Raw genomic sequence first — 55963 nt, forward strand, 5'->3', positions numbered from 1 at the left:
GTAGTGTCCGCGCCAGTCCATTCGCGCAGGCATCGCCGGGCGGCGTGAAGGGATAAACGCGGGCTTGCCTGAGGTCAAGATGGGCTCGGGATCCCGCCGGCATGATGGGGCTTTGGCCGGGGCCGGGAGGGCGGGCCTTGCGCGCGCAGCGCCGGCCTGGCGCCGCTTACCACTATTTCCAAGGATGATCATCTAATGAGGCCGCATTACCTGACTCCGTTGTTTTCGCCGCGCAGCGTTGCCGTGGTTGGCGCCAGCGACACGCCTGGCTCGATCGGGCAGGCGGTGTTCGCCAATCTGCTGGCGGGCAACTTCCAGGGCAAGTTGTTCCCGGTCAACCTCAATCACAAGGTGGTGGCCGGGATTCCCGCCGTGGCCTCGGTGCGCCAGATCAATGAGCCGGTGGATATCGCGGTGGTGGTGACGGCAACCCGAACCCTGCCGGCCATCATGAAGGATTGCGGCAAGAAGGGCATCAAGGCGGTGCTGCTGGCCAAGGAGTTCGCCGACAGCGAGCAGCTGGAGCGCGAGATCATCAACGAGACGCTGTCGATCAGCCGCCATTTCGGCATCCGCATCCTGGGGCCCAATGTGCTGGGCCTGATGCGGCCGGTGGCGGGCTTCAACGCCAGCAATTACACCAGCAAGGTGAGGCCGGGCAATCTGGCGCTGGTGTCGCAGTCCTCGGCGCTGTGCACGGCGATGCTGGATTGGGCGGACAGCAAGGGCATAGGCTTTTCCAGCGTGATTTCGGTGGGCAATGCGCTGGATGTCGGTTTCGGCGAAATTCTGGATTACCTGGTGGCGGACAATTTCACCCAGGGCATTCTGTTGCATGTCCACCACATTCACGACGCGCGCCGCTTCATGTCGGCCTTGCGCGCGGCGGCGCGCACCAAGCCGGTGGTGGTGATCAAGTCCGGCCGTTACGAAGACGCGGTCACCGGGGTCACGCATTCCAGCAACCTGGTGGAAAGCGGCGATGTGTTCGACGCCGCGCTGGCGCGCGCCGGTGTGCTGCGGGTGGACACCATCGCCCAATTATTCACAGCGGCCAAGGTGCTGGCCGCCAATTACCGGGTGGGCGGCAAGCGCTTGGCCATCGTCACCAACGGCATCGGCCCCGGCGTGTTGGCCGCCGACAGCGCCTATTCCAACCGGGTTGAACTGGCCAAGCTATCCGATGAAACGCTGGAGCTGCTCAATGGAGTGCTGCCGCGCAATTGGTCGCGCGGCAATCCGCTGGACATCATCGGCGACGCCAGTCCTGCCCGCTTCCGCACCGCGGTGAAAGCCTGTCTGGACGATCCCAATGTGGATGGCGTGATGGTGATCTTCACGCCGCAGGCCGGCACCGACCATCTGACCACGGCGCAATTGATGATCGGCTTGCAGCGCGAGAGCAGCAAGCCGCTGTTCTTGTCCTGGCTGGGGGACGCCAAGGTGTCGGAGAGCCGCGAGCTGTTCTCCAAGGCCAAGTGCGCGCATTTCCGCGCGCCGGAATACGGCATCGAGGTGTTCCGCAATCTGGCGGCCTACCAGCGCAACCAGCAATTGCTGCTGCAGACGCCGGGGCCGCTGGAGGGCAAGCGCGCCGATCCCGATGTGGCCAAGGCGCGCAAGGTCATCGCCGCGGCGGCGAAGGATGGCCGCGAGATTCTGTCCGAGCGCGAATCCAAGGAGGTGTTGGCGGCCTTCCATATCCCGGTCAATCCGACCAAGCTGGCGCGCACCGCGCACGAGGCGGTGAAGCTGGCCGACAAGATCGGCTACCCGGTGGTGCTGAAGATTGATTCGCCGGACATTATTTATAAGTCCGACGTTGGCGGCGTTGAACTGAACATCAGCAATGAGGCGACATTGCGCGAGGCCTTCGACGCCATCATCCGCCGCACCCGGCTGGCGCGGCCGGAGGCGCGCATCGACGGGGTGTCGGTGCAGCCGATGCGCAAGCGCCGCTTCGCGCGCGAAGTGATGGTGGGCGTCACCCACGACGAGGCCTTTGGCCCGGTGATCACTTTCGGCGCCGGCGGCATCGCGGTGGAAGTGATGCACGACCGCGCGCTGTCTCTGCCGCCGCTCAACGACTATCTGGTGGCCAGCATGATCCGCCATACCCGCATCGGCCAGTTGCTGGGCGCGTTCAAGAACCTGCCGGCGGTGGATCAGGACGAGCTGGCTGATGTGCTGCTGCATGTGTCGGAGATGGTGTGCGAGCTGCCGGAGCTGCGCGAGATGGACATCAATCCGCTGATCGCCGACGAGCAGGGCGTGATCGCGCTGGATGCCCGCATCATCGTGCGCCCGCCGCGGCCGGACTTGAAGCGCTACGGCCATATGGCGATCATGCCTTACCCCAGCCACATGGTGGTGTGCGCAAAATTGAACGACGGCACCAATGTGATGGTGCGCCCGGTGCGTCCGGAAGATGCGGATATGCAACAGGAGTTTGTGCGCAATCTATCGGAAGAAAGCCGCTACAACCGCTACCTGTCCAGCATCAAGCAATTGTCGCAAAGCATGTTGGTGCGCTTCACCCAGCTGGACTACGACCGCGAGATGGCGCTGGCGATGACGCGCGAGCACAAGGATGGCGAGGAAATGCTGGCGGTGGCGCGCTTCATCACCGATCCGGACAACGAGGGCTGCGAGTTCGCGCTGGAGGTGGCGGACCGCTGGCAGGGCAAGGGCATAGGCTATCTATTGATGAGCGCCTTGTTCGACGCGGCGCGGGAGCAGGGCTTGAAAGTGATGCGCGGCGAGGTGCTGGCCGGCAATAAAGGCATGCTGAAATTGATGCATAAACTGGGATTTTCGGTGGAGCCGCACCCGGAAGACCGGGCTCTGACCATGGTGTCCAAGAGCCTGTAACGGCGGGCTTGACAGCCGTCTTGCATTAAGCGCTTGCAAGATAAGGGAAAACTGACCTAAAATCGTGGGCTTTTCTACATACCGTTTTTATTCAAGGACAATCGACAATGGTAGTGATTCGTCTGGCACGTGGCGGCGCCAAGAACCGTCCGTTCTACAACATCGTGGTGACCGATTCCCGTAACCGTCGTGACGGTCGCTTCATCGAGCGCGTTGGCTTCTACAACCCGGTTGCCAATGAGAAGCAAGAGCGCGTCCGTTTCACCATGGACCGCCTGAACCACTGGGTAGGCGTTGGCGCTCAAGTTTCCGACGCTGTTGCCAAGCTGCTGAAAGAGCAGAAGGCCGCTGCCTAAGCGTTCGTTGATTTCATATCGGACGGACTAGGCGCATGCGCAAGGAAGATCTCGTATTAATGGGGTTTGTGCGTGGCGCCTTTGGTGTCAAGGGCTGGGTCAAGATCCAGGCCGACACCGAATACGCTGACGGTTTGTTCGACTACCCGGTCTGGTGGCTGGGTCAGGAGAACGACTGGAAGCCGTACACATTTGAAAATGGCGCTCTTCAGCCCAAGGCGCTGGTCGCCAAGCTGGAAGGCGTGGAAGACCGCGATGGCGCGGAAGCGTTGCGCGGCAAGCAAATTGCCATTCCGCGCGCTGAATTGCCCGCCGCCGAAGAGGGCGAATACTACTGGGCCGATCTGATCGGTCTGGAAGTCGTCAATCTGCAAGGCGATGTGCTGGGCAAGGTGAGCGAGCTGATGGAAACAGGCGCGCACGATGTGCTGGTGGTGCAGGGCGCGGACGCGCAGCGCATGATCCCGTTCGTGGATCAGTATGTGCTGGAGGTCCAGCTTGCCGCAGGCAAGATCCAGGTGGACTGGGGTCTGGACTACTGATGCAGATCGACGCGATCACGCTGTTTCCGGAGATGTTCGATTCCATCGCCCGCTTTGGCGTCAGCCAGCGGGCGCTTGATTTGGGCATCTGGGGGTTTCAGGCCTGGAATCCTCGCGATTTCACGCATGACAACTACCGTCGGGTAGACGACCGCCCTTACGGCGGCGGTCCCGGCATGGTAATGCAGATCGAGCCCTTGGCGCAGTCCATCGCGGCGGCCAGGGCCAGGCAGGCGCAAGCCGGCGCCGAGCGCAGCCATGTGATTTATCTTTCGCCGCAAGGCCGCCCTTTGACGCACGCGAAAGCGGCGCAACTGTCGCAACAGCCGGGCCTGATCCTGCTGTGTGGCCGTTACGAAGGCGTGGATGAAAGATTGATCCAGCGCGAGGTCGACGAGGAGATTTCCATCGGCGACTACGTGTTGTCCGGCGGCGAGCTGCCGGCGATGGTGCTGATGGACGCGGTGGTGCGTTTGCTGCCGGGCGTGCTGAACGATGTTCAGTCGGCTTACGAAGATTCATTTGTGGACGGGCTTCTTGATTGTCCGCACTATACCCGACCCGAAGACTATCAGGGCATGCGGGTGCCGGATGTGCTGTTGTCCGGTAATCATGCGCTGATCGCTAAATGGCGGCTGAAACAGGCTCTGGGCAGGACGATGCAACGTCGCCCGGATTTGCTGCAAGGCCGCGTTTTGACAAAACAGGAATCTCGGCTGCTGGCGGAGTACCAGCAGGAACAAGATCTCCAGAAAAACCAGGAGTAATCTCATGGATCTGATCCAGAAACTCGAGCAAGAAGAAATCGCCCGCCTGGGCAAAACCCTGCCGGAATTCGCTCCGGGCGACACCGTTGTGGTGCAGGTAAAGGTTAAGGAAGGCAACCGCGAGCGTCTGCAGGCTTACGAAGGCGTGGTTATCGCCAAGAAGAACGCCGGCCTGAACAGCGCTTTCACCGTGCGCAAGATGTCCGCTGGTGAAGGTGTTGAGCGTACTTTCCAAACCTACTCCCCGCTGGTGGCTTCCGTTGAAGTGAAGCGCCGCGGTGACGTGCGTCGCGCCAAGCTGTACTACCTGCGCGGCCGTACCGGCAAATCCGCACGCATTAAGGAAAAGCTGCCGGCTCGCAAGCAAGGCTAAGCCTGGCCGAGTCAGGCCTGGACCTGATGACAGTTCAAAGCGCAAGGCGATGCCTTGCGCTTTTTTCTTGGCGGTTCAAAGTTGGCTGAGCGTCCCACACACCTTGAGCGATAAGCGCTGGTTCAAGCCGCGGGCGAGCCAAACGCCTTGCGTCGCACTGCTTCACTAGACTGTGAGTGGACTCTTGGCATGATGGCGGAGGCGGCATGGATTATTCTGCGGTGATCGACGCGCCGTTCGGGCAATTGGGCATGGTATGCCGGAACGGCTTTTTGCTGCGGCTGGAGTTTCTGGCCCAGCGCCAGCCGCTGTTGCCGCCGGCTGCGGGTAGCCTGGAACGGGAACTCGTCCAGCAACTGGACGCCTATTACGCGGACCCACGCTTCCATTTCAGCGTGCCGTACTGTTTGTCGGGCAGCGAGCACCAGCTGCAGGTATGGCGCGCCATCGCGCAGATACCCAGCGGACAAACCTTGTGTTATCAGGATATCGCCACGGCGTTGGCGTCGTCGGCGCGGGCGGTGGGCAATGCCTGCGGCCGCAACCCGGTGCCCATCATCGTGCCCTGTCACCGCGTGGTGGCGCGTAATAGTTTGGGTGGGTTCAATCGTTCCCTGGGGCGGGAGACGGTGGACATCAAGCAGTGGTTGTTGGCGCATGAGTTCGAGTTCGGCTGAAGCTTGGGGGCTCAGGAAAAAGCGCAAGACATCGTCTTGCGCTTTTTTTGCGAGTCATCGGCGGAATTCCGAGCCGGCATCAGGCTGCAATGTGCTCCGGCCGCATATCGCGCCAGATGGTCTCGATATAGCGGGTGCAATCCTGGCGCGGCGCGGGGCCATGCGCGACGCTCCAGCCGGCGGGGACGGCGATCGCGCATGGCCAGAGCGAGTGACTGCCCTGCTGGTTGCGCAATACCATGAATTCGCCGTCCGGCAAATCAAACAAGTTCGACATCATTGGGCTCCTGGTTCTGGGATGGATGGGGGGTGGCGGCTTCCTGAGCCTGGCGCAGCGCTGCGGCCAGCACCGGGCCGATGTGAGTCAGCGTTTCCGGGCGCATGATTTTTTCATGCAGGCAGGCGATGGAATGGACGACGATGTCGCCGCCGATATGGGCCTGCCACGCTTCCGGCGTCTGGAACTCATCGCGCAGCGGGTCCTCGCTGGCGCGGAAGAACAGCAGATCACCGTCAAAGCACTGGAAGTCGTGGGCGTTCATCAAGACCGGCGCGGCCTTGAATTCGCGCAGGATGGCGTCGAACAGGCCGGCGTCCAGACCGGACATGCCCAGATGTTCGCGCACGCGCGCCACGTAGTCTTCGCCCGGCGCCACTGCGCCGTCCGACAGCGCGCTCATCAGCCGCTGCTGGATGATCTGGTCTTCCGGCTGGAACAGGCGCGAGGGCTGGGGGTAATTGTCCAGCATGGACAGCAGCGCCACCCGTTCGCCTTGCTGCTGCAGCAAGATGGCCATCGCATGGGCGATATGGCCACCGAAGGACCAGCCGAGCAGATGATAGGGACCCTGGGGCTGGACCGCGCGGATCTGGCGCAGGTAGTCGGCCGCCATTTCGTCCACCGACTCTGGGCGGGTTTCCATCTGTGACAGGCTGCGCGCCTGCAGCGCGTATAGCGGTTGATCGCCGGGAAGGTGGCGGATCAGGCCGGCATAGGGCCAGCCCAGGCCGCCGGCTGGGTGGATGCAGAACAGCGGCGCGCGCTCGCCTTTGGGTTGCAGCGGCAGCAGGATGGCGAAGGAATTTTCCGGCTGTGCCTGGCTGATGCGTTGCGCCAGCGCGGCGACGCTGGGCGCTTCGAACAGGCTGCGGATGCCGAGCTCGAGCTGGAAAATAGAACGGATCCGGCTGATCAGCCGGGTGGCGAGCAGGGAGTGGCCGCCCAGCTCGAAGAAGCTGTCGTCTATGCCTACGGCGTTCAAGCCGAGGATTTCGGCGTAAAGCCCGCACAGGATTTCCTCCGGCGGTGTGCGCGGCGCCCGATAATCGCGGCCGCTTTCTTGCGCAGGCTCGGGCAGCGCCTGGCGGTTGAGCTTGCCATTGGGGCTGAGCGGCATGCTGTCCAGCAGGGTGATCGACGAGGGCACCATATATTCCGGCAGTATTTGCGCCAGGTATTGGCGCAACTGAGCGGGTTCCGCCCGCGCGTCGGCCTGGGCGACGACATAGGCGGCCAGGGCCTGATGGCCGCTTGGCTGCGGGTGCAGGATGACGGCGGCACTGGCCACTGTCGGGTGCTGCGCCAGCGCGGCTTCGATTTCGCCCAGCTCCACGCGGAAGCCGCGCACTTTCACTTGCTGGTCCACTCGGCCCAGGTGTTCCAGCCGGCCGTCATCGGTCCAGCGCGCCAGGTCGCCGGTGCGGTACATGCGCTCGCCCGGCTCGAAGGGGTTGGCGATGAAGCGCTCGGCGGTCAGCGCCGGACGGTTCAGATAGCCGCGCGCCAGGCTGACGCCGGCGATATACAGCTCGCCGGCAACGCCGACCGGCAGCGGTTGCAGCTTGGCATCCAGCACATAGGCCTGCACATTGGGCAGCGGCGTGCCTATCGGGGCGCTGCCGTCGCCGTCCAGCTGGCTCAGCGTGGCGCAAACCGTCGCTTCGGTGGGGCCATAGCCGTTGAACATTTTGCGCTGCAGGCCGAACAGGCCGGCCAGCGCCGGTGGGCAAGCCTCGCCGGCCACGATCAAGCGCAGCTGTTGTGGCAGCGCTTCCACCGACAGATTGGCCAAGGCGCTGGGGGACAGGGTCAGGTGGCTGATCTCCTGTTGGCGCAGCAGACGTTCCAGCGCCGGTCCCGGCAATTGCTCCTCGTGATCGGCCATGACCAGGGTGGCGCCGGACAGCAGCGCCATGGCGATTTCCCAGAACGAAGCGTCGAAGCTGATGGAGCTGAATTGCAGCACTCGGCTGCCGGGCCCCACTTCCAGCGTGGCGCTCTGAAAAGCGGCCAGGTTGGCGATGCCGGCATGGGACACCAGTACGCCCTTGGGCTGACCGGTGGAGCCTGAGGTGTAGATCACATAGGCGATATTGGCCGGGCCCAAGGCGTCGCGGCGTGCGCCGTCGTCGGGGTCGGCGGCGCTGCGCAACTGGAGCGCGGCCTGGAATTCCGGCTGATCCAGGTTCTGTTGCGCAAGGCCGGCCGGCAGCTCGCCGCTCCAGTCGCCATCGCTCAACAATAGACGCGGCTGCGCGTCTTCCAGCATCAGCCGCAGACGCTCGGGCGGGTAGCGCGGGTCCAGCGGCAGGTAGGCGGCGCCAGCCTTGGCGATGGCGAGCAGCACGACGATTTGCCGCAGCGAGCGCGGCAGGCAGAAGGCGACGATGTCTTCGGGACCGACGCCGTCGGCGATCAGTTGATGGGCCAGCCGGTTGGCCTGCGCATTCAGCTCCGCGTAGTTGATGCTGAACTCGCCATGCTGGACCGCGATGCTGTGCGCGGCGTGGACGGCTTGACGTTCGAACAAGGCGGGCAGGGTGTCCGCGGCGACAGCGAGTTTGGGACCGCGCGAGGCCGCCAGCAAGGCCTCGCGTTCCGCGTCGGAGAGCAGTTCGATATCGCCCAGCGTTTGCGTTGGATTATCTCCCAGCACTCGCATCAGTTGCAGCAGGCGCTGCATATGACGCTCCAGCGCTGGCGCGTCGTAATGGGCGGCGTTGGCGTTGAAGCCTATCTCCAGCGCCTTGTCGTCGCTGCGGTCGAAAATGTCGAAACCCAGGTCGACCGCCGGGCCGTTGGCGAGGTTGTGCGGCGTGGTGCCGTGGCCGGCGAAGCGCAGGTCGTGATCGTAGGGCACCACATTGATGGTGGTGGTGAACAGGTGGCCGCGTCCGGTCTGGCCTTGCTGGTCGCGCAGCATGTCTTCATAGCGGTATTGTTGGCGGCGCAGGCTTTGGCGGACCTGGCGGCTGACCTGACGCGCGACTTCGTCGATGGTCATGTCCGGCCGCACTTGCAGCCGCATCGGCAACGCATTGGCGAGCATGCCGGGAATCGCGCGTTGCTCGCGCTGGCTGCGCGCGGCGACCGGGATGCCTATGCTCAGCTCCTGTTGACCGCTGATGCGCTGCAAATAGGCGGCGATGATGGAAATCAGCAACTGGGGCAGTGGAATGGCCAAGGTCTTGGCGCTGTCGCGCAGGCGCTGGACAATGGGGCCGCTCAGCCGCAGGCGATGGCGCCTCAGGCCGCGCATAGGCTCCTGACGTGGGCTGAGGCTGGCCGGTGGCGGCAGCGTCGCGCAATACTCCAGCCAGAAGTCGCGGTCCTCCTGAAAGGCGCTGGACGCGCGGTAGTCGGCGTCAATTTGCGCCAGGCGGCCAAAGTCGCCGAAGGGGCTGGTGGCGGGCTCGCAACCTTCGCTCATTGCGGTATAGAGATGGGCGACGCGCTGCACCAACAAGCCATTGCCCCAGCCGTCCATCGCGATATGGGGCAGGCATTGGTACCAGAAATAATGCTGTTCCGAGATTTTGAGCAGCGCGTAGCGAAACAGCGGGCCGGCTTCCTGCTCGAAAGGCTGATTGCAGTCCTGCTGCATCCATTGTTCGGCGGCCACGCTTGGGTTCTCGGCCTGGCTGAAGTCCAGGCATGGCAGCCGCCAGGATTGCCATTCGATTGGCTGCTGGCTGACGCCGAGCGCGTCAGCTTTGAACGAGACGCCTAAAGCGGGTGTTTCCGCCAGCATCTGGCGCAATGCGGCTTCGAAGATGGTGGCGTCCACCGGGCCATGGATTTCGATATAGTCGGACAGATTGTAGGCTGAACTGTCGCCCAGCAGGGTCTGGGCCAGCCAGACCTCCGCCTGGGACGAAGTCAGCGGATGGCGCAATGCTGGTGTGTTGCTCATGGGTCACTCCTAGCGAATGTAATATAGCGAGTTCAAGCGCGTTGCAGCGCATCGACCCTGGCTGGCGCCGCGTGTCTTGGGCGCTGGCGTCGGAAAATCGAGCGCAATAGGACCCCTGCCGGTAGGGTGGGGGGCCACTGCTGCCGGGTCGTTTCTGTAGGTGGGTGAGCTAGTGCTGTATTTACTTCTTAGAACCTGTTCAAAGTCTGCTGCGCGTCGTGGAGCGTTACACGGTGAGTGCGAGCTCAAAATGCTCATGTACCACTTGTACATTCCGCTTTCTCGCTCGTTTTCGCCTTGTCTCGCTCTTGCTCGCAAGCTGGCGAACAGGTTCCTGGAAGCGCTTCATGATCAGCCGCTAGGCCGCGAAGGGCTTCTTTGTTGATTTAATTTTGGCGGGATAATATGACAAATGATGTTTTAAGTGTATCTGTTTATTCAATATGATTTTTGCGGTGCAATAAGTTCGCGTTGAAGCGCGCCGGATTGGGAGAAGTAAATGCTTGTTTTTCAAGTCGGCGTAGAAATGGATTGCAAATTGGCGTGGACGGCGTTAAGAGTTGCATGCTGCCGCAACTGGCATTAATGACGTGGGTATTGTCTGGTGATGATGGAGAGAGAAGCGATAAGCGAGGAGAGGATGGCGGCGAGGGATGCCATAGACGGATTCCTGGATCAGCTATGGCTTAGTGACGGCTTGTCCAAGAACACCTTGTCCGCCTATCGGCGCGACCTCGACAAGCTGGCTGCTCGGCTGGAGGCCGGCGGGGCGCGCATGGTCGAGGCCAGCCCGGAGCAACTGGAGCAAGCTTTGCTACTCGGTGTGGATAGCGAAAAGCCGGCCACTCGGGCGCGTATGGTGTCGGCGATGAAGCGTTTTTACCAGTACCTGGCGCAAGCCAGGCTGCGCGACGATGATCCCTGCGCCCGCTTGCGCGCGCCCAAGCTGGGGCTGCGCTTGCCCAAGTCGCTGTCCGAGCGGCATGTGGAGGCGCTGTTGGCCGCGCCGGATGTGGGCACGCCGCTGGGGCTGCGCGACCGGGCGATGCTTGAGGTGTTGTACGCCAGCGGTCTGCGAGTGTCGGAATTGGTGGGGCTAACGCTGCAGCAACTCAATCTGTTGGATGGCTTGGTCAAGACCATGGGCAAGGGCAATAAGGAGAGGTTGGTGCCGCTGGGTGAATTGGCTCAGGAATGGCTGCAGCGCTATCTGGCGGAGGCCAGGCCGCTGTTGCTGGCGGGAGCGGTGTGCGACATGGTGTTCGTGACCCAGCGCAAGGCTGGCATGACGCGGCAGATGGCCTGGTATCTGATCTCGCAATACGCCAAGCGTCAGGGTTTGCCGGCGGTGAGTCCCCATGTGTTGCGCCATGCCTTCGCCACCCATCTGGTCAACCACGGAGCCGATTTACGTGTGGTGCAATTGCTGCTCGGGCATTCGGATATTTCCACGACCCAGATTTATACCCACGTCGCGCGCGAGCGGCTGAAGCAGCTGCACGCCAAACACCATCCGCGTGGCTGAGAAGCTGCTCAAAGTCTGTTGCGCTTCGTGAAGCGTTGAACGGTGAGTACGAACTCAAAATGCTCATGTGCCACGAGTACATTCCGCTTTTTCGCTCGTTTTCGCCTTGTCTTGCCCTAGCTCGCGAGATCGTAAACAGGCTCTGAGAACGAGAAAGAAAAACGCCCGCTTGCGCGGGCGTCATGGATGACAAGACGAGTGTCAGGCCGGTTCGGGCGCCAGCGCCTGATGATCGAACTGTAGTTCCACCTTGTCGTCGATCACGGTGATGGTGACATCGCCGCCGGTGACCAGGCGGCCGAACAGCAACTCGTCCGCCAGCGCCTTGCGCAAGGTGTCCTGAATCAGGCGCGCCATCGGCCGGGCGCCCATCAGCGGATCGAAGCCGTTCTTCGCCAAGTAGCGGCGCAGCTCGTCGGTGAAGTGGATGTCCACCCGCTTCTCCGCCAGTTGCTGCTCCAGCTGCATCAGGAACTTGTCCACCACCTGCAGGATGATCTGCTCGTCCAGCATCTTGAACGGGATGATGGCATCCAGGCGGTTGCGGAATTCCGGGCTGAACAGTTTCTTGATGTCGCCCATCTCGTCGCCGGTCACCTTGGTCTGGGTGAAGCCCAGCGTCGGTTTGGACAGCGACTCGGCGCCCGCGTTGGTGGTCATGATGATCACCACATTGCGGAAGTCCGCCTTGCGGCCGTTGTTGTCGGTCAGCGTGCCGTGGTCCATCACCTGCAACAGTACGTTGTAGATGTCCGGATGGGCTTTCTCGATCTCATCCAGCAACACCACCGCGTACGGATGCTTGTTGACCGCCTCGGTCAGCTGGCCGCCCTGTTCGAAGCCGACATAGCCCGGAGGCGCGCCGATCAGTCGCGACACCGCGTGCCGTTCCATGTACTCGGACATGTCGAAGCGGATCAACTCCACGCCCAGGATGTAGGCCAACTGGCGCGCCACTTCGGTCTTGCCGACGCCGGTGGGGCCGGAGAACAGGAAGGAACCGATCGGCTTTTGCGGATTGCCCAGGCCGGAACGCGTCATCTTGATGGCGCTGGCCAGCCCTTCGATGGCTTTTTCCTGACCGAACACCACGTTTTTCAGATCGCGCTCCAGGTTCTTCAGCACGTTCTTGTCGTCGGAGGACACGGTCTTGGGCGGAATCCGCGCGATCTTGGCGACGATGTCCTCGATCTCGGTCTTGTTGATCACCTTTTTCTGCTTGGACTTGGGCAGAATCTTCTGCGCCGCGCCGGCTTCGTCAATCACGTCGATGGCCTTGTCCGGCAGGTGGCGGTCGTTGATGAAGCGCGCGGATAGTTCGGCCGCGGTGGACAGCGCCGACTGCGTGTACTTGACGCCGTGGTGGGCCTCGAAGCGCGATTTCAGCCCCTTGAGGATCTCCACGGTCTGTTCCACCGTTGGCTCGTTGACGTCTATCTTCTGGAAACGGCGCGATAGCGCGTTGTCCTTCTCGAAGATGCTGCGGTATTCGTTGTAGGTGGTCGCCCCGATACAGCGCAGGCTGCCGTTGGACAGCGCCGGCTTCAGCAGATTGGACGCGTCCAGCGTGCCGCCGGAGGCCGCGCCGGCGCCGATCAGGGTGTGGATTTCGTCGATGAACAGGATGGCGTTGCTGTCCTCGGTCAGTTGCTTGATCACCGCTTTCAGCCGCTGTTCGAAATCGCCGCGATACTTGGTGCCGGCCAGCAGCGCGCCCATGTCCAGCGCGTAGACGGTGGACTTGGCCAGGATTTCCGGCACTTCGCCGTTGACGATGCGGCGCGCCAGTCCTTCGGCGATGGCGGTCTTGCCCACGCCGGCCTCGCCGACCAGCAGCGGGTTGTTCTTGCGGCGGCGGCAGAGAATCTGCACCGTGCGCTCCAGTTCGGGCTCGCGGCCGATCAGCGGGTCTATCCTGCCGTCGCGCGCCTGTTGGTTGAGGTTCTGGGTGTAGTTCTCCAGCGCCCCGCCCGGACCGGTGGCCTGCTCTTCGCTCTCCGCCTCGTTATTGCTGTCGCGGGGTTCCTGCGGCGGCTGCTGCGAGCGCTGCTTGGTGATCCCGTGGGAGATGAAGTTGACCACATCCAGCCGCGAAATGCCTTGCTGATGCAGGTAGTAGACCGCGTGGGAATCCTTCTCGCCGAAGATGGCCACCAGGATATTGGCTCCGGTGACTTCCTTCTTGCCGGAAGACTGCACGTGCAGGATGGCGCGCTGTATCACGCGCTGGAATCCTAGCGTGGGCTGAGTCTCCACCTCTGCCTCCCCTGGCACGGTGGGGGTGTGCTCATCGATGAAGTCGCCCAACTGTTTTTTCAGTTGGTCGATATTGGCTCCACATGCGCGCAGTACTTCGGCGGCCGACGGGTTATCGGTCATCGCGAGTAACAGATGCTCCACGCTGATGAACTCGTGGCGCTTGCGCCTTGCGTCCATGAACGCCATGTGCAGGCTTACTTCAAGCTCCTGGGCAATCATCAGTTTTCCTCCATAACGCACTGGAGCGGATGCTGGTGTGCTTTCGCATATTGCAACACCTGCTCGACCTTTGTTGCAGCCACGTCTTTGGTATAAACGCCACACACGCCGTGACCTTGCGTGTGGACTTGCAGCATGATGTGGGTGGCCTTTTCGCGGTTCATATGGAAGAACTGCTGCAAGACCTGGATCACAAAATCCATAGGGGTGAAATCATCGTTCAATAACAAGACCTTATACATCGCGGGCGGTGTGTCTTTTACCCGGGACGCCTCTTGTATGGCATCGTCCTTGAACTGCGTAGACATGTCGGCTTTCGTGGAATCTGCGTCTTACTTCAATTTGGGTTCCCCAAGAGTTTTTTTCAAGGGGACTGGCACTTTTCCTCTATCACTTGACGATGCGCTGCGGCTTGCGTAGAAATGCAGCTGGTGCTTGGCTTAACTGTTTGGCATTTTTTTGCGCTTGGCAGGCCCGACAGCTCTATTAAGCTCTAAGTTGGTCGGCTTCACCAGCCTTTTTTTGCAAGGAAGTAAGAATGGCATTTGGTACCGTTAAGTGGTTCAATGACGCTAAGGGCTTTGGTTTCATCACTCCGGACGAAGGCGGCGAAGACTTGTTCGCTCACTTCTCGGCCATCAACATGCAAGGCTTCAAAACCCTGAAAGAGGGTCAACGTGTAAGCTTTGAAGTGGTGTCCGGTCCGAAGGGTAAGCAAGCGTCTAATATTCAGAACGCGTAATACCGGTTTTACTGTCTGCTTGCCGCAAGGCAAACAGCCCAGCTGATTGATGAAAAGCCCGCCATCCGGCGGGCTTTTGTTGTTGTCAGGCCGCTTGCTTGGCCGCCTGCGGCATGGAGACGCCGAACTGGCGCGCCAAGGCGATGAAAGTGATGGCGCCGATGATGGAGAGCAGCAGCCAGGGCAAGCCGGCTTGCTGCTGGCGCTGGGCGAAGTCGTACAGCCAGCCGCCGGCGAAAAAGCCGATGCCGCCACCCAGGGCCAGTCCCAGCCGGCTGGCGCCCATATAGCTGGCGCACGCGTCCGGTTTCGCCAGGCTGGCCACCAGGGTTTCGCGCGCCGGCTCGGTGATGATGGTGCCGAGGAAAAAGACCCCAAGGACGAGGAAGGCGGACGCGGGCTGCCGCACCACGGCCATGCAGGCCAGGCTCAGGCTCATCAGCGCAAGGCCGGCCAATACCCGGGTTTCCAGGCGGAAATGGCGCTCGCCGATGCGCGCCAGCGGGTAGAGCAGGGTCAAGGACAGCAAGGTTTCCAGCCCATACATCCAGCCGACGGCTTGCGCGGAGCCGGTCAGGTGCTTGATGGCGATGGGCACCAGCAGCATGATCTGCACGCTGAGCAGATAATAGCCGCTGAGGGTAAGCACCAGCTTGAGGAAGCGGCGGTCGCCCAGCACCAGGCGGATTGCGTTCCATGCCGGTGCGCGACGAGTAGCCACCCGATAGGCGGGCAGCAGCCAGGCGTTCGCTGCTGCCGCCGCCAGAAACACCACCGCGCCGCCCAGTCCCACCCAGCGGAAATCAAACTGTAGCAGCCAGGAACCAAACAAGGCGCCGCCCACCGCGCCGGCGCTGTCCTGCATCAGCAGCAGCGAGTAGAAGCGGCTGCGTTCGCGCGGGCGGGTCAGCTTGGCCACCAGGGCGGAGCGCGGCGGATCGAATAGGGTGCCGCCCAGGCCGGACAGCAGGCAGGACAGCCACAATTGCCAGGGTGTGTCCGCCAGCGCCATGGTGGCGAAGCCGGCTGCGCGCATCAACATGCCGGCGACGATCAGCGGCTTGGCGCCGAAGCGATCGGCCAGCGAACCTCCAAATAATCCCAGCCCTTGCTGGGTGAATTGTCGCAGGCCTAGACCCAGGCCCACCGCGGCGGCGCTCCACCCCAATTGATCGACGAAATGCAGGCTGATCAGCGGGAATACCATGAAGAATCCAAATACCACAATCAGGTTGTCCAGCAGGATGAAGCCCTTGCCCAAGGTCCGGGCCCGCTTTAGCAGCGCCATGAAATCTCCTTATTTTCATGTCATTTTATGAGGCGCCCTGATATTGTGTAAGAGACTAATCCGTAATAGTTAATATTGGATTTCATTATGTCTATTTCTTTTGCCGATTTGTGCCTGTTGCTTGATATCGCCGAGCTTGGCAGCTTCAGTCAGGCCGCGGCCAAGCGCGGCTGGTCGCAGCCCCAGGTCAGCCAGCGGGTACAGCAACTTGAGCAGGAGTTGAATATCGGCTTGTTCCAGCGCCATCGCCGCGGCGCGGAGCCGACCGCGGCCTGCCTGGCCTTTCTGCCATCGGCGCGGCAAGCGGTGTCGGCCTTGGAACAGGGGCGGGAAATCCTGCAAGGCACGCCGGCCCTGCCTTGCTTGCGCTTATCCTGTTTGCCGTCGCTGACTTCATCGGTGTTCGGCCCGCTGTTGCTGGCGCTGGCGGAGGCGCCGCTGGAAATCCGCTGTGATACCGATCACTCGCAGCAGATCATGCAGAATCTGTTGTCCGGCCTGGTGCAGGTCGGTTTTGTGCTGCGCTGCCCGGCGATGGCGGGCATACAGATGGAAACACTATGGCGTTCGCCCATCGTGGCAGTGGTGGCCGCCGGGCATCCGCTGGCGGAGAAGGAACAGCCGCTGCGCCTGGAGGAAGTGGCGTCTTACTGGATTGCGCCTCAATACTGGGGCGTGGAGTGTGATGAGTTGATACGCCGGCTGCGGCTGGCGCGCACGGTGGCGCAGCCCATTCATGCGGTACAGCCGGCGTCGGCGGCCAGGGAGCTGGCCATGCGCCATGGCTTTCTGTGTTTCCTGCCGGAGTTGTCTATTCAGTCCGATCTGGCCGAGGGTGTGCTGCGCAGGGTGAGGATTGCCGATCTGCCGGCCTGGCAGTGGGAGGTCACCATGGCATGGCGGACCGGCAAACGGCGGGATGCAGGCAAGGAATTGGTGCTGCGAGCCGCCCGGGCGCTGGCAGAGCGCTGGGCGTCAATGGCGGCCGCTTAGCGATTCGGCGGCGCCTTGTGCCAGCAAGCTGTATTGTTGGCCGAAGGCCGCCACCATCTGGCGCAGTTTGGCGGTGTCGCGGGCGATGATGGTCTTGAGCAGGTTTTCCAGGAACTGCTGGGTCTGGTCCATTTGGCTTTTGCCGGCGCGCAGAATGGCGAATAGGCAGCGCTGAGTCAGCGGCAGCAGATCCTTCAGCGTGCTCTCCAGATAGCGATTGCCGGCATAGCGGTACAAGGTGTCGAGAAAGTCGACGCCGTGTTCGTAAAAGCCTTGCAGATCATCGCGGCGGTTGCATTCGGCCAACTGGGTGGTGACTTCGAAGAAGTGGGCCAGGTCGTCGTTTTGCCAGGAGGTGGCGAGATTACAGACCGCCTGGTCCAGCAGCAGGAACCAGAGTTCGAAGAAGTGGCGCACATCGTCGCCGGTGATGCTGGACACCACCGCGCCGCGGCGCGGGAAAATCTCCACCAGGTGGCGGCGTTGCAGGATCAGCAAAGCTTCGCGCACGGACCCGCGGCTGACTTCCAGTTCCGACGCAATGCGCAACTCCTGGATGCGCTCTCCGGCTTGCATCGTACCTTGTATGATTTGTTTGCCCAGGTATTGGGCGATTTGTTCAGTCAGTGAGTCGTTCGCCTTGAACGTCATCTTGCTCTCCGGAATAGAATATTATTATTTTCCTATGTTTGATATCGGGCGGCAATCAAACCGTGATGTTTGTCTGGCAGTAGTTTGTCCGACAGATTGTTATAGTCAAAACATTATCAATAACTTCGGCGCAAACTGTTGTCAACTTGCCGCACATATCGGGCATCGGGAAGTTTTTACTTGCGCATTCATCATATCAATCATACGATTAAAACGCTTGTTTTAAATGGCTGACACGAGAGGGGCTATCTCAAATAAGCAAAAGGCGGCGGCGGGTTTTCGCGGCGTCGTCTTGCGGAGCCGGCAGGCGCTGGTCCGCGCTGGAACAGCAGCTCGCAGGCGATGAAAGGCGTAAGCCGTTCACGCCGCCAAGCGGGCCATCCGGCGGGGCGCTGGGAGCAGGCGCGGCATTCGCGAACTCAAGCGGGTTGTGTCCGGTGTGGAACCGGGAGTGTGATTCAGGCCTTCGCCATTGGCGAAGGCCTTTTTTCTTGCGGCTTATTCGGGGCGGCGGCAGGCCATCAGATAATTGACGTCGGTGTCCTCGCCCAGCGCATAGATGCGCGTCAACGGGTTGTAGCCCATGCCGCAGACCGTTTCCAGTTCCAGGCCGGCGTTGCGGGCCATGCGCGACAATTCGGAGGGCTTGAGGAAGCGCGCATATTCATGGGTGCCTCGCGGCAGCATGTTCAGCACGTATTCGGCGCCTATCACCGCCAGCAAGTAGGATTTGGCGTTGCGGTTCAAGGTGGAGAAGAACACCCAGCCGCCAGGCTTCACCAGACTGGCGCAGCTGCGCACCACGCTTTGCGGGTCCGGCACGTGTTCCAGCATTTCCATGCAGGTGACCACGTCGAAGCTGGCCGGCGCTTCCGCCGCCAGCTCTTCCACCGCCACACAGCGGTAATCCACCGTCACGCCGGATTCCAGGCTGTGCAATTGCGCCACTTTCAGCGACTTCTTGGCCAGGTCGATGCCGGTGACGCCGGCGCCGCGCGCGGCCATGCTTTCCGCCAGGATGCCGCCGCCGCAGCCCACGTCCAGCACTTGTTTGCCGGCGATGGCGGCGCGGCTGTCGATGAAGTCCAGGCGCAGCGGGTTGATTTCATGCAGCGGCTTGAATTCGCCGCTCATATCCCACCATTTGTGCGCCAACTGGCTGAATTTATCGATTTCGGTTTCGTCTACATTGATCATGATTATTTTGCCAGGATGCGGTGACGCCAGTCTTCGGCGCGCGCCTTGAGCGCGGCTTCGTCCAGGGTCTTGAGTTGGCGTTGTTCCAAGAGGGCCTGGCCTTTGACCCAGACATGGCTGACTTGTTCGCGGCCAGCCGCGTACACCACGTGGGAGATGGGGTCGAAGGCCGGCGCGGTTTCAATGGCGGACAGATCGATGGCGATCAGGTCCGCCTGCTTGCCGGCGACGATGGAGCCGACCTTGTCGTCGATGCCCAGCGCGCGCGCGCCGTTGAGCGTAGCCATGCGGATGGCGGTGGCCGCCGGCACCGAGGTGGGGTCCAGCGTGCCCACTTTGGCCAGCAGCGCCGCCAGGCGGGTTTCCGCCAGCATGTCCAGCTTGTTGTTGGAGGCGGCGCCGTCGGTGCCTATGCCCACGGCGATGCCGGCTTGCAGCATCTTGGGAATGGGAGCGATGCCGGAGGCCAGCTTCATATTGGACGACGGGTTATGCGCCACCGATACGCCATGCTTGGCCACCAGTTCGATTTCCTCATCGTTCAGGTGCACCATGTGGGCGGCCACCAGCCGCGGCGACAGCAGGCCCAGTTGCTGCAGGCGCGCCAGCGGGCGCTGATGGTGTTCCTTGACGCTGTTGCCGACCTCGTCCGCGGTTTCGTGGATGTGGCAGTGGATCAGCATGTCTTCCTGTTCCGCCAGCGTCACCACCTTGGCGAAGGTGTCGTCCGATACGGTATAGGGCGCGTGCGGCGCCAGCGTGAAGGTGATCAGCTCCTCGCCCAGGAACTGGCGGCGCTCGGCCAGCGATTTGCTGATGTAGTCGTCGGCATTGCTGGCGTAGTTGGTGGGGAACTCCAGGATGGAACAGCCGACGAAGGTACGCATGCCGGAGGCCAGGCCGGCACGCGCCATCGCGCCATGATAGAAGTACATATCATTGATGGTGGTGGTGCCACAGCGGATCATTTCCCCCATTGCCAGCAGCGCGCCGTCGAACACGAAGTCGTCACGCACATGCTTGCCCTCGGCCGGCCAGATATGGTTGGTCAGCCAGTCCATCAACGCCTTGTCGTCGGCCATGCCGCGCAACAGCGTCATCGCGGAGTGGCCATGCAGATTGATCAGGCCAGGCATCAGCACATGATTGGGCAAGTCCACGCGCTGATCCGCTTCCAGCGCGCTGGCTTGGTTAGCTGGAATAATCGCGGCAATCCTGCCATCCTTCAAAGCAATGGCGTGGTTTTCCAGGATTTCACCATCTTTCTCTACAGTGATAATCCAGCGGGCGGTGATAATTTTGTCATAACGGGACTGGGACATGGGGCAATCCTGGCGCGATTTGAAGTGTGGTGGATTGTAGGCCGAGGCTAATGGCAAGGCAATGATGCAAGCCGTCGCGCAAGGCAGACGCAAGGCTTGTTTCAACCGGGCTTGACATCGCGATGACTAGTGAATATTCCAGCATTTTGCGGTGATTATCCGGTGTATACTTTTGAAAATATGAACAACTGACGCATGGGCTCAAATTGCCTGCGGCTAATGGCGAGCGATAATAAACGCAAACATGGCACACCACGCTGACGATAAATCCACAGCCAGTACCGGCCTTTCCCTTAGGGCTGTCTTTCTCATCGCCGTGGTGCTGGGCTTGCTGATTCCCGCGTCCATCATTAGCTATCTGAGCTTCAATATTCAACGGGACGCGCTGACCGCGCAATTGGAAACCGACCAGAAGCGCTTGCTGGACATCGTGGCGCTGGGCATGCAGGAGCCCTTGTGGAATCTGAGCCGCCAGGCCGGCAATCCGCTGATCGCCTCGGTGATGGAAGATGCCCGCGTGGTGTCCATCCGCGTCACCGATACCCAGTCCAATCAGATATTCCTGTCATCGGTGCGTGCCGAGCGCCGTATCGGCAGCGTGTCCTTCGTGGAAAAGCCGGTGATTTACCGCGGCGAGGAAATCGGCCAGGTAACGCTGGAATTCGATAATGAACACCTCGCGATCGCGCTGAATAATCAGATCAAGAACATCTTGATGATTCTGGTGGCGCAGCTGGTGTTGTCCATCCTGCTGATCATGAGCATTCTGCATTCGCGCTTCCTCAGCCCGATGAAGGCGCTGACCGAGCAGGCGCGGCTGCTGGCGGAGTTGAAGCTGGACCGGCCATTTGAATGGCAGCGCCGCGATGAGATCGGCCACCTGGGCAAACACCTGGAATGGACGCGCGCCGAGCTCAAGCGCTTGCTGGACGAATTACGCGCCAAGACGTTGGCGCTGGAGGCGGACATTTCCCGCCGCCGCGAGGTGGAGGACGCGCTGCGCCGTTCCGAGAACAAATACCGCGAGTTGTTCTGGTCCAACCTTGATGGCATCGTGATCAGTTCCTTGGACGGCCAGGTGATAGACGCCAATCCGGCCTTCCTCAATCTGATGTGCTATAGCCTGGACCAGCTCAAGCTACAGAATTTCTGGACCCTGGTGGGACAGGAGAGCGAGGCGCTGGAGCGCTTCAATCTGGACAACAAGGTGCTGCGCTTCGGCTATTGCGACGAGTTCGAGGCCACTTACATCAACCGCTTCGGCAATCCGGTGCCGGTCAGCGTCAAGACCGTGGCGATGCGCGACGCCTTCGGCCGCATCAACGCGGTATGGCGCATGGTGCGCGACATCTCCGAGAAGCGCGCGGCGGAGGAGAGGGTGCAACTGGCGGCCAAGGTGTTCGAGAACACCGTGGAAGGCATCATGATCACCGATGCCGACAAGCGCATCCGCAGCGTCAACCGCGCCTTCACCGAAATCACCGGCTACACCCAGCACGAGGTATTGGGGCAGAAGACCAGCGTCTTGTCCTCCGGACGTCACGACCAGCCGTTCTACGAGCAGATGTGGCAATCGATCGCCGACCACGGCTCCTGGCAGGGCGAATTGTGGAACCGTCGCAAGAACGGCGAAGTGTTCCCCGAGTGGCTGGCGATCAACGCGGTGCGCAACAGCCTGGGTGAAGTCACCCATTACGTGGCCATTTTCAGCGACCTGACCGAACGCAAGGCCGCCGACGAGCGCATCCAGTTCCTCGCGCATTTCGACGTGCTGACCAGCCTGCCCAACCGCGTGCACATGCAGGACCGGGTGGAACTGGCGATCCACAACGCCGGCCGCGATAATGAGCGGCTGGCCTTGCTGCTGCTGGACCTGGACCGCTTCAAGACCGTCAACGAGTCGCTGGGCCATACCGCTGGCGACACCCTGCTGCAAGTGGCGGCGGATCGCATCAAGGGGGTATTGGGGCCGGGCGAGATGCTGGCGCGCCAGGGTGGCGACGAATTCATCGTATTGTTGCCGGTGATCTCCGATCCCGGCGAAGCGGCGTTGGCGGCGGAGCGCATCCGCGATGCCTTCTCCGCCTCCATCGAGCTGCATAACCATGTGATCACCATCACGCCGTCGATAGGCATCAGCGTCTACCCGGACGACGGCCGCGATTACGAAACCCTGGTGCGTAACGCCGACGCGGCGATGTATCACGCCAAATCCTCCGGCCGCAACAGCTACAAGTTCTACACCGCCGACCTCAATGCCCGCGCCCGTGAAATCCTGGCGATTGAAAGCCAGCTGCGTTTCGCGCTGGAGCGCGAGGAATTCGTGCTGCATTACCAGCCGCAAGTGGAAATGGCCAGCGGCCGCATCATCGGCGCGGAGGCGCTGATCCGCTGGAACCATCCATCGTTGGGCGTGCTGGGGCCGGTGCGCTTCATCGAGGTGGCGGAAGAGCGCGGCTTCATCGTGCAGATCGGCAATTGGGTGATAGGGGAGGCCACGCGCCAACTGGCGGCCTGGCGCAGCCAGGGCCTGCCGGAGCTGACGCTGGCCATCAATCTGTCCGCGCTGCAGTTCCGCCAGTCCGACCTGGCGGATCAGATCACCTCGGCGCTGGCCGTCAATGGCTTGCCCGGCCATGCGCTGGACATCGAGGTGACCGAAAGCGTGGTGATGGAAGACGCGCAAGCCACCATCCAGGCGATAGACAATATGAAGAATATGGGCTTGAAGCTGTCGATCGACGACTTCGGCACCGGCTATTCCAGCTTGTCCTATCTGAAGCGTTTCAAGGCGGACAAGCTGAAGATCGACCGCTCCTTCGTGCGTGACATTCCGCACGACGCCGACGATACCGCCATTGCCCGCGCCATCATCAATATGGCCAAGAACCTGAATATGAAAGTGGTGGCGGAAGGGGTGGAGACGATAGAGCAATGGCACTTCCTGCAGCGCGAGGGCTGCGAATACGTGCAAGGCTATCTGATTGCCCGGCCGCTGCCGGCGGACGAGTTCGTCAAACTGTTGGCACAGGACAGCCTGCTGCCGCAGGAATAAGGCCGGCCGCGCGCCATGCGTCTCATCCGCCGCGCTGTGCCGCGGCGGCTTGTCTCAGATAGTCGATGAATACCCGCAGCTTGGCCGGCTGATGCAGATGGTGCGGGTAATACAGGTAAAACGCCTCAGCCGGAGGCATCCATTCCTCCAATACCGCGCTCAGGCGGCCATCCGCCAGATAGGGCTGGGCCATGGGTTGTGGCAGATACGCCAGCCCCAGTCCAGCCTGCGCGACGTGCAGCGCCGCCAGGCTGTCGTTGGCGGTCAGCGGTCCTTGCACCGCCGCCTCCAGCGGCCGGCCGGCCTCGACGAACTGCCAACGATACACCTGGCCGCTACCGGAGAAACGGTAGCGCAGGCAGTCATGCTGCTGCAGCTGGGCCGGATGGGCGGGAACGCCCCTGGCTTGCAGATAACCGGGGCTGGCCACCACGCAAAAGCGGATGGGCGGGCTGACCGCTACCGCCTGCATGTCCTGCTGCAGGCTTTCGCCAAAACGCAGCCCTGCGTCCAGACCGTGGGCGACGATATCCACCAGGCTGTTGTTCACATCCAGCTCCAGCTTCACTTGCGGATAAGCGCGCATAAAGCCCGGCAATAGCGGATACAGCAGCAGGGCGGCAGCGGTGTGCGGCAGCGTCAGTTTCAGCGTGCCGCTGGCCTGGCCCTGCCATTGGCGCGCATCGTCGAGCGCGCCGTCCAGTTGTTCCAGCAAGGGTGTTACCCGTGCCAGCAGCGCCTGGCCGGCTTCGGTCAGGCCCACCCGGCGAGTGGTGCGGTTCAACAGGCGCACGCCCAGTTGCGCTTCCAGTTGGCGCAGCGTCTGGCTCAGCGCCGAAGCGCTGATCTCCAGCTGCGCGGCGGCGCGGGTGAAGCTGCCGTGCCGGGCGATCAGGCGGAAGGCTTGCAAGGCATGTAGTGAGGCTTGGCTCATTATGAAGATTTCCTACGCAATGAATGCAGATTAAGCCCATTTTTCCGTGGGAGGCAAGCGTCTATGCTTCAGGCATCTTCTCCGACCACCAAGGATGACTGACATGAAGCAACGCATGCTGGGCCGTAACGGCCCCTCCGTTTCCGCTTTGGGCTTGGGCTGCATGGGCATGAGCGCTTTCTACGGCGCGCATGACGACGCGGAATCGCTGCGCACGCTGAATCACGCGCTGGATCGCGGCGTCAATCTGCTGGACACCGCCGATATGTACGGCCCTTACCGCAATGAGGAATTGCTGGCGCAGCTGCTGAAGTCACGCCGTAGCGAGGTGGTGCTGGCGACCAAGTTCGGCATCGTGATGGACTCGGCCAGTCCGGCGGCGCGCGGCGTCAACGGCCGTCCGGAATACGTGCGCAGCAGCTGCGAAGGCAGTCTCAAGCGGCTGGGCGTCGATGTCATCGATCTCTACTACCAGCACCGGGTCGATCCAGAGGTGCCGATAGAAGATACCGTGGGCGCGATGGCGGAGCTGGTTCGCGCCGGCAAGGTCCGTTATCTGGGCCTGTCCGAGGCCGCGCCCGACACCTTGCGCCGCGCGCACGCGGTCCATCCCATTCATGCGCTGCAAAGCGAGTATTCCTTGTGGACACGAGACCCGGAGCAGCAGGCGCTGGTCTTGTGCCTGGAGCTGGGTGTCGGTTTCGTCGCTTACAGCCCGCTGGGGCGTGGTTTCTTGACCGGAGCGATCAGGAGCCCGGACGATTTCGACGCCGATGACTACCGGCGCGGCAACCCGCGCTTTCAGGGCGACAATTTCCAGCGCAATCTGGCGTTGGTGGACAAGGTGAAGGTGATGGCCGCAGACAAGGGCTGCAGTCCGGCGCAATTGGCGCTGGCCTGGGTGTTGGCGCATGGCGAGCATATCGTCGCGATACCCGGCGCGCGCCGGCAGCGCAATCTGGATGACAATCTGGGGGCTTTGGAGCTGAGTCTGAGCCCGGCGGAGTTGGCGGCTATCGACGCGGTGTTTCCGCCGGACGCGGTCAGCGGGTTGCGCTACGCCGAAACCGTGATGGCCATGGTGCAGCGCTGAGCGCGCGGCGGCCCGTCGCAGAGACGGGGCCGCCGCCGGGTTGGGCGCGAGTTCACGATCATGGGGCGAGGCAAGGCCTTGTGGTTGAAGACGCGCTCACCTCGTCATGTCTGACGACGCGCAGCGGATCGTAAACCGGCTCTTAGTGGTCGCGCCGCCAGTCCTGGCGATCCCGCTCATGGTCGTGGCCATGGTCGTGCTCGTCATGCCAGTCGCGGTGATCGCGATCCTTGTCGTGGTTCTTGTCGCGGCCCTTATCGCGCTCATGTTCATGGCCGCGGTGGATGTCCTGGTAATGCGGCACATAGACCCGTTGGTACCAGTCGTCGCGGACGAAGTAGACCGGCCGGCCACAGGCGTTGTAGCGGCCGCAGTAGCGGCCCCATTGCTTGATATGCCCAGGCGGCACGCGCAGATAGATCGGCGCAATGGCCACGGGGGCGGGCTGGATGATCACCGGCTGCGGCGAGATCAGTTCCGGCACCGGAAAGCCGCCGATATTCAGCTGGCCGTAAAAGCCGGGCTCTCCGACACTGATGGATACGCCGGCCTGGGCCGGCATGGCGCTGAGCCAGGCGGAGGCGCTGAGCGCAGCGAAGACGAATAAGCGTTTCATGGCAATGTCCTTTTGTAGTACAAGCGAGTGTTGTACTGCCAATATCGTCCATCACTATTGCGCATGCGCGAATTTCAACAGATGAATTATGTATATTGTTGGCGGGAAAGGGGGTTTTGCAAACAAACGCAAAAACTTTCCGATCTTGACTGCGCGCGAGAGCGAGAAGCCCGATGATCCATTGGAGGAGCCCCTGCATTTCCCCTGTTTGAGGAGGTGGCGCGCTGCCCAGGTCTCAAACACCTCTTAAGAACCTGTTTACGATCTCGCGAGCTAAGAGCCTGTTCAAAGTCTCGCGAGCAAGGGCGAGACAAGGCGAAAACGAGCGAAAAAGCGGAATGTACAAGTGGTACATGAGCATTTTGAGCTTGGTTTCAACGCCGTATCGCCGAAGCGCAGCAGACTTTGAACAGGTTCTAAGGTGAGACAAGGTGAAAACGGCTGAGAAAGCGGAGTGTACATACGGTACATGAGCATTTCGAAGCCGGTTTCAACGCCCATTTCTATCCATCCCGCCGATGCGCAGCAGACTATGAACAGGTTCTTACGTCCTACAGGAAACGCTTTCATGCAAAAACTTCTGCAAATCCACTTCGATTTCTCCGGTCCTTTCGGCGAGGCTATGAGCAGCCAGTTGCGGGAGCTGGCGGCCTCCATCAATCAGGAGCCCGGTTTCATCTGGAAAATATGGACGGAGAATCAGGATAGGCGAGAGGCTGGCGGCATCTATCTGTTTGCCAGCGAAGAAACGGCGCAAGCTTATCTGCGCATGCACAGCGCCAGACTGAAGGCCTTGGGCGTTTCCGAGATGAGCGGCCGGATTTTTGATGTGAACGTGGCACTCAGCGAGCTCAACCATGCGGGCTTTGCACGCGGGCCGGAGCCGCTTGGGGCTGAGTAGCCGAGAGCTCGTGCCGAGGCCCTTGTCTGCGTTTGAAAAGTAGGGTACGGCAGAGGGGGAAAAGAAAAAGCCGCTCGCCGAAAGGCGGGCGGCTTTATCGTGCCGAAGGCTTTAGGCGCTTATTCCGGACGCATCTGCGGGAACAGGATGACGTCGCGGATCGACGGCGCGTCGGTCAGCAGCATCACCAGGCGGTCGATGCCGATGCCGCAGCCGCCGGTCGGCGGCAGGCCGTATTCCATCGCGCGGATGTAGTCGGCGTCGTAGTGCATCGCTTCGTCGTCGCCGGCGTCCTTCTGCGCCACCTGGGACAGGAAGCGCGCGGCCTGGTCTTCCGGATCGTTCAACTCGGAGTAGCCGTTGGCGTGCTCGCGGCCGACGATGAACAGTTCGAAGCGCTCGGTCAGGCCCGGCTTGCTGTCGGAACCGCGCGCCAGCGGGGACACTTCCACCGGGTAGTCGATGATGAAGGTCGGGTTCCACAGCAGGCTTTCGGCGCACTCTTCAAACAGCGCCAGTTGCAGGCTGCCCAGGCCAGGCGCCGGCGGCAGCTTGCCGCCCAGGCGCTTGATCTCGCCGGCCACCCAGGCTGCGTCGGCCAGTTGCTCGTCGCTGTATTGCGGGTTGTAGTGCTTGATCGCGCCGACGATGGTGAAGCGATCGAAGGGCTTGCCCAGGTCCACTTCCTTGCCTTGATAGCTGACGGTGGTGGAGCCGCAGGACACCAGCGCGCATTCGCGGATGATGGTTTCGGTCATCTCCATCATGCGCTGGTAGTCGCTGTAGGCCTCGTAGAACTCGATCATGGTGAACTCGGGGTTGTGGCGCGTGCTCATCCCCTCGTTGCGGAAGTTGCGGTTGATCTCGAACACGCGCTCCAGGCCACCGACCACCAGGCGCTTCAGGTACAGCTCAGGCGCGATGCGCAGGTACAAGGGCATGTCCAGCGCATTGTGGTGGGTGACGAAAGGCTTGGCCGCGGCGCCGCCCGGAATCGGGTGCATCATCGGGGTTTCCACTTCCAGATAGCCTTCGCCCACCATCACGTCGCGCACCTTCTGGATGATCTTGGAGCGCTTGATGAAGGTCTGGCGGCTGTCCTCGTTCATGATCAGGTCGGCGTAGCGCTGACGGTACTTGGTTTCCTGATCGGTGATGCCGTGGAATTTCTCCGGCAGCGGACGGATGTTCTTGGACAGCAGGCGCACTTCGCTGGCCTGCACCGTCAGTTCACCGGTCTTGGTCTTGAACAGCACGCCCTTGATGGCGACGATGTCGCCCAGGTCCCAGTGCTTGAACTCGGCGTGTTGTTCTTCACCCACGCCGTCATTGGAGATATAGGCCTGGATGCGACCGCTGCCGTCTTGCAGCGTGGCGAAGCTGGCCTTGCCCATCACACGTTTCAACATCATGCGGCCGGCGACGGCAACCTCGATCTTTTCGGCTTCCAGCGCTTCCTTTTCCTTGCCGGCGTGCGCGTCCTGCAGGACTTGCGCGAAGTGGCTGCGCTTGAAGTCGTTGGGGAAGGCGATGCGCTGTTCGCGGATGCTCTTCAGCTTTTGGCGGCGTTCCGCCATGATCTGGTTTTCGTCCTGGCTGGGCGATGCTTGCTCGTGTTCAGACATGTTCACTCCGTAGTTCAATGCAATGGCTGTTGGCCGCCGCGTGGGCGACGGCGGCCGGGTTAAGCGGGTTTTAGGTTCAAACGCCCTGTTTCAGGCTGGCTTCGATAAAGCCGTCCAGGTCGCCATCCATGACGCCCTTGATATTGCCCACTTCGTAGCTGGTGCGCAGGTCCTTGATGCGGGACTGGTCGAAGACGTAGGAGCGGATCTGGTGGCCCCAGCCCACATCGGTCTTGGTGTCTTCCAGCGCCTGCTTGGCCTCGTTGCGTTTTTTCAGTTCCAGCTCGTACAGTTTGGCGCGCAGCATCTGCATCGCTTCGTCGCGGTTGCGGTGCTGGGAGCGGTCGTTCTGGCACTGCACCACGATCCCGCTGGGATTGTGGGTGATGCGCACGGCGGAGTCGGTCTTGTTGATGTGCTGACCGCCAGCGCCGGAGGCGCGGTAGGTGTCGACGCGCAGATCGGCCGGATTGATGTCGATCTCGAAGCTGTCGTCGACTTCCGGATAGACGAAGACCGAGGAGAACGAGGTGTGGCGACGCGCGTTGGAGTCGAACGGCGACACTCGCACCAGGCGGTGCACGCCCACTTCCGAGCGCAGCAGGCCATAGGCGTATTCGCCGCTGATCTTCAGCGTGGCGCTGGTGATGCCGGCCACTTCGCCTTCGGACTCCTCCAGCACTTCCACGCTGAAGCCCTTGCGTTCGGCGTAGCGGATATACATGCGCAGCAGCATGCCGGCCCAGTCCTGGGCCTCGGTGCCGCCGGCGCCGGCCTGGATGTCCAGGAAGCAGTTGTTCGGGTCCATCGGGTCGTGGAACATCCGGCGGAATTCCAGCTGCGCGAGCTTGGCTTCGGCGGTTTCCAGATCGGCCTGCACGGCCAGGATGGTGTCGTCGTCGTTTTCGGCGCGGCCCATTTCGAACAGCTCGGCGCTGTCGCCGACCATGGCGCTGATCTCGTCGATCACCAGCACCACGTCTTCCAGCTGTTTGCGCTCGCGGCCCAGTTCCTGGGCGCGCTTGGGGTCATTCCAGATATCCGGGTCTTCGGTCAGGCGGGATACTTCTTCCAGACGGTCTTTTTTACCGTCGTAGTCAAAGATACCCCCGGATGTCGGCGCCACGGGTGGCCAGGTCGTCTATCTTGGCCGCGATTTGGTTCAGTACTTCGACTTCAATCATGCTCAACTCCAAATGGCAGTCTGTTAAATATAGGCAGTCGGGAAATCGGGTCTTGATCAAAGACAAAAAAGCGCACCGTAAGGTGCGCTTTTGCTGAAAAGACTTGGGATGGATCAGCCAAACAGGTGAGCGATGGCGGCGCGCTCTTCTTCCAGTTCGGCCAGGGTGAAGTTCATCCGCTCGCGGCTGAATTCGTCGATTTCCAGACCTTGCACAATCTTGTATTCGCCATTTTCGCATACAACCGGGAAGCCGTACATCACGCCTTCCGGGATACCGTAGGAACCGTCGGACGGAATGCCCATGGTCACCCATTTGCCCTGGCTGCCCAGCACCCAGTCATGCACATGGTCGATGGCGGCGTTGGCGGCGGAGGCGGCGGAAGACAGGCCGCGCGCCTCGATGATGGCGGCGCCGCGCTTACCCACGGTGGGCAGGAATACATCGCGGTTCCAGGCTTCGTCATTGATCATGGCCTTGACCGGCTGGCCATCAATGCTGGCGAAGCGGTAGTCGGCGTACATGGTCGGCGAGTGGTTGCCCCATACCGCCAGCTTTTCGATGGCGGCCACCGGCTTGCCGGTCTTGGCGGCGATCTGGGACAGCGCGCGGTTGTGGTCAAGACGCAACATGGCGGTGAAGTTTTTCGGATTCAGGTCCGGAGCGGACTTCATCGCGATCCAGGCGTTGGTGTTGGCCGGGTTGCCCACCACCAGCACTTTCACGTCGCGGGCGGCGTGGTCGTTCAGCGCCTTGCCCTGCACGGTGAAGATGGCGCCGTTGGCTTCCAGCAAGTCCTTGCGTTCCATGCCCTTGCTGCGCGGACGGGCGCCCACCAGCAGCGCGACCTTGACGTCCTTGAAGGCAACGTTCGGATCGTCGGTGGCGACCATGCCGGCCAGCAGCGGGAAGGCACAGTCTTCGAGTTCCATCATCACGCCCTTGAGCGCGGTCTGGGCTTGCGGCAGGTCCAGCAATTGCAGGATGACCGGTTGATCCTTGCCGAGCATTTCGCCACTGGCAATGCGGAACAGCAGGCTGTAGCCGATCTGGCCGGCTGCGCCGGTAACGGCAACGCGAACGGGAGCTTTCATTGGCGGACTCTCCTTTGATGTATCCGATAATGATGATAGGCAGATATTGCTCTGCAGCATTGAATGCTTTTGTGCGGCTGAGTGTATCACGGAGTATAGCCAATGTGGGGGTGTAATCCTCATCAGAAAAGCTGATAGCCGCTTCAAAGTCTTATGTCTTATATAAGACTTGTATTTACGCTTGATTTGTTTGGTGATATAACAGAGAACATGACAGATCGACCGCTGCGTAGACAGCCACTGTACAGCCAGATTCGGCAGTTGCTGCAACGCAGGATTGGTGATGGCGAGTGGCAGGAAAATGATGCGCTGCCCAGCGAATGGGAGCTGGCCGCCGAACTGGGCGCAAGCCAGGGCACGGTGCGCAAGGCCTTGAGCGAGCTGGTGGCCGACGGCCTGCTGTATCGCGAGCAGGGCAAGGGCACTTTCGTGGCGCCGGCGCCCAGCGAGTGGGGCGATGGCCTGATGCTGACGCCGGGCCTGTTCAATGAGCAGCCGGATGATCTGGCGCGAGAATTTCTGGGTATTTCCCGCGGCAATGCCAGCGATGATATGGCGGCGGCGTTGCGGATGCGGCGCGCGGCGCCTTTACTGAGAGTTCGGCAGCTGTGGCGCTGGCACGGTATTCCGGTGGCGGTGGACGAGGCCTTTCTGCCGGCGGATGAGTTCGATGGACTGGACGCGCGCTGGTTGCGCGGTTCGTCCGGCGTGTACCAGGCGCTGCAGCAGCGTTTCGGCATCCGCCTGAAGGTGTTGTGCGAGCAGTTTCGCGCGGTGATGCTGCCGCGCGAGGAGAGCGCGCTGCTGGGCGTTACCGGCATGGTGGCCGAGGTGCCGGCTTTGAGCCTGGTGCGGATTTCCGGCTCCATGGATGGAGCGCCGCTGGAGTGGCGGCAACGTTATTGTCTGACCCACAATTGGGCCTATACCGCCCGCCGAGCTTGAAGCGGCGGGCTTTTGAAGCAGTATCGCCAGACTGGCGCGCGGCAAAAAACGGGCCGCGGCCGGTCTAGTTTTGCTAGAATCCCCGGGTCATATTGCACCGCGATATTCCTGGTGCGGCATGAGCGGTAATGATGGGTATCCAGCCATAACAACAACGGAGCCCCTCAAGCGGGCGGTCTCGAAGCGGACCGTCTGTTGTGTAACCTCTTGGTTCTAAAAACATCCAAGGAAGCCATATGCAGAAGCAACGTCCAAAGCACCTGGATCTGGCCAAGATCAGATTGCCGATTCCCGGCATCGTCTCGATCTTGCACCGGATCAGCGGTGTTGCGCTGTTCTTTTCTCTCCCACTGTTGATTTACCTGCTGCACGGTTCGCTGAGTTCGGCCGAATCGTTCGAAACCTACCGCGCCGTGGTCGGCCACCCGCTGATGAAGCTGGTGCTGCTGGGCCTGTTGTGGGCTTATATGCACCACTTCTGTGCTGGTATCCGTTTCCTGTTCCTTGATATTCACAAGGGCCTCGAATTGCAAACCGCCCGCGCCACCGCCAAGACCGTCGTGGCCGTCAGCCTGGCGCTGACCGTGGTTCTGGGAGTCGCTCTATGGTAAATCGCAATGTCGTCGGCGCCGGCTATGGCCTGCGCGATTGGATTATGCAGCGCGTGACCGCGGTGATCATGCTGATCTATACCGTGGCTTTGGCTTTGTTCCTGCTGACCATGCCGTCCGGCTACGAAGGCTGGAAAGCGTTCTTCGGCCAGGTCTGGGTGCAGGTGCTGACCCAGGTGAGCCTGACCGCGCTGTTCCTGCACGTCTGGGTGGGCATCCGCGATCTGTGGATGGACTATGTGAAGCCGGCGGGCACCCGTCTGGCGCTGCATGTGTTCACCATCGTCTGGCTGGTTTCCTGTTTTATCTATTCCGTTAAAGTGGTCTGGGGGCTGTAATGGGTATTCCTGTTCGTCATTTCGACGCCGTTATCGTTGGGGCAGGCGGAGCAGGCATGCGCGCGGCCCTGCAATTGTCCGAGGCCGGCCTGAAGACAGCGGTGCTGTCCAAGGTGTTCCCGACCCGTTCCCACACCGTGGCCGCCCAGGGCGGCGTGTCCGCTTCGCTCGGCAACTCCGAGGAAGATCATTGGCACTGGCATATGTACGACACCGTCAAGGGGTCGGACTGGCTGGGCGACCAGGACGCCATCGAATTCATGTGCCGCGAAGCGCCCAAGGTGGTGGTGGAGCTGGAGCACTTCGGCATGCCGTTCGACCGTAATGCCGACGGCACCATTTACCAGCGCCCGTTCGGCGGCCATATGTCTAATTTCGGCGAGAAGCCGGTGCGCCGCGCCTGCGCCGCCGCCGACCGCACCGGTCACGCCATGCTGCACGCGCTGTACCAGCGCAATGTGCGCGCCAACACCCATTTCTTCGTTGAATGGATGGCGCTGGATCTGATCCGCGATGCCGAAGGCAATGTCCAGGGCGTGATCGCCATGGAAATGGAAACCTCGGAAATCGTCGTGTTCCAGGCCAAGGCCACCTTGTTCGCCACCGGCGGCGCCGGCCGCATCTTCTCCTCGTCCACCAATGCCTTCATCAATACCGGCGACGGCCTGGGCATGGCCTCCCGCGCCGGCATCCCGCTGGAAGACATGGAGTTCTGGCAGTTCCACCCGACCGGCGTGGCCGGCGCCGGCGTGTTGATCACCGAAGGCGTGCGCGGCGAAGGCGGCATTCTGCGCAATGCCCAGGGCGAGCGCTTCATGGAGCGCTACGCGCCCAACGCCAAGGACCTGGCGTCCCGCGACGTGGTGTCGCGCGCGATGGTGACCGAGATCAACGAGGGCCGCGGCTGTGGCCCGAACAAGGATCACGTGCTGTTGGATATCACCCACCTGGATCCGGAAGTGATCATGTCCAAGTTGCCGGGCATCCGCGAGATCTCGATCAAGTTCGCCGGCGTGGACCCGATCAAGGCCCCAATTCCGGTGGTGCCGACCTGCCATTACCAGATGGGCGGCATTCCCACCAACTACCACGGCGAAGTGGTGGTGCATGGCGAAAAAGTGCAGGGCTTCTACGCCGCAGGCGAATGCGCGTGCGCGTCGGTGCACGGCGCCAACCGCCTGGGCACCAACTCGCTGCTGGACTTGCTGGTATTCGGCAAGAGCTCGGCCAACTCGATGATCGAGTACATCAAGCAGCATCCGGAAGACCTGCCGGAACTGGCGTTGGCCGATGTCGAGCGCTCCGTCGCCCGCGTCGAGCGCCTGAACACCCAGACCGGCGGCGTGCAAGTCAATGACGCGCGCGAGGCGATGCAGCGCACCATGCAGGCGCACTGCGGCGTGTTCCGCTTCAAGGACATGCTGGCCGAAGGCGTGGAGAAGATTCTGGAAGTGGAGAAGATGGTGCAGCGCACCGAAATCTCCGACAAGTCCAATGTCTTCAACACCGCCCGCATCGAGGCGCTGGAGCTGGAGAACCTGATCGAAGTGGCCAAGGCCACGATGATCTCGGCGAATGCCCGCACCGAGAGCCGTGGCGCCCATGTGCGCGACGACGCCAAGGACACCGAGGAAACCCCGAACGGCCGCGACGACAAGAACTGGCTGAAGCACACGCTGTGGTATCGCGAAGCCAACCGTCTGGACTACAAGCCGGTCAATCTGAAGCCGCTGTCGGTCGATACGATCGCGCTGAAGACCCGCTCCTACTAAGGGTGCCATCAAGATGACTACCGAAACCGTCAAATTCCGCATCTACCGCTACAACCCGGAAACCGATGCCAAGCCGTATATGCAGGACATCAGCGTGGACATGAACTCCACCGAGCACAAGCTCTTGGACGCGCTGGTCAAGCTGAAGGTGAAGGATGACACGCTGAGCTTCCGCCGCTCCTGTCGCGAAGGCGTCTGCGGTTCCGACGCGATGAACATCAACGGCAAGAACGGTCTGGCCTGCCTGACCGACTTCCGTGATCTGAAACAGCCGATCGAGCTGCGTCCGCTGCCGGGCCTGCCGGTGGTCCGCGATCTGATCGTGGACATGACCCAGTTCTTCAAGCAGTACCACTCGATCAAGCCCTATGTGGTCAACGACACGCCGCCGCCGGAGCGCGAACGCAAGCAGTCGCCGGAAGACCGCAAGGAGCTGGATGGTTTGTACGAGTGCATTCTGTGCGCGTGCTGCTCGACCTCCTGCCCGTCGTTCTGGTGGAACCCGGACAAGTTCGTCGGTCCGGCCGGCCTGTTGGCCGCCTATCGCTTCATCGCGGATACCCGCGACGAAGCCACCAAGGAGCGCCTGGACAACCTGGAAGACCCGTACCGTCTGTTCCGCTGCCACACCATCATGAACTGCGTCGACGTGTGTCCTAAGGGCCTGAACCCGACCAAGGCGATTGGCAAGATCAAGGACCTGATGGTCAAGCGTGCAGTATGAGCGCCTACGATCCGATTGAACTCAAGCGGATCCGTTGGCGGTCGCGGCGGGGCTTGCTGGAACTGGACCTGGTGCTGGAGAAATTCTTCGCCGGTCCCTTCGATCAGCTGACCCCCGTCGAGATTGAGGCTTATCGGCGGTTGCTGGATTTGCCCGATACCGATTTTCTGGATGTCGTCAGCGGCAAGGCCGATCTGGACGATCCGGAAGAAATGGCCATCGTGGCGATCCTCCGCTCGCTTTGACGGCTGTGCATCACCCCAATTACAACGACCATAAACCGACTGGGAGTATTGCTGTGGAAACTGATCGCAAAGTAACGCTCACATACAACGAGGGTAAGGACACTCTGGATCTGCCGGTCCAGAGTGGCACTTTGGGGCCGGATGTTGTCGACATCCGCACCTTTTCCAAAACCGGCATGTTCACGTTTGACCCGGGTTTCCTGGCCACCGCCAGTTGCGAGTCCGGCATCACCTTCATCGACGGCGACCTGGGCCAGCTCTACTACCGCGGCTACCCGATCGAGCAGCTCGCCGAGAAGAGCGACTACCTGGAAGTCTGCTACCTGCTGCTGAACGGCGAACTGCCGACCGCGGCGCAGCGCAAAGACTTCGAGCGCGGCATCATGCGTCACAATATGCTGCATGATCAGCTGATGAGCCTGTTCAAGGGCTTCCGCCGCGACGCGCACCCGATGGCGGTGATGGTGGGCGTGGTGGGCGCGCTGTCCGCCTTCTATCATGACTCGCTGGACATTTCCAATCCTGAGCATCGCCGCATTTCCGCGCATCGCCTGGTGGCCAAGCTGCCGACCATCGCCGCGCAAGCTTACCGCTACAACAAGGGCCTGCCGTTCTCCTACCCGAAAAACGGCCTGACCTACGCGGAAAACTTCCTGCACATGATGTTCTCCACTCCGTGCGAAGAGTACAAGGTGAACCCCGTGCTGGCGCGCGCGCTGGACCGCATCTTCACCCTGCACGCCGACCACGAGCAAAACGCCTCCACCTCCACCGTGCGTCTGGCCGGCTCTTCCGGCGCCAACCCGTTCGCGTGTATCGCCGCCGGCATCGCCTGCCTGTGGGGCCCGTCCCATGGCGGCGCCAACGAAGCCGTGCTGAAGATGCTGGACGAGATCGGCAGCGTGGAGAACGTGGCCGACTTCATGCAGGGCGTGAAGGACAAGCGTTACAAGCTGATGGGCTTCGGCCACCGCGTGTACAAGAACATGGACCCGCGCGCCTCCATCATGAAGCAGACCTGCGACGAAGTGCTGAACGAGCTGGGCCTGCACAACGATCCCAAGTTCAAGCTGGCGATGGAACTGGAAAAGATCGCGCTGTCCGATCCCTACTTCATCGAGCGCAAGCTGTACCCGAACGTGGACTTCTACTCCGGCATCGTGTTGTCGGCGATCGGCATCCCGGTGTCGATGTTCACCCCGATCTTCGCGCTGGCCCGCACCGTGGGCTGGATCGCTCACTGGAGCGAAATGATCTCCGACCCGGCGATGAAGATCGGCCGCCCGCGCCAGTTGTACACCGGCGCTCCGCGCCGAGACTTCACTGCGGTGGAGAAACGCAAGTAAGCAGGAACGAGGGTTGGCTGGAGCAGGGCTTCAGCCAGCCTTTTTTTCCGGCCCGAAGCCAGGGCCGGTCAAGGGCAGAATGTTATGGGAAGCACAACAACAAGTTTTTCCGATAGCGTTTTCCCCATGCAGCAACAGGGAGTCCGCGCCAGGGCGTAGCTGGCCGGATTCCGCACAGAAACGACAAAGGGTAGCCCCATGATGCAATCCATGTACAGCCATTCTTACCTGTTCGGTGGGAATGCACCGTTCATCGAGGAGCTGTACGAACAGTACCTCGCTGACGCCAATTCCGTTCCGAATGAGTGGCGCGACTATTTCGACAAGCTGGCGCAAGCGCCCGGCGCTGCCGAACGCGATGTGCCGCACATGCCGATCCAGGAATCCTTCATTCAGCTGGCCAAGAAGCCGGCCGCCGGCCAGCGCGCCAGCAGCGGGGCGGAATGGGAGACCATGCAAAAGCAGGTGGGGGTGCTGAAACTGATTTCCGCCTACCGCGTGCTGGGCAGCCGCCAGGCCAACCTGGACCCCTTGAAGCGCATGGATCAGGAACTGGTGCGCGAACTGGACCCGGCTACCCACGGCCTGACCGGCGCCGACATGGCGGTGCAGTTCAACGCCGGCTCGCTGGTGGGCCCGCAGAAAATGCCGCTGTCCGACATTCTGGCGCGCCTGAAGCAGACCTACTGCGGCAATATCGGCGTCGAGTACATGCACATCACCAAGTCGGATGAAAAGCATTGGGTGCAAAAACGCTTCGAGGGCGATCTGTCCACGCCGCGTTACGACGCGGCCAAGAAGCAGCGCATCCTGAAGCAGATCACCGCCGCCGAGACGCTGGAACGCTATCTGCACACCAAATACGTCGGCCAGAAGCGCTTCTCGCTGGAAGGCGGCGAATCCGCCATCGCCGCGCTGGATCACCTGATCCAGAACGCCACCGGCCAGGGTGTGCAGGAACTGATCATCGGCATGGCCCACCGCGGCCGTCTGAACGTGCTGGTCAACACCCTGGGCAAGCTGCCGCGCGATCTGTTCGCCGAATTCGAAGGCAAGGCCGCCCAGCAAATGGCCTCCGGCGACGTGAAGTACCACATGGGCTTCTCCTCCGACATCCCGACCGCCGACGGTCCGATGCACGTGTCGCTGGCGTTCAACCCCTCGCACCTGGAAATCGTCAACCCGGTGGTGGAAGGCTCGGTGCGCGCGCGTCAGGAACGCCGCAAGGACGCGGAACGCAAGACCGCGGTGCCGGTATTGATCCACGGCGACTCCGCCTTCGGCGGCCTGGGCGTCAACCAGGGCACTTTCAACCTGTCGCAGACCCGCGGCTACGGCACCGGCGGCACGATACACATCGTGATCAACAACCAGGTGGGCTTCACCACTTCGGATACCCGCGACATCCGCTCCACCATGTATTGCACCGACGTGGCCAAGATGATCGAAGCGCCGATCTTCCACGTCAACGGCGATGATCCGGAAGCCGTCTGCTATGTGATGCAGGCCGCGCTGGACTACCGCATGACCTTCAAGAAGGACGTGGTCATCGATCTGGTGTGCTATCGCAAACTGGGCCACAACGAGGGCGACGACCCGTTCCTGACCCAGCCGATGATGTACAAGAAAATCGCCAAGCATCAAGGCGTGCGCGCGATGTACGCCGAGCGCCTGGTGCAGGAAGGCGTGCTGAAGGCGGAAGAAACCGACGCGCAGATCCAGGCCTACCGCGACGCGCTGGACAAGGGCGAGCACGTAGAGCAGACCGCGCTGACCAATTACAAGCGCGAACACGCGCTGGACTTCAGCCAGTACCTGGGCACCCACTGGGCGCATCCGACCGACACCTCGCTGCCGCAGGCCGACATCCAGCGCCTGACCGACAAGTTCACCTCGCTGCCGGAAGGCTTCAAGCTGCACCCGACGGTGCAGAAAGTGCTGACCGCGCGCAAGGCGATGGCCGCCGGCGAGCAGAACGCGGACTGGGGCATGGCCGAGACCCTGGCTTACGCCAGCCTGGTGACCAACGGCTTCGGCGTGCGCCTGTCCGGCGAAGACTCCGGCCGCGGCACCTTCTCCCATCGCCATTCGGTGCTGCACGACCAGAACCGCGAGAGCTGGGACCAGGGCAGCTATGTGCCGCTGCGCAATATGTCCGACAACCAGGCCGATTTCCTGGTGATCGACTCCATCCTGAACGAAGAAGCGGTGCTGGCCTATGAGTACGGCTATGCCTGTTCCGCTCCGGATCAGCTGGTGATCTGGGAGGCCCAGTTCGGCGATTTCGCCAACGGCGCCCAGGTGGCCATCGACCAGTTCATTTCCTCCGGCGAGACCAAGTGGGGCCGTCTGTGCGGCCTGACCACCATCCTGCCGCACGGCTACGACGGCCAGGGCCCGGAACACTCGTCCGCGCGCCTGGAGCGTTGGCTGCAACTGTGCGCCGAGCACAATATGCAGGTGGTGATGCCGTCCGAAGCCTCGCAGATGTTCCACATGCTGCGTCGCCAGGTGCTGCGTCCGTACCGCAAGCCGCTGGTGATCTTCCTGTCCAAGCGCCTGCTGCGCTTCAAGGATTCGATGAGCCCGATCGAAGCGTTCACCAATGGCAGCTTCCGCCCGGTGATCGGCGACGCGGTGGTGCAGGATGCCAAGAAGGTCAAGCGCGTGCTGTTGTGCGCCGGCCAGGTGTATTACGACCTCGCCGCCGCCCGCAAGGAACGCGGTCTGGAGGACGATATCGCCATCGTGCGCATCGAGCAGCTGTATCCGTTCCCGACCGAGCAAGTGGCCGCCGAACTGGCGCGCTTCCCGCAGGCTCGCGAAGTGATGTGGGTGCAGGAAGAGCCGCGCAACCAGGGTGCCTGGTATCAGATCCGCCATCGTCTGGAAGGCCTGTTGGGCGCCAAGCAGTCGCTGTCCTTCGCCGGTCGTCCGTCGTCCGCTTCCCCGGCCGTAGGCTATATGAGCAAACACGTCGCCCAACTCAAGGCTTTCGTTGAAGAAGCCATGTCGGTCGCCAAATAACCACTGAATGAGTTCGAGGCAGCCGGAGGGCTGCCTCTACATGGAGAAGAACATGCTGATTGAAGTCACCGTCCCGCAACTGCCCGAGTCCGTATCCGAAGCCACGCTGATGAGCTGGCACAAGAAGGTTGGCCAAGCCGTCAGCCGCGACGAGAACCTGATCGACCTGGAAACCGACAAGGTGGTGCTGGAACTGCCGGCGCCCCAGGCAGGCGTGATCGTTGAAATCATCGTGGAAGACGGCGCCACCGTGGTGTCCGGCCAACTGATCGCCAAGATCGACACCGCCGCCAAGGCCGGTGACGTGGCTCCGGCCGCTGCAGCCGCTCCGGCTCCGGCAGCCGCTCCGGCGCCCGCCGCCGCTCCGGCTGGCGCCGCCGCGATGCCGTCCGCCGCCAAGCTGGCCGCCGAAACTGGCGTGGATCTGTCCAAGGTGGCCGGTTCCGGCCGCGACGGCCGCGTGCTGAAGGAAGACGTGCAGGCCGCCAAGCAAGCCGCTCCGGCCCAGGCCGGTCCGGTGATCGGTTCCGGCGCCGCGCTGTCCGCCACCCCGGCCGCGGTCAATGTCGCCGCCATCCTGTCCGACCGTCCGGAACAAAGCGTGCCGATGTCCCGCCTGCGCCAGCGCGTGGCCGAGCGGCTGATCCTGTCGCAGCAGACCAACGCCATCCTCACTACCTTCAATGAAGTGAACATGAAGCCGGTGATGGACCTGCGCGCTAAGTACAAGGATCGCTTCGAGAAAGAGCACGGCATCAAGCTGGGCTTCATGGGCTTCTTCGTCAAGGCCGTGGTCGCCGCGCTGAAGAAATACCCCATCGTCAACGCTTCCGTTGATGGTAACAACATCATCTATCACGGCTACTTCGATATCGGCGTGGCCGTGGGCAGCCCGCGCGGCCTGGTGGTGCCGGTGATCCGCAACGCCGACCAGCTGAGCCTGGCCGACATCGAGAAGCAGATCGCCGACTTCGGCAAGCGCGCGCAGGAAGGCAAGCTGACCGTGGAAGAACTGACCGGCGGCACCTACACCATCTCCAACGGCGGCACCTTCGGCTCGATGATGTCGACCCCCATCATCAACCCGCCGCAGTCCGCGATCCTGGGCATGCACGCCACCAAGGAGCGCGCCGTGGTTGAGAACGGTCAAGTGGTGGTGCGTCCGATGATGTATCTTGCCCAGTCCTACGACCACCGCATCATCGACGGCCGCGAAGCCGTGCTGAGCCTGGTGGCGATCAAGGACGCGATTGAAGATCCGGCCCGCCTGATCCTCGACTTGTAATCACCCGCGGCCGGGAGCGCGCTCCCGGCCTGTCTTGCGATGAATGGAGCTTGAATGCAGTTGCCCGACTGGTTTTACGGAATCGCCGCCATCCTGGCCGGCGTGGCCATAGGCTGGCTGACCTGGAAAAAACGCCGCAACGGCGTGCGCGAGGATCTGTACAGCCTGATCGGCAAAAGCATTCTCTGCCTGTTCATGATCGCATTCGGCATTCTGCTGCTGAAGGTCGGCAAATAGACCCGGCAGCCGGCGGGCCGCGCGCCCGCCACCGACCAAGGAAAACAAGATGAGCCAATCGTTTGATGTAGTGGTGATCGGCGGCGGTCCCGGCGGCTATGTGGCCGCCATCCGCGCCGCCCAGCTGGGTTTCAACACCGCCTGCGTGGACGCGTTCAAGAATCCGGAAGGCAAGCCGTCGCTGGGCGGCACCTGCCTGAACGTGGGTTGCATTCCGTCCAAGGCGCTGCTGCAGTCGTCGGAAAACTTCCACGCGGTACAGCACGACTTCGCCAAGCACGGCATCAGCGTGTCCGGCGCCAAGATGGACGTGGCGCAGATGATTGCGCGCAAGAGCGACATCATCACCAAGAACGCCGCTGGCATCAATTTCCTGTTCAAGAAGAATAAGGTCGCCAACATCCACGGCCTGGCCGCCTTCAAGGGCCGCCAGGGCGACAAGTGGCTGATCGAAGTCAGCGACGGCGGCAAGGTGGTGGATACCCTGGAAGCCAGCCACGTGATCGTGGCCACCGGCTCCAGCCCGCGCGCGCTGCCGGGCCTGGCCACCGACAACAAGCTGGTGCTGGACAATGAAGGCGCGCTGGCGCTGACCGAGGTGCCCAAGCGCCTGGGCGTGATCGGCGCCGGCGTGATCGGCCTGGAAATGGGCTCGGTTTGGAAGCGTCTGGGCGCGGAAGTCACCATCCTGGAAGCGATGCCGACCTTCCTCGCCGCCGCGGATCAACAGATCGCCAAGGAAGCCTTCAAGACCCTGACCAAGGACACCGGCCTCGACATCAAGCTGGGCGTCAAGATCGGCGAAGTGAAGGCCGGCAAGAAGAGCGTCACCGTCAATTACGAACTGAACGGCGAAGCGGTCAAGGCCGAGTTCGACAAGCTGATCGTGTCCATCGGCCGCGTGCCCAACACCCAGGGCCTGGGCGCGGACGTGGTGGGCCTGCAGCTGGACGAGCGCGGTTTCGTGGTGGTGGACGATCACTGCCACGCCAATCTGCCCAATGTCTGGGCGATTGGCGACGTGGTGCGCGGCCCGATGCTGGCGCACAAGGCGTCGGAAGAGGGCGTGGCCGTGGCCGAGCGCATCGCCGGCCAGAAGCCGCATGTGGACTTCGGCGTGATTCCGTGGGTGATCTACACTTCGCCTGAAATCGCCTGGGTCGGCAAGACCGAAGAGCAGCTGAAAGCCGAGGGCGTCGAGTACAAGAAGGGCAGTTCCGGCTTTGGCGCCAACGGCCGCGCGCTGGGCCTGGGCCAGGCGCAAGGCACGGTCAAGATCCTGGCCTGCGCCAAGACCGACCGCATCCTGGGCCTGCACATGATAGGCCCGATGGTGTCCGAACTGGTCAGCGAAGGCGTGGTGTCGATGGAGTTCAAGGCCGCCAGCGAAGACTTGGCGCGCATTGTCCACGCCCACCCGTCCTTGTCGGAAGTGATACACGAAGCGGCGCTGGCCGCCGACAAGCGCGCTTTGCACGGCTAAGCGTTGGCCGGGTCGTGTACAATCGCGCACGGCTCGGCAAAACGGCCCCCTCGGGGGCCGATTGACGGAGTGTGCGGCGGCGGCGCTTAGCCTGGGGGGTAAGCGCCGCGCGCCAGATACATTCAAGGTTTACACGCGACTCAAAGAAATTGGGCGTCGGCCTCGGCCCGCCATCCATTTCTCCGAAAGGAAACCATAGATGAACCTGCACGAATACCAAGCGAAAGAGCTGCTGGCCAAGTACGGCCTGCCGGTGCAACAGGGCATTCTGGCCGCTACGCCGGAAGAAGCCGCTGCCGCTTATGACAAACTGGGCGGCAAATTCGCCGTCGTCAAGGCTCAGGTGCATGCCGGCGGCCGCGGCAAGGCCGGTGGCGTGAAAGTGGTGAAAAGCCGCGAAGAAGCCGCCGAAGTGGCCAAGGGCCTGATCGGCAAGAACCTGGTGACCTACCAGACCGACGCCGCCGGCCAGCCGGTGAACAGCGTGCTGGTGTGCGAAGACATGTACCCGGTGCAGCGCGAACTCTACCTGGGCGCCGTGGTTGACCGCGGCAGCCAGCGCGTGGTGTTCATGGTGTCCACCGAAGGCGGCGTGGAAATCGAGAAAGTAGCCGAGGAAACCCCGGAAAAGATCATCAAGATCGAGGTTGATCCGCTGGTGGGCATGCAGCCGTTCCAGGCTCGCGACGCCGCGTTCGCGCTGGAACTGAAGGGCGAGCAGGTTGCCGCCTTCACCAAGCTGATGCTGGGTTCTTACAAGGCCTTCGTTGAAAACGACTTCGCCCTGTTCGAAGTGAACCCGCTGGCGCTGCGCGAAAACGGCCAGCTGGCCTGCGTGGACGGCAAGATCAACCTGGATTCCAACGCCCTGTACCGTCACCCGGAACTGCTGGCGCAACGCGACAAGAGCCAGGAGAACGAACGCGAAGTGAAGGCTTCCGAGTTCGACCTGAACTACGTGGCGCTGGAAGGCAATATCGGCTGCATGGTGAACGGCGCTGGCCTGGCGATGGCCACCATGGACATCATCAAGCTGAAGGGCGGCCAGCCGGCCAACTTCCTGGACGTGGGCGGCGGCGCCACCAAGGAGCGCGTGATCGAGGCGTTCAAGCTGATCCTGGCCGATACCTCGGTGCAGGGCGTGCTGATCAATATCTTCGGCGGCATCGTGCGTTGCGACATGATCGCCGAGGCCATCATCGCCGCGGTGAAGGAAGTGAACGTGACCGTGCCGGTAGTGGTGCGTCTGGAAGGCAACAACGCCGAACTGGGCGCCAAGATCCTGGACGATTCCGGTCTGAAACTGACTTCCGCCCAGGGTCTGAACGACGCTGCCGAGAAGATCGTCGCCGCCGTCAAGGCCGCTGCCTGAGACCCGCACTGAGCTGAGGAATACAAAATGAGCGTATTGGTAAACAAAGACACCAAAGTGCTGGTGCAAGGCTTCACCGGCAAGAATGGCACTTTCCACGCCGAGCAGGCGCTGAAAGTGGGCACCAAGGTCGTAGGCGGCGTGACCCCGGGCAAGGGCGGTTCCGAGCACCTGGGCCTGCCGGTGTTCAACACCATGAAGGACGCCGTGCGTCAGACCCAGGCCGACGCCTCGGTGATCTACGTGCCCGCGGCCTTCGCCAAGGATTCCATCCTGGAAGCCATCGACAGCGGCGTGAAGCTGATCGTCTGCATCACCGAAGGCGTGCCCACCCTGGACATGCTCTACGTGAAGAAGGCCGTGGACGAAGCCGGCATCCGCCTGATCGGCCCGAACTGCCCCGGCATCATCACCCCGGGCGAGTGCAAGATCGGCATCATGCCGTGGCACATCCACAACCCGGGCCGCATCGGCATCGTGTCCCGCTCCGGCACCCTGACCTATGAAGCCGTGGCGCAAACCACCGCTCTGGGCCTGGGCCAGTCCACCTGCATCGGCATCGGCGGCGACCCGATCCCGGGCACCAGCCACATCGACGCGCTGAAACTGTTCCAGGATGATCCGGACACCGACGCCATCGTGATGATCGGCGAAATCGGCGGTTCCGCCGAGGAAGAGGCGGCCGAGTTCGCCAAGTCCTACGTGACCAAGCCGGTGGTCGGCTACATCGCCGGCGTCACCGCGCCCAAGGGCAAGCGCATGGGCCACGCGGGCGCCATCATCTCCGGCGGCAAGGGCACGGCGGAAGAGAAGTTCAAGGCCTTCGAGAAGGCCGGCATCGCCTACACCCGCAGCCCGGCGGAAATCGGCAAGACCATGTTCGAGTTGCTGAAAAGCAAGGGCATGATCTAAGAAGCGGTTCACGATCTGCTGCGCTTGTTCTAGCGCGCGAGATCGTGGATGGATTCTAAGGCCGCAAACAAAACACCCCTGGCTGGCCAGGGGTGTTTTTTTATGCGCCGCCGTTCAGGCGTAGCGCGCGCAGACGCGGTCGAAAGGCGGCCGGTAGCGCGGATTGACGTAGGGCGCCACCAGGTAAAGCAGGCTGCGGCAGCCATCCTTCACCATGCGCTCCAGCTCACTGGGCGTGGCGGAGTGCTTGAGCGTGGTTACCCAGCCGGTCTGCACCATCTGGAAATGCTGGACCAGGTGAGCCAACTGCTTGTCGTCGCCCTGCAGCACTTCCTGTTCGCGCAAGCGGGCGAACAGCTGGGCCAGCTTGCCGGCCAACTGGCCGCGCGATAGCTGCTGGTGGTTTTCCGCCAGTTCCGGGTGCAAGTAGTACAGGCTGGGCATGCTCTTGGGCAGGAAGCGGAAGCTCCAGATGTGGCGCAGCGTTTTTTCCATCGCGCCCACCATCGCTTCTATCGAGTTGCTGTGCTTGAGCGCGGCGGACAGTTGTTCCGCCATGCCCTTGACGTAGCGCTGGTACAGCTCGCTGATGATCTCTTCCTTGTTGCGGAAGTGATAGTAGAGCTTGCCGGTGCTGATATTCATCCGCTCGGCGATATGGTTGGTGGTGATGACGCGCTCGCCCTCCTGATTGAACAGCTGCAGGCTGGCGTCGATGATGTGCTGAAAGGTTTGCGACCGCTCGCCGCTCTTACTCATATTGGCCCCTTTCTCTCGAATATCCAGGCGCTGACAGCCTTAAGCCGGCGCGCCCAGGCGCAAGTATCGCTCAAATCCGGGTGAAATTGTCACCATTAGGGCAAATTGTCGACGTTTTGTGGCGCTTCGACGTAGAAGAGCGCGTATCTGCATGATTTAAGGTGGAGCTTGATCGCAAATGCATGCCTCTCTCTGTTATTTGATTTAAAACATGCTCAAATATTTAAATACATTGTTATTTTTAACAATGCATGACATCTCGTATGACGGATAATAAGGCTTTTATCAGCAACGGCTTATCATGCGCTCCATCCGTCACAAGCTCACGCTGCTGACAGCGGTGTCCATTCTGGTCGCCACGCTCAGCATCACCATCACCGCCTGCCTGAATATCCGTTCCCATGCCTACCAAGAAGCGGAGCGCGAGATCAACCAGGTCGCCCAACTACAGGGCGGCTTCGTATCCGAATGGCTATCGGTCCGCAAGAACCTGATCAGCGCCAGCCTCAGCCACGCCGACGACGCACAGGTCAGCTACTACCTGCAGCAGCTGGCCAAGGGCGGTGGCTTCAATGTGATCTATGCTGGCAACGGCGTCACCGGCGACATGAAGTATTCGGTGCCGGGGCGTCCCAAGCCCAGCGCCGACTATCAGCCGGCGCAGCGCCCGTGGTTCCAGCAGTCCAAGGCCCAGGACGGCCTGATCGTCACTGATCCATACAAGGACTCGGAGCCGGAAACCAAGGACAAGCTGGTGATCACCATCGCCGACAAGGTCAAGGGCCAGGAGATCGTGGTGGGCGGCGACATCTTGATCGACAAGCTGGTCAAGTCGGTGCTGGACATCAAGCTGGCCGGCAAGGGCCATGCCTTCCTGCTGACCAAGCAAGGCAAGATCATCGCCTATCCCAAGCCGGGCAATGAGCTCAAGCCCATCGGCAGCGTGATTCCGGCGCTGGACGAGGCCGCGTTCGCCAGCCTGCTGCAAAGCGATCAGGCCAAGAGCGTGGAGATAGACGGCGGCGCCTATATGGTGGCCTTGCGTCCGATCGCCGGTTCCGACTGGGTGATGGGCGTGGCCGCGGACGAAGACGTGATCTCCTCCCAGGTCAACGGCATCATCTGGCTGATCGCCGGCGCCGTCGCCATCGTGTTGGTGGTGATGCTGACCTTCAGCTCCGCCTATCTGGGCCGTCTGCTCAAGGGCCTATTCCAGGTGCGCGACGCGATGCGCGAGATTTCCCAGGGCGAAGGCGATCTGACTCGCCGCATCGAAGTGGCCGGCGAAGACGAAGTGGCGCAGACCGCCGAAGCCTTCAACCAGTTCGTGCAGCGCCTGAACGGCATGTTCCGTGAACTGCGCGACGAAGCCGGGCAGCTGACCCAGGGCGTGATCGAAGTCAGCGGCGCGGTGAAGCGTCTGGCCGACGATTCTCATGTGTTGGCGGATATTTCCAGCTCCAACGCGGCGGCGATCGAAGAAGTGACGGTGAGCATTTCCCACATTGCCGACGCCACCCGCGAAACCGACAGCCTGGCGCGCAATACCGGCGAGCATTCGCGCGAGAGCGCCAACGATATGCAGCGCATCAGCAGCGAGATGTCGCGCACCAGCGAATCGGTGGGCGAGCTGTCCAGCTTGCTGGCCTCGCTGGAACAGCGCTCGCAGGAAATTTCCAAGATCACCAATGTGATCCGCGACATCGCCGACCAGACCAATCTGTTGGCCTTGAACGCGGCGATAGAAGCGGCGCGCGCCGGCGAACAGGGCCGCGGCTTCGCGGTGGTGGCCGATGAAGTGCGCAAGCTGGCCGAGCGCACCGGCCAGGCCACGGTGGAAATCAGCCAGATGGTGGAAAACATCCTGGGCGAAACCGGCAAGGCGGTGCAGAACATGAACACCACGGTTGGCGCGGTGGACGCCAGCGTGGACCTGACCGGCCAGGCGCGCGCGCGGCTGACCGCGATCGGCGACGCGATGCAGCAAGTGATAGACAAGATCGGCGACGTGGCGCTATCCACCAGCGAGCAGCACAACGCCACCACGGCGATGGCGCAGAGCACCGAGTCGATCAACAATCAGATCATCGACTCCGACGCCGCGCTGCAATCGGCGATGCAGACCTTGAGCGCCTTGAACGAGCTGGCGCGCGGGATGCAGAGCACCTTCAACCGCTTCCGTCTCTAAATCAGAGGATTGTCCGCGTAAAGAAACTCTTGCGTGGCCGCATGGTCAGTCATTCAACGCCGGTTCCGTTCAGGAGCCGGCGTTTTGTTATGCTACCGATAATGAAAACGGGGATTGAAGGATTTCGGATGAAGAGATGGATGATGATGTCGGCGCTGCTATTGACCGCCTGCGGCACTTTCCCGACCCAAGAAGGCTATGCGCAGAAGGCGTATTACTGGCAGGGCCGCGATGTGAACCAACTATTGGCGGAGTGGGGCGCGCCGCAGAAAACCCTGAAAATGCCCAATGGCAATATGCTTTACACCTATAGCAAGGAATTCACCCAGCGCGAGCCGCTGCGCGAAAACCGCGTGTACGAGCCGGGCGCCAAGGTGAGCTACAACGAGAACGGCCAGACCAAGACCATAGAAACGCCGGGGCGCTGGGTCAGCTCCGGCATGGTGGGCGGCGGTTCCACCCATTACAGCTGCACCACCAATTTCGTGGTCAATCCCAAGAGCCAGCTGGTGGAAACCGTCAGTTTCGACGGTAATAACTGCGTGGCGGTGCCGCGGCAGTGAGTTCCGGCCCCGCCTGCGGCGGGGCTGCGGAGATTTAGAGCATGTTCACGATCTCGACGGCTCGCGCCGCGGATCGTAACCGGCTCTTACTGGCCGGGCAGCTTCCATTCCCCCTTGCTGCGGAATGGCACTCGACCCATGCCGTTCAGGTCTTCCAGCGTGCCGTTCAGCTGGTATTCCAGCTTGCCGCCGTTGCTGGCCTCCATCGCCTTGCCGATCTGTTTCAGCCAGCCGGCCAGCGAGGTGTGCAATTGCAGCGTGATTAGGCCTTCGCCCAGCGCCGGCACCGCGATCGCCTGATTGCTGACTCCCGTGGCCAGCTTCTCGCCGGCCACGTTCAGTTCCAGCGTCATGCCCTTGGCGTTCAAGGCCAGGTTGTTGGGATTGCTGACCCGCAGGCTGACTTCGAAGCTTTGTTCGAACAGCGTGGTCTTGCCGGGCTTGACGTCGGCGATGCTGATCTGCGGTTTCTGATAGTTTAGCGCCGCGCAGCCGCTCAGCAGCAGCGCGAACAGGGCGATGCCCAGATATCGTTTCATATTCGGTTTTCCTTGGTTTGACTGGTTTTATTCCAAACCGCCCAGCACATCGCGTGTCACCGCCAGCCAGGCGCGCGCCGCGTGCGACAAGTATCCGTTCTTCTGCCAGATCAGCGCCAGATGCCAGACCAGCTTGGGCTCGGCCAGCGGTATCACATCGTAGGCGGCGCGGTCCAGCCGTTCGACGATGGAGCGCGGCAGCAGGGTGACGCCCATATGGGCGGAGACCAGCTCGACGATGAAGTCCCAGTGCGCGCTGCGTCCCACCACGTGCAGCGGCCGGCCCAGCTCGCGGAAGGCGTCGCTGACCCGGCGCGCCAGCGTGAAATCCTGCGGATAGAGCACGAAGGGCTGATCGGCGATCTGCTCCAGCCGCACCACGCTCTGACCGCGCCAAGGCGAGCCGGCCGGCGCCACCAGGCATAGCGGGTCGCGCACCACGGCGAACTGGTCGAAAGCCTGATTATCCACCGGCAGCACCGCCACGCCGATTTCCAGCTCGCCGCTGCGCACGCTGCTTTCTATCGCCAGCGCGCCATCCTCCACCATTTTCAGTTCGATCTGCGGGTAGCGCTGACGGAAGCTGCTGACCACCGGCGCGAAGAAGGCCACGCCCACCATCGGCGGTAGGCCGACCACCAATTCCCCGCGCTTGAGCGCAGACAAGTCGGACAGCTCGGTCTTCAACTGGTTCATCGCCGACAGCACGTCCAGGCCGCGCTCATAGGTGGCGCGGCCGGCGTCGGTGAGCCGGAAGCTGCGTCCCTCGCGCAGGATCAGCGGGCAGCCCAATTCCTCTTCCAGCTGGCGCACCATCTTGCTGATGGTGGGCTGGGTCACATAAAGGGCTTCGGCCGCCTTGGTGAAGCTGTGGCGTTTGACCACTTCGATGAAATAGCGCAGCGCGCGGATGTCCATATGTGCTTGTCCGGATCATGCATTCCAGATTGGAATGCGTGAAATAATTTTAATTCATTTTTTGAATGCATGTCGGCGCTCTATACTCGAAGCACTCCCTGTGTTGTGTAGTGGCTCAATCATGGCAAACCCGAATCTTTCCGCATTCAAGCAAGTGGCGCTGACCGTAGGTCAAGTGGCGCTGCTGAGCGTGGTGTGGATCGCGGCCAGCCAGTTGAGCAGCCATTTCCTGCCTGTGGTGCCCGCCGGCGTGCTGGGTATGTTCCTGGTGCTGGCGGCGCTCTGGCTGGGCTGGTTGCCGCTGGCCTGGTGCCGTAGCGGCGCCCGCTGGTTGTTGGCCGAAATGTTGTTGTTCTTCATTCCCGCCGTGGTGGCGGTGATCCAGTACCCGGACGTGATCATGGCCGCCGGGCTGCGGATCGTGGCGGTGATCGTGCTGTCCACCTTGCTGGTGATGGCGGTGACCTCCTGGGTGGTGGACAAATGTTACCGGCTGGAGGTCGCCATGCGCTGGCATGGCCGCCAGAAACAGGTGAAGACGCATGGAGCATGAGATTGCACTGGCCAGTCTGCTGATTACCGTTGTTTTGTACGGACTGGTCAAAAGGTTTTATCTGAAAAAGCGCAATTGGTGGAGCGCCCCGATTCTGGCGGTGCCGCTGTTGGTGATTGCGCTGGTGGTCCTGGCCAAGGTGCCGTACCGGGTGTATTTCGAAGACACCCGCTGGCTGACCTGGATGTTGGGCCCGGCCACGGTGGCTTTCGCGGTGCCGATCTACGAGCACCGCGCGATGATACGCCGGCACTGGCTGTCGCTGAGTTGCGGCGTGCTGGTGGGCATGCCGGTGGCGGTGTTCAGTTCGATCTGGCTGGCGCGTCTGTTGGGCTTGTCGGATTTGCTGCAGCGCAGCCTGGCGCCGCGTTCGATCAGCACCCCGTTCGCGCTGGCCACGGCTTCCGGTATCGGCGCCTCGCCGGATCTGACCGCGGTGTTCGTGGTGATGACCGGGGTGTGCGGCATGTTGCTGGGCGAAGTGATGCTGGCCTTGCTGCCGCTGCGCTCCAGCCTGGCGCGCGGGGCTCTTTTCGGCGCAGCCGCTCACGCGGCCGGCACCGCCAAGGCCAGCGAGCTGGGCGCCGAAGAAGGCGTGGTGGCCAGCCTGACCATGATGCTGGGCGGCTTGGCGACGGTGTTCGCCGCGCCGCTGATAGGTTTGTTGTTGTAGCTTTGTGTGTGTACTTGTTGTGACCCGCATACCCGTGGGGTGGCGTGCGGTGGTTTCTCCTCATCTCCCCAAACGAGCGTTGTTAGGGCCGACCCAGTGGGTTGGCCCCTTTTTTTGCCCATTCCGCTGCGCATGGACGATAAAAAACCCGGCCGGAGCCGGGTTGAGTATCTAGATCGTTCAGCCCATTTGCTGCGGCGTGATCATGATCTCCACGCGGCGGTTGCGCGCCTTGCCGCTGTCGCTGGCATTGCTGGCCACTGGCTGGGCTGCGCCGTAACCCATGGTGCGCACCCGCACCGAGTTGACGCCCTGGCCTTGCAGGTATTCGGTCACCGACTGGGCGCGTTTCTCCGACAAGGTCTGGTTGTAAGCGGCGGCGCCGCTGCTGTCGGTGTGGCCGGCCACGGTGATCGAGGTGTCGGGGAATTGCACCAGCACGCCGGCGATGTCGGTCAGCGGCTTTTGCACCTTGTCGTTCAACTGGTAGCCGTTGGTGGGGAAGGTGATATTGTTGGGCAGCGATAGCTTGAGCTGGTCGCCGATGCGCTCGACGGCGATCTGGCTGTTCTTCAGCTTCTCGCGCAGTTGTTTTTCCTGGTAATCCATATAGCCGCCGATGCCGGCGCCGATCGCGCCGCAAGCCAGCGCCGAATTGCGGGCGCCCTTGCCGCCATGGGTCAGCGCGCCCACCAGGCCGCAGGCCGCCGCCCCGCCCAATCCGTAAAGGGCGGTCTTGCTGATTTCGGTCTGGCCGGTCTGCGGATTGGTGGTGCAGGCGGACAGGGCCAGCGCGACCAAGGTCGCGACGGCGGTGGCGGGCTTGAACAAACGGGTCATTGCTTCTCCACGGAAGGATGATGAGGGTGCGGGTCCTGGCCGAAGGGCGTGTGGCAAACGCAGGGCTCGCCTTCGGACGCCTCCACCAGGGTTTGCAGAATGCCGCATTCTGCCACGGTATGGTGATCGTGGCAGCGGTCACGCAAGGCCAGCAGCTGCTGCTCCAGCAGGCGCAGGCTTTCCACTTGCTGATGCACCTTGCTGATCTGCTGGTCTATCAGTTGATTGATGTCGTCGCAGGCCAGCGAGGAGTCGGCCTTGAAGGCGGCCAGTTGGCGGATATCGGCCAGCGACATGCCCAGCGAGCGGCAATGCAGGATGAAATTCAGTTCGCCCAATTGTTCGGCGCTATAGCGGCGGTAGCCGGAAGCGCTGCGCTGCGGCGCGGACAGCAGGCCTTCGCGCTCGTAATAACGGATGGTTTCCACTTCGCAGCCGGTCTGGCGCGCCAGTTCTCCAATCAGCATCTCAGCTCTCCCGCAAGATACCCGTCGATAGGGCGGTGGCGGCGATTTGCCGCCGGATGAGAAAATTTTAGCAAAAAAACTTGACCTTGTAGCGACTACAGGGTTTGCAATGAGGCTATATTCATCCGAACCAGGGAGGCAATCATGTTCCATCCAGCGCAAAGAAAGCGGCGCGGGCTTGCGCCGCATGCCGGCCATGCTTCTTGCCGCGGCGGGGAGGGCAAGCCCGATCCGCGCGCGAAGGACGATTGCTGCGGCCACAAACTGGAGGCGGCGCTGCCGGCCCAGCCATCCGCCGCGCACGATCATGAGCACGGCCACAAGCACGACCACGACCACCAGCATGCGGGCCAGGCCTGCTCGGGCCACGACCACGGCGCGGAAGCGCCGCGCGCGGTGTCTTTGGGCGAGGGCGGCCGGCAGCAGGCGCGCTTGCACATCCAGGCGATGGACTGTCCGACCGAGGCCAAGCTGATTGAAAAAGCCTTGGGCGGTATGACGGGGGTGGCCGCGCTGGAGTTCAACTTCATCGAGCGGGTACTGCTGGTGCGTCACGATCTGCCCAATCTGGACGGGGTCAAACAGGCCATCGCCAAGGTGGGCATGAAGGCGGTGGAGCTGACGGACGCCTCTGCGCCGGTGGAACAGCCCAAGGCCTCGCGCCGCGGCAATTGGCTGCTGGCCTTGTCCGGGCTGGCCGCGGTGGGCTCGGAAGGCGTGGCCTGGCTCAGCGGCGCGGATCAGGGCTGGGGCAGCGCGGCGCTGGCCTTGGCCTCCATCCTGCTGGGCGGTATTCCCACCTTGAAGAAGGGCTGGATCGCGCTGTCCACGCGCACGCTCAATATTCATTTCCTGATGTCGGTGGCGGTGATAGGCGCGATGCTGATCGGCCAATGGCCGGAGGCGGCGATGGTGCTGTTCCTGTTCGCCATCGCCGAGCGGCTGGAAGCGATGTCGCTGGCGCGCGCCGGCGAGGCGGTGAAGGCCTTGATGTCGTTGGCGCCGGAAACCGCCTGGCTGCAAAGCGGCGGCGAATGGGTGGAACGACCGGCCGCCGAGGTGGCGCCGGGCAGCCGGGTGCGGGTGCGTCCGGGCGAGCGTGTGCCGCTGGACGGCCGCATTGATCAGGGCCATAGCGCGTTCAACGAAGCGCCTATCACCGGTGAGAGCCTGCCGGTGGACAAATCGCCGGGCGACGCGGTGTTCGCCGGCAGCATCAATGGCAGCGGCGTGGTGGAAGTGCTGACCACGGCGGCGGCCAATGGCAGCGTGCTGGCGCGCATCATCGACACCGTGCGCAATGCCCAGGCCAGCAAGGCGCCGACGCAGCGCTTCATCGACCGCTTCGCGTCGATCTACACCCCGGTGGTGCTGGTCGCCGCGCTGTTATTCGCCGTGGCCACGCCCTTGCTGGGTTGGCTGAGCTGGCACGAGGCGATCTACAACGCGCTGGTGATGCTGGTGATCGCCTGCCCGTGCGCGCTGGTGATCGCCACGCCGGTGACCGTGGTTAGCGCCTTGGCCTCGGCCGCCAAACACGGCCTGCTGATCAAGGGTGGCGCGCCGCTGGAAACGGCGGCCCGGATCGACGCGGTGTGCTTCGACAAGACCGGCACTCTGACCGAGGGCGAGCCGCAGGTGACCGGGGTGGTGGCGCTGGCCGACGCCGATCAGGATCAGTTGCTGCGTTGGGCCGCGGCCTTGGACGCGCATTCCACCCACCCGCTGGCCAAGGCGGTGCTGGCGGCGGCGAGCGCTCGCGGCCTGTCCTGGCCTGAGGCGGAGCAAGTCAGCGAGCAGGCCGGACGCGGCGTCAGCGGTCTGGCGGACGGCCGGAAGCTGGCCTTGGGCAGCAGCCGGCTGGCGCGGGAGCAGGGCGCGTTGAACGAGGCCCTGCAAGCCGAGCTGTCGCGGCTGGAATTGGCCGGCCAGGGGGCGCTGGTGTTGTTGGAGGGCGAGCGCGCGCTGGGCGTGATCGCGGTGGCCGACCGCGTCCGCGCGGAAGCGCCGGCGGCCTTGCGGCAATTGGCCAAGCTGGGCGTGGCGACGGTGATGTTGAGCGGCGACAATCAGCAAGTGGCGCAGGCGGTGGCGGCGCAGACCGGCATCATCGAAGCCCATGGCGGTTTGCTGCCTGAAGACAAGCTGGAGCGCATCATCCGTTTACAAAGCTCCGGCAAGACGGTGGCGATGGTGGGCGACGGCGTCAACGACGCGCCGGCGCTGGCCCGCGCCGACCTGGGCATCGCCATGGGCGCGGCCGGTTCCGACAGCGCGCTGGAAACCGCCGGCGTGGCCTTGATGGATGACAAGTTGGCCAAGCTGGCGGATCTGATCAGCCATGCGCGGCGCACCGCTCAGGTGTTGAAAGTGAATATCGCGGTGGCCTTGCTGACCAAGCTGGTGTTCTTCGCCTTGGCCATGTTCGGTCTGGCCAGCTTGTGGATGGCGGTGTTCGCCGATGTGGGCACCAGCCTGGTGGTGATCGCCAACGGTCTGAGGCTGGCGCGCGGCGTGCGCAAGGCGGAGTGATGGAAACAGCGCCTGGTTCTCAGGGCCTGTTCAAAGTCCCGCGAGCAAGAGCGAGACGAGGCGTTGTGGCTGAGAAAGCGGAATGTACGCGTGGTACATGAGCATTTCGAAGCCGTACTCACCGTGTAACGCTTCACGACGCGCAGCAGGTTTTGTACAGGTTCTCAGGCGTAGGTATCGATGTTGGACCCCAGCCCCGGGCCTTGCTGCTCGGGGCTGTTTATTTTCTGGCGCGCCTGCAGCGGGCTCATCCCCTGTTTGCCAGCCTGCTGCTGCATCAGCTCGATGCGCGCCTGCTGCTCCATTTGCGCGGCGGCGGCGGCGACTGATCGGTCCTGGCCGGAGGGATCGGCGGGCGCCAACGCCGCGCGCTGCACGGTCTGGGCATTGGCTATGGTTTCCTGCGGCGTGCTGCCGCGCGCGAGCCGGATGCTGACTTCGCCGCCTATCGCATATTGCTTGCCGTCCGGCCCTTGTTGGTAGCTATAGGTGGCGCCGCCGCCGGCCAGTGCGCCGCCGGCTGCCAAGTGGGCCTGCTCGTGCTGGCGCACATCGCTGTCGCGGGCCTTCAGTTCTTCCACCTGTTTTTGCTGCTGCTCGTCCAATGGCTTGCCGTCGATGCCGCGCGCGGCATTGGGCTTGGCTTGATCCGTCGGCTTCGACGCGGTATCGGTGTTGTCGGCGCGATTTCCGGACGCAGCCGCCGCCGCCACCGGCGTCGCGGCGCTGGCCAGGCTTTGCTGGCAGGCGGGACACTGGCAGTTGGGGCCATGGGCGGTCTGCAGCGCATAGCCGCCATAGGTCCCGTAGCTGGAGATTCCGGAAAGGCTCATGAATTCATGGTTTTAGCTTGATATTCATCAGTTTAGCCGCTATGGAAGGCTTTGGCCAAATCAAAGGCGCTCCCCGGCGGAATGGGCAAAAACTGTTTAAAACGGAGGGATGGGGGCACAATAGGCGGTTTCGGATTTTCTGGGAGCGAAACATGGCGCAGCAAGCGGAGCAGGCGAGTCAGCGTGAACTGGTGATGTCGGTGCTGATGACGCCGGACATGGCCAATTTTTCCGGCAATGTCCATGGTGGAGTGTTGCTGAAGTTGTTGGACCAAGTGGCTTACGCCTGTGCCAGCCGTTACGCCGGCTGCTATGTGGTGACGC

At 62.2% G+C, this 55963-nt stretch carries 50 protein-coding genes (1 of these 50 cut by a window edge); 31 read left to right on the top strand and 19 right to left on the bottom strand.

All coding sequences use genetic code 11. The annotated features are described in order from the left end of the window. Positions 1–195: 195 nt before the first annotated feature. From VI26_RS19105 to VI26_RS19130, 6 genes are all read left to right on the top strand, one after another. Positions 196–2871 carry a bifunctional acetate--CoA ligase family protein/GNAT family N-acetyltransferase gene (locus VI26_RS19105; RefSeq protein ID WP_048411356.1) on the top strand — a complete coding sequence of 892 codons (2676 nt, stop codon included), beginning with the start codon at positions 196–198 and terminating at the stop codon, positions 2869–2871. 107 nt (positions 2872–2978) lie between these two features. Then, the gene (gene rpsP / locus VI26_RS19110) at positions 2979–3227 is read left to right on the top strand and encodes a 30S ribosomal protein S16 (RefSeq protein WP_019102878.1); all 249 of its coding nucleotides are present in this window, start codon (positions 2979–2981) and stop codon (positions 3225–3227) included. Positions 3228–3286: 59 nt separating this feature from the next. Then, positions 3287–3769: a ribosome maturation factor RimM gene (rimM, locus tag VI26_RS19115; protein ID WP_231581059.1), complete on the top strand. Its 483-nt coding sequence runs from the start codon at positions 3287–3289 to the stop codon at positions 3767–3769. Beyond that, entirely contained in the window at positions 3769–4536 is a 768-nt protein-coding gene (gene trmD / locus VI26_RS19120) for a tRNA (guanosine(37)-N1)-methyltransferase TrmD (RefSeq protein ID WP_048411358.1), read from the top strand. Before rimM ends, trmD begins: the two co-directional genes overlap by 1 nt. Positions 4537–4540: 4 nt before the next feature. Next, a complete protein-coding gene (gene rplS, locus VI26_RS19125) occupies positions 4541–4909 on the top strand; it encodes a 50S ribosomal protein L19 (RefSeq protein ID WP_048411359.1) in 369 nt (122 codons plus the stop codon). Between the two features lie 206 nt (positions 4910–5115). Then, a complete protein-coding gene (locus VI26_RS19130) occupies positions 5116–5586 on the top strand; it encodes a methylated-DNA--[protein]-cysteine S-methyltransferase (RefSeq protein WP_048411360.1) in 471 nt (156 codons plus the stop codon). 79 nt (positions 5587–5665) lie between these two features. On the opposite strand, the gene VI26_RS19135 is transcribed toward VI26_RS19130, so the two are convergent. Both VI26_RS19135 and VI26_RS19140 read right to left on the bottom strand, forming a co-directional pair. Continuing rightward, on the bottom strand, positions 5666–5863 hold the full coding sequence (locus tag VI26_RS19135) for an MbtH family NRPS accessory protein (RefSeq protein ID WP_048411361.1): 198 nt from the start codon (positions 5861–5863) through the stop codon (positions 5666–5668). Continuing rightward, positions 5847–9779, bottom strand: a complete 3933-nt coding sequence (locus VI26_RS19140) for a non-ribosomal peptide synthetase (RefSeq protein WP_048411362.1) — start codon at positions 9777–9779, stop codon at positions 5847–5849. The genes VI26_RS19135 and VI26_RS19140 overlap by 17 nt, the downstream gene beginning before the upstream one ends. Positions 9780–10419: 640 nt before the next feature. On the opposite strand from VI26_RS19140, the gene xerD reads away from it, so the two are divergent. Continuing rightward, the gene (gene xerD, locus VI26_RS19145; RefSeq protein WP_156183966.1) at positions 10420–11304 is read left to right on the top strand and encodes a site-specific tyrosine recombinase XerD; all 885 of its coding nucleotides are present in this window, start codon (positions 10420–10422) and stop codon (positions 11302–11304) included. Between the two features lie 201 nt (positions 11305–11505). Here xerD and clpA read toward each other — a convergent pair whose 3' ends face one another. Beyond that, a complete protein-coding gene (clpA, locus tag VI26_RS19150; protein ID WP_048411363.1) occupies positions 11506–13782 on the bottom strand; it encodes an ATP-dependent Clp protease ATP-binding subunit ClpA in 2277 nt (758 codons plus the stop codon). Continuing rightward, entirely contained in the window at positions 13782–14090 is a 309-nt protein-coding gene (clpS, locus tag VI26_RS19155) for an ATP-dependent Clp protease adapter ClpS (RefSeq protein WP_048411364.1), read from the bottom strand. Before clpS ends, clpA begins: the two co-directional genes overlap by 1 nt. Positions 14091–14320: 230 nt before the next feature. Between clpS and VI26_RS19160 the strand changes: the two genes are divergently transcribed. Continuing rightward, a complete protein-coding gene (locus tag VI26_RS19160) occupies positions 14321–14524 on the top strand; it encodes a cold-shock protein (RefSeq protein ID WP_011137214.1) in 204 nt (67 codons plus the stop codon). A gap of 85 nt (positions 14525–14609) precedes the next feature. On the opposite strand, the gene mdtH is transcribed toward VI26_RS19160, so the two are convergent. Further along, positions 14610–15812, bottom strand: a complete 1203-nt coding sequence (gene mdtH, locus VI26_RS19165; protein ID WP_048411365.1) for a multidrug efflux MFS transporter MdtH — start codon at positions 15810–15812, stop codon at positions 14610–14612. A gap of 87 nt (positions 15813–15899) precedes the next feature. Between mdtH and VI26_RS19170 the strand changes: the two genes are divergently transcribed. Further along, entirely contained in the window at positions 15900–16805 is a 906-nt protein-coding gene (locus VI26_RS19170) for a LysR family transcriptional regulator (RefSeq protein ID WP_048411366.1), read from the top strand. Here the strand turns inward: VI26_RS19170 and VI26_RS19175 are convergent. The 3 genes from VI26_RS19175 to VI26_RS19185 form a co-directional block, all read right to left on the bottom strand. Further along, positions 16788–17456 (bottom strand): GntR family transcriptional regulator, encoded by a 669-nt coding sequence (locus tag VI26_RS19175; RefSeq protein ID WP_048411367.1) that lies wholly within the window; start codon positions 17454–17456, stop codon positions 16788–16790. The two genes, VI26_RS19170 and VI26_RS19175, sit on opposite strands and share 18 nt — an antisense overlap. Before the next feature lie 498 nt (positions 17457–17954). Continuing rightward, positions 17955–18653: a bifunctional 2-polyprenyl-6-hydroxyphenol methylase/3-demethylubiquinol 3-O-methyltransferase UbiG gene (gene ubiG, locus VI26_RS19180; protein ID WP_048411368.1), complete on the bottom strand. Its 699-nt coding sequence runs from the start codon at positions 18651–18653 to the stop codon at positions 17955–17957. A 2-nt stretch (positions 18654–18655) separates the two neighbouring features. After that, complete coding sequence (locus VI26_RS19185; protein ID WP_048411369.1) at positions 18656–19975, bottom strand: TRZ/ATZ family hydrolase; 1320 nt, start codon at positions 19973–19975, stop codon at positions 18656–18658. A gap of 244 nt (positions 19976–20219) precedes the next feature. On the opposite strand from VI26_RS19185, the gene VI26_RS19190 reads away from it, so the two are divergent. Then, positions 20220–23030 (top strand): bifunctional diguanylate cyclase/phosphodiesterase, encoded by a 2811-nt coding sequence (locus VI26_RS19190; RefSeq protein WP_048411370.1) that lies wholly within the window; start codon positions 20220–20222, stop codon positions 23028–23030. 22 nt (positions 23031–23052) lie between these two features. On the opposite strand, the gene VI26_RS19195 is transcribed toward VI26_RS19190, so the two are convergent. Continuing rightward, the gene (locus VI26_RS19195; protein ID WP_048411371.1) at positions 23053–23964 is read right to left on the bottom strand and encodes a LysR family transcriptional regulator; all 912 of its coding nucleotides are present in this window, start codon (positions 23962–23964) and stop codon (positions 23053–23055) included. 103 nt (positions 23965–24067) lie between these two features. Between VI26_RS19195 and VI26_RS19200 the strand changes: the two genes are divergently transcribed. After that, the gene (locus VI26_RS19200) at positions 24068–25057 is read left to right on the top strand and encodes an aldo/keto reductase (RefSeq protein ID WP_048411372.1); all 990 of its coding nucleotides are present in this window, start codon (positions 24068–24070) and stop codon (positions 25055–25057) included. A 142-nt stretch (positions 25058–25199) separates the two neighbouring features. On the opposite strand, the gene VI26_RS19205 is transcribed toward VI26_RS19200, so the two are convergent. After that, complete coding sequence (locus VI26_RS19205) at positions 25200–25673, bottom strand: hypothetical protein (RefSeq protein WP_048411373.1); 474 nt, start codon at positions 25671–25673, stop codon at positions 25200–25202. 568 nt (positions 25674–26241) lie between these two features. On the opposite strand from VI26_RS19205, the gene VI26_RS19210 reads away from it, so the two are divergent. Beyond that, positions 26242–26574, top strand: coding sequence for a monooxygenase (locus VI26_RS19210; protein WP_048411374.1), 333 nt, complete (start codon positions 26242–26244; stop codon positions 26572–26574). A gap of 119 nt (positions 26575–26693) precedes the next feature. Here VI26_RS19210 and lysS read toward each other — a convergent pair whose 3' ends face one another. The 3 genes from lysS to VI26_RS19225 form a co-directional block, all read right to left on the bottom strand. Next, a complete protein-coding gene (gene lysS / locus VI26_RS19215) occupies positions 26694–28199 on the bottom strand; it encodes a lysine--tRNA ligase (protein ID WP_048411375.1) in 1506 nt (501 codons plus the stop codon). Between the two features lie 76 nt (positions 28200–28275). Continuing rightward, positions 28276–29380 (bottom strand): peptide chain release factor 2 gene (prfB, locus tag VI26_RS19220; RefSeq protein WP_156183967.1). Its coding sequence is split into 2 segments (ribosomal slippage): positions 28276–29298 and positions 29300–29380, totalling 1104 coding nucleotides; the frame shifts between segments, so codons are not numbered across the junction. A 116-nt stretch (positions 29381–29496) separates the two neighbouring features. Continuing rightward, positions 29497–30477, bottom strand: coding sequence for a malate dehydrogenase (locus VI26_RS19225; protein WP_048411376.1), 981 nt, complete (start codon positions 30475–30477; stop codon positions 29497–29499). Positions 30478–30687: 210 nt separating this feature from the next. Here VI26_RS19225 and VI26_RS19230 point away from each other — a divergent pair, with 210 nt between their 5' ends. From VI26_RS19230 to sucD, 13 genes are all read left to right on the top strand, one after another. After that, positions 30688–31422, top strand: a complete 735-nt coding sequence (locus VI26_RS19230) for a GntR family transcriptional regulator (RefSeq protein ID WP_048411377.1) — start codon at positions 30688–30690, stop codon at positions 31420–31422. Positions 31423–31658: 236 nt separating this feature from the next. Next, on the top strand, positions 31659–32033 hold the full coding sequence (gene sdhC, locus VI26_RS19235; RefSeq protein WP_048411378.1) for a succinate dehydrogenase, cytochrome b556 subunit: 375 nt from the start codon (positions 31659–31661) through the stop codon (positions 32031–32033). Next, positions 32027–32371, top strand: a complete 345-nt coding sequence (sdhD, locus tag VI26_RS19240) for a succinate dehydrogenase, hydrophobic membrane anchor protein (protein ID WP_048411379.1) — start codon at positions 32027–32029, stop codon at positions 32369–32371. The genes sdhC and sdhD overlap by 7 nt, the downstream gene beginning before the upstream one ends. Further along, entirely contained in the window at positions 32371–34143 is a 1773-nt protein-coding gene (gene sdhA, locus VI26_RS19245) for a succinate dehydrogenase flavoprotein subunit (RefSeq protein ID WP_048411380.1), read from the top strand. Before sdhD ends, sdhA begins: the two co-directional genes overlap by 1 nt. A 13-nt stretch (positions 34144–34156) precedes the next feature. Then, positions 34157–34867 (top strand): succinate dehydrogenase iron-sulfur subunit, encoded by a 711-nt coding sequence (locus tag VI26_RS19250; RefSeq protein WP_048411381.1) that lies wholly within the window; start codon positions 34157–34159, stop codon positions 34865–34867. Beyond that, positions 34864–35112 carry a succinate dehydrogenase assembly factor 2 gene (locus VI26_RS19255; protein WP_048411382.1) on the top strand — a complete coding sequence of 83 codons (249 nt, stop codon included), beginning with the start codon at positions 34864–34866 and terminating at the stop codon, positions 35110–35112. The genes VI26_RS19250 and VI26_RS19255 overlap by 4 nt, the downstream gene beginning before the upstream one ends. 53 nt (positions 35113–35165) lie before the next feature. Continuing rightward, complete coding sequence (gene gltA, locus VI26_RS19260) at positions 35166–36458, top strand: citrate synthase (protein ID WP_048411383.1); 1293 nt, start codon at positions 35166–35168, stop codon at positions 36456–36458. Between the two features lie 198 nt (positions 36459–36656). Continuing rightward, a complete protein-coding gene (locus VI26_RS19265; protein ID WP_048411384.1) occupies positions 36657–39485 on the top strand; it encodes a 2-oxoglutarate dehydrogenase E1 component in 2829 nt (942 codons plus the stop codon). Positions 39486–39537: 52 nt separating this feature from the next. Beyond that, the gene (odhB, locus tag VI26_RS19270) at positions 39538–40770 is read left to right on the top strand and encodes a 2-oxoglutarate dehydrogenase complex dihydrolipoyllysine-residue succinyltransferase (protein WP_048411400.1); all 1233 of its coding nucleotides are present in this window, start codon (positions 39538–39540) and stop codon (positions 40768–40770) included. 54 nt (positions 40771–40824) lie between these two features. Then, positions 40825–41007 carry a hypothetical protein gene (locus VI26_RS19275; RefSeq protein WP_048411385.1) on the top strand — a complete coding sequence of 61 codons (183 nt, stop codon included), beginning with the start codon at positions 40825–40827 and terminating at the stop codon, positions 41005–41007. Between the two features lie 49 nt (positions 41008–41056). Beyond that, positions 41057–42490, top strand: coding sequence for a dihydrolipoyl dehydrogenase (gene lpdA, locus VI26_RS19280; protein ID WP_048411386.1), 1434 nt, complete (start codon positions 41057–41059; stop codon positions 42488–42490). Positions 42491–42689: 199 nt separating this feature from the next. Then, the gene (gene sucC, locus VI26_RS19285; RefSeq protein ID WP_048411387.1) at positions 42690–43862 is read left to right on the top strand and encodes an ADP-forming succinate--CoA ligase subunit beta; all 1173 of its coding nucleotides are present in this window, start codon (positions 42690–42692) and stop codon (positions 43860–43862) included. A 27-nt stretch (positions 43863–43889) separates the two neighbouring features. After that, on the top strand, positions 43890–44774 hold the full coding sequence (gene sucD, locus VI26_RS19290; RefSeq protein WP_043592732.1) for a succinate--CoA ligase subunit alpha: 885 nt from the start codon (positions 43890–43892) through the stop codon (positions 44772–44774). A gap of 114 nt (positions 44775–44888) precedes the next feature. On the opposite strand, the gene VI26_RS23405 is transcribed toward sucD, so the two are convergent. Continuing rightward, positions 44889–45533: a TetR/AcrR family transcriptional regulator gene (locus VI26_RS23405; RefSeq protein WP_053074534.1), complete on the bottom strand. Its 645-nt coding sequence runs from the start codon at positions 45531–45533 to the stop codon at positions 44889–44891. 301 nt (positions 45534–45834) lie between these two features. Here VI26_RS23405 and VI26_RS19300 point away from each other — a divergent pair, with 301 nt between their 5' ends. Continuing rightward, positions 45835–47721, top strand: a complete 1887-nt coding sequence (locus VI26_RS19300; protein WP_048411388.1) for a methyl-accepting chemotaxis protein — start codon at positions 45835–45837, stop codon at positions 47719–47721. Positions 47722–47849: 128 nt separating this feature from the next. Next, on the top strand, positions 47850–48284 hold the full coding sequence (locus VI26_RS19305) for a hypothetical protein (RefSeq protein ID WP_082151160.1): 435 nt from the start codon (positions 47850–47852) through the stop codon (positions 48282–48284). An 86-nt stretch (positions 48285–48370) separates the two neighbouring features. Here the strand turns inward: VI26_RS19305 and VI26_RS19310 are convergent, their stop codons facing one another. Beyond that, a complete protein-coding gene (locus tag VI26_RS19310) occupies positions 48371–48823 on the bottom strand; it encodes an LEA type 2 family protein (RefSeq protein ID WP_048411390.1) in 453 nt (150 codons plus the stop codon). Positions 48824–48850: 27 nt separating this feature from the next. Beyond that, complete coding sequence (locus VI26_RS19315) at positions 48851–49741, bottom strand: LysR family transcriptional regulator (RefSeq protein WP_048411391.1); 891 nt, start codon at positions 49739–49741, stop codon at positions 48851–48853. A 121-nt stretch (positions 49742–49862) separates the two neighbouring features. Between VI26_RS19315 and VI26_RS19320 the strand changes: the two genes are divergently transcribed. Together VI26_RS19320 and VI26_RS19325 are read left to right on the top strand one after the other, a co-directional pair. After that, positions 49863–50294, top strand: coding sequence for a CidA/LrgA family protein (locus tag VI26_RS19320; protein WP_048411392.1), 432 nt, complete (start codon positions 49863–49865; stop codon positions 50292–50294). After that, positions 50284–50967 carry an LrgB family protein gene (locus VI26_RS19325; protein WP_048411393.1) on the top strand — a complete coding sequence of 228 codons (684 nt, stop codon included), beginning with the start codon at positions 50284–50286 and terminating at the stop codon, positions 50965–50967. The genes VI26_RS19320 and VI26_RS19325 overlap by 11 nt, the downstream gene beginning before the upstream one ends. Positions 50968–51147: 180 nt before the next feature. Here the strand turns inward: VI26_RS19325 and VI26_RS19330 are convergent, their stop codons facing one another. Both VI26_RS19330 and VI26_RS19335 read right to left on the bottom strand, forming a co-directional pair. Then, complete coding sequence (locus VI26_RS19330; RefSeq protein ID WP_048411394.1) at positions 51148–51807, bottom strand: OmpA family protein; 660 nt, start codon at positions 51805–51807, stop codon at positions 51148–51150. Beyond that, on the bottom strand, positions 51804–52274 hold the full coding sequence (locus VI26_RS19335; RefSeq protein WP_048411395.1) for a Cd(II)/Pb(II)-responsive transcriptional regulator: 471 nt from the start codon (positions 52272–52274) through the stop codon (positions 51804–51806). Before VI26_RS19335 ends, VI26_RS19330 begins: the two co-directional genes overlap by 4 nt. Before the next feature lie 144 nt (positions 52275–52418). On the opposite strand from VI26_RS19335, the gene VI26_RS19340 reads away from it, so the two are divergent. Next, entirely contained in the window at positions 52419–54806 is a 2388-nt protein-coding gene (locus tag VI26_RS19340; protein WP_082151161.1) for a heavy metal translocating P-type ATPase, read from the top strand. A gap of 164 nt (positions 54807–54970) precedes the next feature. Here the strand turns inward: VI26_RS19340 and VI26_RS19345 are convergent, their stop codons facing one another. Further along, a complete protein-coding gene (locus VI26_RS19345; RefSeq protein WP_053074535.1) occupies positions 54971–55639 on the bottom strand; it encodes a putative metalloprotease CJM1_0395 family protein in 669 nt (222 codons plus the stop codon). Positions 55640–55791: 152 nt separating this feature from the next. On the opposite strand from VI26_RS19345, the gene VI26_RS19350 reads away from it, so the two are divergent. Then, on the top strand, positions 55792–55963 hold the beginning of the coding sequence (locus VI26_RS19350; protein WP_048411396.1) for an acyl-CoA thioesterase. 335 nt of this gene lie beyond the right edge of the window; the window shows 172 of its 507 coding nt (coding positions 1–172); its start codon is at positions 55792–55794; the stop codon falls past the right edge of the window.

The sequence above is a fragment of the Chromobacterium sp. LK1 genome (assembly GCF_001043555.1).
Taxonomy (GTDB): Bacteria; Pseudomonadota; Gammaproteobacteria; order Burkholderiales; family Chromobacteriaceae; genus Chromobacterium; species Chromobacterium aquaticum.

What these genes read in the sequence shown, in the direction of transcription:
- VI26_RS19105 (WP_048411356.1), top strand. Translation starts at nt 196, where the DNA reads ATGAGGCCGCATTACCTGACTCCGTTGTTTTCGCCGCGCAGCGTTGCC.
- rpsP (WP_019102878.1), top strand. Translation starts at nt 2,979, where the DNA reads ATGGTAGTGATTCGTCTGGCACGTGGCGGCGCCAAGAACCGTCCGTTC.
- rimM (WP_231581059.1), top strand. Translation starts at nt 3,287, where the DNA reads ATGGGGTTTGTGCGTGGCGCCTTTGGTGTCAAGGGCTGGGTCAAGATC.
- trmD (WP_048411358.1), top strand. Translation starts at nt 3,769, where the DNA reads ATGCAGATCGACGCGATCACGCTGTTTCCGGAGATGTTCGATTCCATC.
- rplS (WP_048411359.1), top strand. Translation starts at nt 4,541, where the DNA reads ATGGATCTGATCCAGAAACTCGAGCAAGAAGAAATCGCCCGCCTGGGC.
- VI26_RS19130 (WP_048411360.1), top strand. Translation starts at nt 5,116, where the DNA reads ATGGATTATTCTGCGGTGATCGACGCGCCGTTCGGGCAATTGGGCATG.
- VI26_RS19135 (WP_048411361.1), bottom strand. Translation starts at nt 5,863, where the DNA reads ATGTCGAACTTGTTTGATTTGCCGGACGGCGAATTCATGGTATTGCGC.
- VI26_RS19140 (WP_048411362.1), bottom strand. Translation starts at nt 9,779, where the DNA reads ATGAGCAACACACCAGCATTGCGCCATCCGCTGACTTCGTCCCAGGCG.
- xerD (WP_156183966.1), top strand. Translation starts at nt 10,420, where the DNA reads ATGGCGGCGAGGGATGCCATAGACGGATTCCTGGATCAGCTATGGCTT.
- clpA (WP_048411363.1), bottom strand. Translation starts at nt 13,782, where the DNA reads ATGATTGCCCAGGAGCTTGAAGTAAGCCTGCACATGGCGTTCATGGAC.
- clpS (WP_048411364.1), bottom strand. Translation starts at nt 14,090, where the DNA reads ATGTCTACGCAGTTCAAGGACGATGCCATACAAGAGGCGTCCCGGGTA.
- VI26_RS19160 (WP_011137214.1), top strand. Translation starts at nt 14,321, where the DNA reads ATGGCATTTGGTACCGTTAAGTGGTTCAATGACGCTAAGGGCTTTGGT.
- mdtH (WP_048411365.1), bottom strand. Translation starts at nt 15,812, where the DNA reads ATGGCGCTGCTAAAGCGGGCCCGGACCTTGGGCAAGGGCTTCATCCTG.
- VI26_RS19170 (WP_048411366.1), top strand. Translation starts at nt 15,900, where the DNA reads ATGTCTATTTCTTTTGCCGATTTGTGCCTGTTGCTTGATATCGCCGAG.
- VI26_RS19175 (WP_048411367.1), bottom strand. Translation starts at nt 17,456, where the DNA reads ATGACGTTCAAGGCGAACGACTCACTGACTGAACAAATCGCCCAATAC.
- ubiG (WP_048411368.1), bottom strand. Translation starts at nt 18,653, where the DNA reads ATGATCAATGTAGACGAAACCGAAATCGATAAATTCAGCCAGTTGGCG.
- VI26_RS19185 (WP_048411369.1), bottom strand. Translation starts at nt 19,975, where the DNA reads ATGTCCCAGTCCCGTTATGACAAAATTATCACCGCCCGCTGGATTATC.
- VI26_RS19190 (WP_048411370.1), top strand. Translation starts at nt 20,220, where the DNA reads ATGGCACACCACGCTGACGATAAATCCACAGCCAGTACCGGCCTTTCC.
- VI26_RS19195 (WP_048411371.1), bottom strand. Translation starts at nt 23,964, where the DNA reads ATGAGCCAAGCCTCACTACATGCCTTGCAAGCCTTCCGCCTGATCGCC.
- VI26_RS19200 (WP_048411372.1), top strand. Translation starts at nt 24,068, where the DNA reads ATGAAGCAACGCATGCTGGGCCGTAACGGCCCCTCCGTTTCCGCTTTG.
- VI26_RS19205 (WP_048411373.1), bottom strand. Translation starts at nt 25,673, where the DNA reads ATGAAACGCTTATTCGTCTTCGCTGCGCTCAGCGCCTCCGCCTGGCTC.
- VI26_RS19210 (WP_048411374.1), top strand. Translation starts at nt 26,242, where the DNA reads ATGCAAAAACTTCTGCAAATCCACTTCGATTTCTCCGGTCCTTTCGGC.
- lysS (WP_048411375.1), bottom strand. Translation starts at nt 28,199, where the DNA reads ATGTCTGAACACGAGCAAGCATCGCCCAGCCAGGACGAAAACCAGATC.
- VI26_RS19225 (WP_048411376.1), bottom strand. Translation starts at nt 30,477, where the DNA reads ATGAAAGCTCCCGTTCGCGTTGCCGTTACCGGCGCAGCCGGCCAGATC.
- VI26_RS19230 (WP_048411377.1), top strand. Translation starts at nt 30,688, where the DNA reads ATGACAGATCGACCGCTGCGTAGACAGCCACTGTACAGCCAGATTCGG.
- sdhC (WP_048411378.1), top strand. Translation starts at nt 31,659, where the DNA reads ATGCAGAAGCAACGTCCAAAGCACCTGGATCTGGCCAAGATCAGATTG.
- sdhD (WP_048411379.1), top strand. Translation starts at nt 32,027, where the DNA reads ATGGTAAATCGCAATGTCGTCGGCGCCGGCTATGGCCTGCGCGATTGG.
- sdhA (WP_048411380.1), top strand. Translation starts at nt 32,371, where the DNA reads ATGGGTATTCCTGTTCGTCATTTCGACGCCGTTATCGTTGGGGCAGGC.
- VI26_RS19250 (WP_048411381.1), top strand. Translation starts at nt 34,157, where the DNA reads ATGACTACCGAAACCGTCAAATTCCGCATCTACCGCTACAACCCGGAA.
- VI26_RS19255 (WP_048411382.1), top strand. Translation starts at nt 34,864, where the DNA reads ATGAGCGCCTACGATCCGATTGAACTCAAGCGGATCCGTTGGCGGTCG.
- VI26_RS19265 (WP_048411384.1), top strand. Translation starts at nt 36,657, where the DNA reads ATGATGCAATCCATGTACAGCCATTCTTACCTGTTCGGTGGGAATGCA.
- odhB (WP_048411400.1), top strand. Translation starts at nt 39,538, where the DNA reads ATGCTGATTGAAGTCACCGTCCCGCAACTGCCCGAGTCCGTATCCGAA.
- VI26_RS19275 (WP_048411385.1), top strand. Translation starts at nt 40,825, where the DNA reads ATGCAGTTGCCCGACTGGTTTTACGGAATCGCCGCCATCCTGGCCGGC.
- lpdA (WP_048411386.1), top strand. Translation starts at nt 41,057, where the DNA reads ATGAGCCAATCGTTTGATGTAGTGGTGATCGGCGGCGGTCCCGGCGGC.
- sucC (WP_048411387.1), top strand. Translation starts at nt 42,690, where the DNA reads ATGAACCTGCACGAATACCAAGCGAAAGAGCTGCTGGCCAAGTACGGC.
- sucD (WP_043592732.1), top strand. Translation starts at nt 43,890, where the DNA reads ATGAGCGTATTGGTAAACAAAGACACCAAAGTGCTGGTGCAAGGCTTC.
- VI26_RS23405 (WP_053074534.1), bottom strand. Translation starts at nt 45,533, where the DNA reads ATGAGTAAGAGCGGCGAGCGGTCGCAAACCTTTCAGCACATCATCGAC.
- VI26_RS19300 (WP_048411388.1), top strand. Translation starts at nt 45,835, where the DNA reads ATGCGCTCCATCCGTCACAAGCTCACGCTGCTGACAGCGGTGTCCATT.
- VI26_RS19305 (WP_082151160.1), top strand. Translation starts at nt 47,850, where the DNA reads ATGAAGAGATGGATGATGATGTCGGCGCTGCTATTGACCGCCTGCGGC.
- VI26_RS19310 (WP_048411390.1), bottom strand. Translation starts at nt 48,823, where the DNA reads ATGAAACGATATCTGGGCATCGCCCTGTTCGCGCTGCTGCTGAGCGGC.
- VI26_RS19315 (WP_048411391.1), bottom strand. Translation starts at nt 49,741, where the DNA reads ATGGACATCCGCGCGCTGCGCTATTTCATCGAAGTGGTCAAACGCCAC.
- VI26_RS19320 (WP_048411392.1), top strand. Translation starts at nt 49,863, where the DNA reads ATGGCAAACCCGAATCTTTCCGCATTCAAGCAAGTGGCGCTGACCGTA.
- VI26_RS19325 (WP_048411393.1), top strand. Translation starts at nt 50,284, where the DNA reads ATGGAGCATGAGATTGCACTGGCCAGTCTGCTGATTACCGTTGTTTTG.
- VI26_RS19330 (WP_048411394.1), bottom strand. Translation starts at nt 51,807, where the DNA reads ATGACCCGTTTGTTCAAGCCCGCCACCGCCGTCGCGACCTTGGTCGCG.
- VI26_RS19335 (WP_048411395.1), bottom strand. Translation starts at nt 52,274, where the DNA reads ATGCTGATTGGAGAACTGGCGCGCCAGACCGGCTGCGAAGTGGAAACC.
- VI26_RS19340 (WP_082151161.1), top strand. Translation starts at nt 52,419, where the DNA reads ATGTTCCATCCAGCGCAAAGAAAGCGGCGCGGGCTTGCGCCGCATGCC.
- VI26_RS19345 (WP_053074535.1), bottom strand. Translation starts at nt 55,639, where the DNA reads ATGAGCCTTTCCGGAATCTCCAGCTACGGGACCTATGGCGGCTATGCG.